52 protein-coding genes (2 of these 52 only partly in view) are annotated in these 56,098 nt (G+C 71.8%); 23 read left to right on the forward strand and 29 right to left on the reverse strand.

Annotated features, from left to right (window positions below; all coding sequences use genetic code 11):
* Positions 1–183, reverse strand: partial view of a DUF5713 family protein gene (locus G3I78_RS09120; protein WP_164422324.1) — the 5' portion only. It extends 147 nt beyond the left edge of the window; only the first 183 of its 330 coding nucleotides appear in the window; the start codon lies at positions 181–183; the stop codon falls past the left edge of the window.
* A 47-nt stretch (positions 184–230) separates the two neighbouring features.
* Here G3I78_RS09120 and G3I78_RS09125 point away from each other — a divergent pair, with 47 nt between their 5' ends.
* Positions 231–1,004, forward strand: coding sequence for an N-formylglutamate amidohydrolase (locus tag G3I78_RS09125; RefSeq protein ID WP_164422325.1), 774 nt, complete (start codon positions 231–233; stop codon positions 1,002–1,004).
* Positions 1,005–1,062: 58 nt separating this feature from the next.
* Complete coding sequence (locus G3I78_RS09130) at positions 1,063–2,286, forward strand: cytochrome P450 (RefSeq protein WP_164422326.1); 1,224 nt, start codon at positions 1,063–1,065, stop codon at positions 2,284–2,286.
* Positions 2,287–2,301: 15 nt separating this feature from the next.
* On the opposite strand, the gene G3I78_RS09135 is transcribed toward G3I78_RS09130, so the two are convergent.
* Genes G3I78_RS09135 through G3I78_RS09145 form a run of 3 tightly spaced genes read right to left on the reverse strand, consistent with a single transcriptional unit; the run spans position 2,302 to position 4,900 of the window.
* A complete protein-coding gene (locus G3I78_RS09135) occupies positions 2,302–2,832 on the reverse strand; it encodes a hypothetical protein (protein WP_164422327.1) in 531 nt (176 codons plus the stop codon).
* Positions 2,829–3,410 carry a sigma-70 family RNA polymerase sigma factor gene (locus G3I78_RS09140; RefSeq protein WP_164422328.1) on the reverse strand — a complete coding sequence of 194 codons (582 nt, stop codon included), beginning with the start codon at positions 3,408–3,410 and terminating at the stop codon, positions 2,829–2,831. Before G3I78_RS09140 ends, G3I78_RS09135 begins: the two co-directional genes overlap by 4 nt.
* A 59-nt stretch (positions 3,411–3,469) precedes the next feature.
* A complete protein-coding gene (locus G3I78_RS09145) occupies positions 3,470–4,900 on the reverse strand; it encodes a S8/S53 family peptidase (protein WP_164422329.1) in 1,431 nt (476 codons plus the stop codon).
* Between the two features lie 148 nt (positions 4,901–5,048).
* Between G3I78_RS09145 and G3I78_RS09150 the strand changes: the two genes are divergently transcribed.
* Positions 5,049–7,616, forward strand: coding sequence for a CHAT domain-containing tetratricopeptide repeat protein (locus G3I78_RS09150; protein ID WP_164423059.1), 2,568 nt, complete (start codon positions 5,049–5,051; stop codon positions 7,614–7,616).
* 113 nt (positions 7,617–7,729) lie between these two features.
* On the opposite strand, the gene G3I78_RS09155 is transcribed toward G3I78_RS09150, so the two are convergent.
* The gene (locus G3I78_RS09155; protein ID WP_164422330.1) at positions 7,730–9,661 is read right to left on the reverse strand and encodes a LuxR C-terminal-related transcriptional regulator; all 1,932 of its coding nucleotides are present in this window, start codon (positions 9,659–9,661) and stop codon (positions 7,730–7,732) included.
* A gap of 95 nt (positions 9,662–9,756) precedes the next feature.
* Here G3I78_RS09155 and G3I78_RS09160 point away from each other — a divergent pair, with 95 nt between their 5' ends.
* Complete coding sequence (locus tag G3I78_RS09160; protein ID WP_164422331.1) at positions 9,757–10,842, forward strand: M12 family metallopeptidase; 1,086 nt, start codon at positions 9,757–9,759, stop codon at positions 10,840–10,842.
* A gap of 69 nt (positions 10,843–10,911) precedes the next feature.
* Here the strand turns inward: G3I78_RS09160 and G3I78_RS09165 are convergent, their stop codons facing one another.
* Complete coding sequence (locus tag G3I78_RS09165; protein WP_164422332.1) at positions 10,912–11,919, reverse strand: YafY family protein; 1,008 nt, start codon at positions 11,917–11,919, stop codon at positions 10,912–10,914.
* A gap of 96 nt (positions 11,920–12,015) precedes the next feature.
* On the opposite strand from G3I78_RS09165, the gene G3I78_RS09170 reads away from it, so the two are divergent.
* A complete protein-coding gene (locus tag G3I78_RS09170) occupies positions 12,016–12,384 on the forward strand; it encodes a hypothetical protein (protein ID WP_164422333.1) in 369 nt (122 codons plus the stop codon).
* Here G3I78_RS09170 and G3I78_RS09175 read toward each other — a convergent pair.
* The 15 genes from G3I78_RS09175 to G3I78_RS09235 form a co-directional block, all read right to left on the reverse strand.
* Positions 12,363–13,505, reverse strand: coding sequence for an LLM class flavin-dependent oxidoreductase (locus tag G3I78_RS09175; protein ID WP_164422334.1), 1,143 nt, complete (start codon positions 13,503–13,505; stop codon positions 12,363–12,365). The genes G3I78_RS09170 and G3I78_RS09175 overlap by 22 nt on opposite strands.
* Positions 13,498–14,574, reverse strand: coding sequence for an LLM class flavin-dependent oxidoreductase (locus G3I78_RS09180; RefSeq protein ID WP_164422335.1), 1,077 nt, complete (start codon positions 14,572–14,574; stop codon positions 13,498–13,500). Before G3I78_RS09180 ends, G3I78_RS09175 begins: the two co-directional genes overlap by 8 nt.
* A complete protein-coding gene (locus tag G3I78_RS09185; RefSeq protein WP_164422336.1) occupies positions 14,571–15,947 on the reverse strand; it encodes an NtaA/DmoA family FMN-dependent monooxygenase in 1,377 nt (458 codons plus the stop codon). The genes G3I78_RS09180 and G3I78_RS09185 overlap by 4 nt, the downstream gene beginning before the upstream one ends.
* Before the next feature lie 21 nt (positions 15,948–15,968).
* Complete coding sequence (locus G3I78_RS09190; protein WP_164422337.1) at positions 15,969–17,150, reverse strand: LLM class flavin-dependent oxidoreductase; 1,182 nt, start codon at positions 17,148–17,150, stop codon at positions 15,969–15,971.
* A gap of 76 nt (positions 17,151–17,226) precedes the next feature.
* Positions 17,227–17,373: a putative leader peptide gene (locus tag G3I78_RS53150; RefSeq protein WP_343243692.1), complete on the reverse strand. Its 147-nt coding sequence runs from the start codon at positions 17,371–17,373 to the stop codon at positions 17,227–17,229.
* Positions 17,370–18,125 carry a GNAT family N-acetyltransferase gene (locus G3I78_RS09195; RefSeq protein WP_164422338.1) on the reverse strand — a complete coding sequence of 252 codons (756 nt, stop codon included), beginning with the start codon at positions 18,123–18,125 and terminating at the stop codon, positions 17,370–17,372. Before G3I78_RS09195 ends, G3I78_RS53150 begins: the two co-directional genes overlap by 4 nt.
* Before the next feature lie 70 nt (positions 18,126–18,195).
* Positions 18,196–19,218, reverse strand: a complete 1,023-nt coding sequence (locus G3I78_RS09200; RefSeq protein ID WP_164422339.1) for a transporter substrate-binding domain-containing protein — start codon at positions 19,216–19,218, stop codon at positions 18,196–18,198.
* Positions 19,219–19,282: 64 nt separating this feature from the next.
* Positions 19,283–20,062 carry an amino acid ABC transporter ATP-binding protein gene (locus tag G3I78_RS09205; protein ID WP_164422340.1) on the reverse strand — a complete coding sequence of 260 codons (780 nt, stop codon included), beginning with the start codon at positions 20,060–20,062 and terminating at the stop codon, positions 19,283–19,285.
* Positions 20,059–21,042: an amino acid ABC transporter permease gene (locus G3I78_RS09210; protein ID WP_164422341.1), complete on the reverse strand. Its 984-nt coding sequence runs from the start codon at positions 21,040–21,042 to the stop codon at positions 20,059–20,061. The genes G3I78_RS09205 and G3I78_RS09210 overlap by 4 nt, the downstream gene beginning before the upstream one ends.
* A gap of 162 nt (positions 21,043–21,204) precedes the next feature.
* Complete coding sequence (locus G3I78_RS09215) at positions 21,205–21,354, reverse strand: hypothetical protein (protein WP_164422342.1); 150 nt, start codon at positions 21,352–21,354, stop codon at positions 21,205–21,207.
* Between the two features lie 110 nt (positions 21,355–21,464).
* Positions 21,465–22,331 (reverse strand): glutathione S-transferase C-terminal domain-containing protein, encoded by an 867-nt coding sequence (locus G3I78_RS09220; RefSeq protein WP_164422343.1) that lies wholly within the window; start codon positions 22,329–22,331, stop codon positions 21,465–21,467.
* A gap of 127 nt (positions 22,332–22,458) precedes the next feature.
* Positions 22,459–22,581 carry a putative leader peptide gene (locus G3I78_RS53155; protein ID WP_343243693.1) on the reverse strand — a complete coding sequence of 41 codons (123 nt, stop codon included), beginning with the start codon at positions 22,579–22,581 and terminating at the stop codon, positions 22,459–22,461.
* A 158-nt stretch (positions 22,582–22,739) separates the two neighbouring features.
* Positions 22,740–23,828, reverse strand: coding sequence for an FAD-dependent oxidoreductase (locus G3I78_RS09225; protein ID WP_164422344.1), 1,089 nt, complete (start codon positions 23,826–23,828; stop codon positions 22,740–22,742).
* 159 nt (positions 23,829–23,987) lie between these two features.
* Entirely contained in the window at positions 23,988–25,412 is a 1,425-nt protein-coding gene (locus G3I78_RS09230; protein WP_164422345.1) for a cytosine permease, read from the reverse strand.
* 34 nt (positions 25,413–25,446) lie between these two features.
* Positions 25,447–26,364: a flavin reductase gene (locus G3I78_RS09235; protein WP_164422346.1), complete on the reverse strand. Its 918-nt coding sequence runs from the start codon at positions 26,362–26,364 to the stop codon at positions 25,447–25,449.
* A 210-nt stretch (positions 26,365–26,574) separates the two neighbouring features.
* On the opposite strand from G3I78_RS09235, the gene G3I78_RS09240 reads away from it, so the two are divergent.
* From G3I78_RS09240 to G3I78_RS09265, 6 genes are all read left to right on the forward strand, one after another.
* Positions 26,575–27,699 carry an LLM class flavin-dependent oxidoreductase gene (locus G3I78_RS09240; RefSeq protein ID WP_164422347.1) on the forward strand — a complete coding sequence of 375 codons (1,125 nt, stop codon included), beginning with the start codon at positions 26,575–26,577 and terminating at the stop codon, positions 27,697–27,699.
* Positions 27,696–28,304, forward strand: a complete 609-nt coding sequence (locus tag G3I78_RS09245) for an amino acid synthesis family protein (protein WP_164422348.1) — start codon at positions 27,696–27,698, stop codon at positions 28,302–28,304. The genes G3I78_RS09240 and G3I78_RS09245 overlap by 4 nt, the downstream gene beginning before the upstream one ends.
* A complete protein-coding gene (locus G3I78_RS09250; RefSeq protein WP_164422349.1) occupies positions 28,301–28,852 on the forward strand; it encodes an amino acid synthesis family protein in 552 nt (183 codons plus the stop codon). Before G3I78_RS09245 ends, G3I78_RS09250 begins: the two co-directional genes overlap by 4 nt.
* Complete coding sequence (locus G3I78_RS09255; protein WP_343243694.1) at positions 28,849–29,598, forward strand: alpha/beta fold hydrolase; 750 nt, start codon at positions 28,849–28,851, stop codon at positions 29,596–29,598. Before G3I78_RS09250 ends, G3I78_RS09255 begins: the two co-directional genes overlap by 4 nt.
* A 57-nt stretch (positions 29,599–29,655) precedes the next feature.
* Entirely contained in the window at positions 29,656–31,134 is a 1,479-nt protein-coding gene (locus G3I78_RS09260) for an aldehyde dehydrogenase (protein ID WP_164422350.1), read from the forward strand.
* A gap of 83 nt (positions 31,135–31,217) precedes the next feature.
* Positions 31,218–31,907, forward strand: coding sequence for a GntR family transcriptional regulator (locus tag G3I78_RS09265; protein ID WP_164422351.1), 690 nt, complete (start codon positions 31,218–31,220; stop codon positions 31,905–31,907).
* 39 nt (positions 31,908–31,946) lie between these two features.
* Here G3I78_RS09265 and G3I78_RS09270 read toward each other — a convergent pair whose 3' ends face one another.
* Positions 31,947–33,659: an IlvD/Edd family dehydratase gene (locus G3I78_RS09270; RefSeq protein WP_164422352.1), complete on the reverse strand. Its 1,713-nt coding sequence runs from the start codon at positions 33,657–33,659 to the stop codon at positions 31,947–31,949.
* A gap of 50 nt (positions 33,660–33,709) precedes the next feature.
* Here G3I78_RS09270 and G3I78_RS09275 point away from each other — a divergent pair, with 50 nt between their 5' ends.
* The 11 genes from G3I78_RS09275 to G3I78_RS09325 all read left to right on the forward strand — a co-directional run bounded on the left by G3I78_RS09275 (position 33,710) and on the right by G3I78_RS09325 (position 45,214).
* Positions 33,710–34,540: an IclR family transcriptional regulator gene (locus tag G3I78_RS09275; RefSeq protein ID WP_164422353.1), complete on the forward strand. Its 831-nt coding sequence runs from the start codon at positions 33,710–33,712 to the stop codon at positions 34,538–34,540.
* Complete coding sequence (locus G3I78_RS09280) at positions 34,522–35,538, forward strand: alcohol dehydrogenase catalytic domain-containing protein (protein WP_164422354.1); 1,017 nt, start codon at positions 34,522–34,524, stop codon at positions 35,536–35,538. The genes G3I78_RS09275 and G3I78_RS09280 overlap by 19 nt, the downstream gene beginning before the upstream one ends.
* Positions 35,539–35,743: 205 nt before the next feature.
* Entirely contained in the window at positions 35,744–36,343 is a 600-nt protein-coding gene (locus G3I78_RS52810) for an acyltransferase (RefSeq protein ID WP_164422355.1), read from the forward strand.
* 300 nt (positions 36,344–36,643) lie between these two features.
* Positions 36,644–37,807: a hypothetical protein gene (locus G3I78_RS09290; RefSeq protein ID WP_164422356.1), complete on the forward strand. Its 1,164-nt coding sequence runs from the start codon at positions 36,644–36,646 to the stop codon at positions 37,805–37,807.
* Positions 37,804–38,574: a WecB/TagA/CpsF family glycosyltransferase gene (locus tag G3I78_RS09295; protein WP_164422357.1), complete on the forward strand. Its 771-nt coding sequence runs from the start codon at positions 37,804–37,806 to the stop codon at positions 38,572–38,574. Before G3I78_RS09290 ends, G3I78_RS09295 begins: the two co-directional genes overlap by 4 nt.
* A complete protein-coding gene (locus G3I78_RS09300; RefSeq protein WP_164422358.1) occupies positions 38,574–39,833 on the forward strand; it encodes a nucleotide sugar dehydrogenase in 1,260 nt (419 codons plus the stop codon). The genes G3I78_RS09295 and G3I78_RS09300 overlap by 1 nt, the downstream gene beginning before the upstream one ends.
* A gap of 3 nt (positions 39,834–39,836) precedes the next feature.
* Positions 39,837–40,952 (forward strand): UDP-N-acetylglucosamine 2-epimerase (non-hydrolyzing), encoded by a 1,116-nt coding sequence (wecB, locus tag G3I78_RS09305; RefSeq protein WP_164422359.1) that lies wholly within the window; start codon positions 39,837–39,839, stop codon positions 40,950–40,952.
* Between the two features lie 51 nt (positions 40,953–41,003).
* Positions 41,004–41,876 carry a chain length determinant protein gene (locus G3I78_RS09310; RefSeq protein ID WP_164422360.1) on the forward strand — a complete coding sequence of 291 codons (873 nt, stop codon included), beginning with the start codon at positions 41,004–41,006 and terminating at the stop codon, positions 41,874–41,876.
* Complete coding sequence (locus G3I78_RS09315) at positions 41,839–43,365, forward strand: oligosaccharide flippase family protein (protein WP_164422361.1); 1,527 nt, start codon at positions 41,839–41,841, stop codon at positions 43,363–43,365. Before G3I78_RS09310 ends, G3I78_RS09315 begins: the two co-directional genes overlap by 38 nt.
* The gene (locus G3I78_RS09320) at positions 43,362–44,411 is read left to right on the forward strand and encodes a hypothetical protein (RefSeq protein ID WP_164422362.1); all 1,050 of its coding nucleotides are present in this window, start codon (positions 43,362–43,364) and stop codon (positions 44,409–44,411) included. The genes G3I78_RS09315 and G3I78_RS09320 overlap by 4 nt, the downstream gene beginning before the upstream one ends.
* 11 nt (positions 44,412–44,422) lie before the next feature.
* Positions 44,423–45,214 carry a glycosyltransferase family 2 protein gene (locus tag G3I78_RS09325; protein WP_164422363.1) on the forward strand — a complete coding sequence of 264 codons (792 nt, stop codon included), beginning with the start codon at positions 44,423–44,425 and terminating at the stop codon, positions 45,212–45,214.
* Here the strand turns inward: G3I78_RS09325 and G3I78_RS09330 are convergent.
* Positions 45,193–46,104: a glycosyltransferase family 2 protein gene (locus tag G3I78_RS09330; RefSeq protein ID WP_164422364.1), complete on the reverse strand. Its 912-nt coding sequence runs from the start codon at positions 46,102–46,104 to the stop codon at positions 45,193–45,195. The genes G3I78_RS09325 and G3I78_RS09330 overlap by 22 nt on opposite strands.
* Positions 46,101–48,071, reverse strand: a complete 1,971-nt coding sequence (locus tag G3I78_RS09335; RefSeq protein ID WP_239157711.1) for an O-antigen ligase family protein — start codon at positions 48,069–48,071, stop codon at positions 46,101–46,103. The genes G3I78_RS09330 and G3I78_RS09335 overlap by 4 nt, the downstream gene beginning before the upstream one ends.
* Before the next feature lie 119 nt (positions 48,072–48,190).
* Between G3I78_RS09335 and G3I78_RS09340 the strand changes: the two genes are divergently transcribed.
* Positions 48,191–48,853 (forward strand): hypothetical protein, encoded by a 663-nt coding sequence (locus G3I78_RS09340; RefSeq protein WP_164422366.1) that lies wholly within the window; start codon positions 48,191–48,193, stop codon positions 48,851–48,853.
* A 17-nt stretch (positions 48,854–48,870) separates the two neighbouring features.
* Here G3I78_RS09340 and G3I78_RS09345 read toward each other — a convergent pair whose 3' ends face one another.
* The 5 genes from G3I78_RS09345 to G3I78_RS09365 form a co-directional block, all read right to left on the reverse strand.
* Positions 48,871–49,917, reverse strand: a complete 1,047-nt coding sequence (locus G3I78_RS09345) for a glycosyltransferase (RefSeq protein WP_164422367.1) — start codon at positions 49,915–49,917, stop codon at positions 48,871–48,873.
* Positions 49,918–49,991: 74 nt separating this feature from the next.
* Positions 49,992–53,588 (reverse strand): DUF4082 domain-containing protein, encoded by a 3,597-nt coding sequence (locus tag G3I78_RS09350; protein ID WP_164422368.1) that lies wholly within the window; start codon positions 53,586–53,588, stop codon positions 49,992–49,994.
* A 71-nt stretch (positions 53,589–53,659) separates the two neighbouring features.
* The gene (locus G3I78_RS09355; RefSeq protein ID WP_164422369.1) at positions 53,660–54,778 is read right to left on the reverse strand and encodes a DegT/DnrJ/EryC1/StrS family aminotransferase; all 1,119 of its coding nucleotides are present in this window, start codon (positions 54,776–54,778) and stop codon (positions 53,660–53,662) included.
* Entirely contained in the window at positions 54,775–55,464 is a 690-nt protein-coding gene (locus G3I78_RS09360) for an acetyltransferase (RefSeq protein WP_164422370.1), read from the reverse strand. Before G3I78_RS09360 ends, G3I78_RS09355 begins: the two co-directional genes overlap by 4 nt.
* Positions 55,461–56,098: the 3' portion of a DegT/DnrJ/EryC1/StrS family aminotransferase gene (locus G3I78_RS09365; RefSeq protein WP_164422371.1), read on the reverse strand. It continues 502 nt past the right edge of the window; the window shows 638 of its 1,140 coding nt (coding positions 503–1,140); the start codon falls outside the window, past its right edge; its stop codon occupies positions 55,461–55,463. Before G3I78_RS09365 ends, G3I78_RS09360 begins: the two co-directional genes overlap by 4 nt.

The raw sequence follows: 56,098 nt of genomic DNA on the forward strand, positions 1-56,098 counted from the left end.
GGCGGCCGCCTGGGTCAGGACGTACAGGGCGGCCAGGTCGGCGGGCCGGTCCGCCTCGATGCGCCCGCACAGCCGCAGCAGGATCTCCTTGCCCCGGTCCACATGCCGGTCGGGGTAGTAGTCGTCCCGGTAGAGCGCCTTGAGGAACGGGTGCGTGCTCACCCGCTCGTTGCTGATGGTCATGCTGAGATGGTGCACCACGCCACTGACAACGCCCCGGGAGCGGCCGTATGTCCTCGTTCGACCTGTTGCCCGGCGCCGCCGCGTCCCCGGTGATCCTCCATGTGCCGCACTCGGCGCGGGAGACACCGCCCGAGGTGCGGGCGGGGATCGTGCTGGACGACTCCGCGCTGGAGCGGGAGCTGGACCACATCGTCGACGCGCACACGGCGGAGCTGGCCGAGGAGGCGGCCGGGCTGTCCCCGGTGACGCCCTGGCGGTTCGTGAACCGCCTCTCGCGGCTGGTCGTCGACCCCGAGCGGTTCCCCGACGAGCGGGAGGAGATGCTCGCCGTGGGAATGGGGGCCGTGTACACGCGGACCACGCACGGGGAGGTGCTGCGGCCCGCCGGCACCGACCCCGGGCCGCTGGTCGAGCGGTACTTCCGGCCGTACGCGCGGGCCATGTCCGACGCCGTGGCCGACCGGCTGGCCGCCACCGGACGGGCCGTGATCGTCGACGTGCACTCCTATCCGTCCGCTCCCCTGCCCTACGAGCTGCACGGCGAGGGACCGCGGCCGCCCGTGTGCCTGGGCACCGACTCCTTCCACACCCCGCCCGAGCTGATCGCCGCCGCCCGGGAGGCGTTCGGGGACGTCGGCCTGGACAGCCCGTTCGCCGGGACGTACGTACCGCTGGAGTTCTACGGCCGGGACGCGCGGGTGAGCGCGCTGATGGTGGAGATCCGGCGGGACACGTACATGACCGAACCCGGCGGCCCCGCCGGGCCGGGGCTGCGCGGGCTGGCCCAGGCGCTCGCCGCTCTCGTGGCCGCCCTGGGGTGACCTCCGGCTGGAGCACTCCCGCGCGACACGCGTCCGGGCGGCGGTGAGGGTGGGTGGCATGACCGAGGAGACCACCACGCTGGCGGAGCAGGCCCCGCCCCCGGTACGGGACTGGCCCGCGCTCGACCTGGCCGGGACCGGGTTCGACCCGGTGCTCGCGGAGCTGATGCGCGAGGGACCGCTGACCCGGATCCGGCTGCCGCACGGTGAGGGCTGGGCGTGGCTGGCGACCCGCCACGCGGACGTGAAGGCGATCACCAACGACCCGCGGTTCAGCCGCGCGGAGGTGACGACCCGTCAGGTCACCCGGCTGGCACCGCACTTCAAACCCCGGCCCGGTTCGCTGGCCTTCGCCGACCAGCCCGACCACAACCGGCTGCGCAAGGCGGTCGCCGGGGCGTTCACGGTGAGTGCGATGAAGCGGCTGCGGCCCCGGGCGCAGGAGACGCTGGACGGGCTGTTCGCCGACCTGCTGCGGCACGGGCCGCCCGCGGACCTCGTCGAGCTGGTCCTCGAACCCTTCCCGATCGCCGTGGTGAGCGAGGTGATGGGGGTGCCCTCCGACATGTGCGAGCAGGTGCACTCCTGGACCCGGCAGATCATCTCCACCTCCGGCGGGGCCGAGGCCGCCGAGAAGGCCAAGAACGGGATGTACGGATGGATCACCGACACCGTCCGGGCCCGCGCCCACAGCACCGGCGACGACGTGTACTCCCTGCTCGGGACCGCCGTCCAGCGGGGCGAGATCAGTGAGACGGAGGCGGTGGGGCTGGCCGGGCCGCTCCAGATCGGCGGTGAGGCCGTCACCCACAACTGCGGCCAGACGCTGTACCTGTTGCTGACGCGGCCCGAGCTGATGGAGCGTATGCGCCACCAGCCCGAGGCGCGGGCCACCGCCCTCGACGAGCTGCTGCGCCACATCCCGCACCGCACCTCGGTCGGGCTCGCCCGGATCGCCCTGGAGGACGTCGAGCTGCACGGGCTGCGCATCCGCGCGGGCGACGCGGTGTACGTCTCCTACCTGGCCGCGAACCGGGACCCGGACGTCTTCCCCGACCCGGACCGCATCGACCCGGACCGGGACCCCAATCCGCATCTGTCCTTCGGCAACGGCCCGCACTACTGCACGGGCGCGGTGCTGGCCCGGCTCCAGACCGAGCTGATGGTCGACACCCTGCTGGACCGGCTGCCGGGGCTGCGGCTCGCGGTTCCGGCCGACGAGGTCGTCTGGCGCCGGAAGACGATGATCCGCGGGCCGCAGACCCTGCCCGTCGCCTGGTGAGCGCGGGCGCGCGGTTCAGACGGTCAGCCAGTCGGTGACGATCACCCCTTCGCCGGTCCGCAGCCGCAGGGCGAAGGGACCGGTGGGGGGCTCCTCGTGGGTGAAGCGCCCCATGTCGTCGGTGGTGAGCGGGGAGCCCGAGTGCGGTCCGGTGAGGACCTCGATGCGGGCGGACTGGGGCGGCAGCACCTGTCCCATCAGCCCCTGGGCGGTGAGTTCGACGTCGACGGTGACCTCGCCGGCGTGGAAGGTCAGCATGCGCGGCGCGGCCAGGGCGCCCCGCACCGGGATGGCGTCGACCACCGAGTCGAAGGAGAGCTCGGCGATCCGGCTGTCCAGGTCGTGCAGCGCGAACGCCTCCACGGCCAGCTCCCGCAGGGCGGGCGGTACGGGGTCGAGGATGGCCGCGGCCTGCCGGAGCTCCTCCTCCAGCAGATCGAGCGTGAACTCCTCGTCGGGGAACGGCTCTTCGTCGAAGACGTCGTCGATGCCGTCGTTGTCGCCTTTATGGTCTTTGCGGTCTTTGCGGTCTTTGTGGTCGCTCATGTCGCTCCCGCCCCCCGGGCCTCCAGGCGCGCCCGCAGCCGTCGCAGACAGCGCTGGCGCAGTGGTCCGATGCTGCCCACGGCGATGCCCAGGGCGGCGGACACGTCCTGGTAGCCGGGTTTCGGCGAGGCCATCAGGATGCGCAGCAACTGCCTGCACCGCTCGCCGAGTTCCTCGAACTCCTGCCACAGATGGCGCACCCGCTCGCTCTGCGCGGCGGCGTCCTCGGAGTCGATCAGCGACTGCTCGGGCGTACGGTCCTCACTGACCCGGTCGAGGAGCTGCGGGTCGTCCGTGACGGTCAACCGCCTTGAGTTCTTGATGACCTTGAGGCTTTCGTGGCGCGCCGTGCTGGCCAGCCAGGACCCGGCCTTGTCGGGTTCGCGGATCCGCCCCAGGTGCTGGGCGAACCGGAACCACACGGTCTGGTACACCTCGTGCGCGTCGGCGTCGGAGAGCCGGTGTCCGCGCACGACGGACCACACCAACGGGCTCAGCCCTTCCACGAGCGCCTTCCAGGCCGCCGCGTCGCCGTCGACGGCGGACTGGACCAGCGCACCGACATCTCCTCGGTCCACGGTCCCACCCCTCGTGTACGGCAAGTCATCGTACGCCGTGGAAGGGGCTGTTCCGGCCCTCATGCGCCGACCGGGCGCTGCACGACCGGCACCGGGCGCCAGCCGGCCGGGCGCAGCGCCGGCACGTGCGCCCCGCGCACTTCGGCGAACTGCGTGTTCGAGGAGAGCAGTTGCTGCCGTGCGACCCGCGGGTCACCCTCCTTGTTCGCGACCATGTGGGCGGCGACAAGGCCCGCGACGACCGGGGTGGCGAAGGAGGTGCCGCTCCAGTGCGCGTACCCCTCGAACATCACCTGGTCCGCGTTGGCGGTGACGGTGCCGTCGTCGCTCAACACGCCGACGTGGGACGGGGACTGGCACGTGCACACGTAGGTGAAGCCGAACCGGCAGGCGTCGTAGGTGGAGTGCTGGTACTCGTAGGGCACGGGCGCGTCGAAGCCGGTCAGGGTGCTGGTGAGGCGCTCGCCGGGGGCGAAGACGTTCACCCAGGAGCCGTGGTTGCTGAAGCAGGCGCCGAACTCGCCGTCGCCGCGCAGCGCGCCGACCGACAGGACGACGTCCTGGTAGTCGGGCAGGTCGGCGTAGGCGGCGGGCCAGAACGGGCTGGCACTGGAGTTGTTGCCGGCGGCGGCGACCAACAGGGTGCCGTGGGACCGCAGTTCCTGCATGAAGGCGTCCATGCCGAGCAGGCCGTCGGTGCGGCCGTTGGGGGTGCCCGCGGAGAGGCTGATGATGTCGGGCCAGCCGTCCTCGACGGCCTCGAAGAGCTTCTCGCCGAACTCGGACTCCAGGATGGCGCCCGCGTCGCTCAGGGTGCTGCGCACGGTGATGTTCGTGTTGGGCGCGACGGCCGCGAGGACACCGGCGATGAACGTGCCGTGCCCGATGTACTGGAGGAGGTTGCCGGCCGGGCCGGTCTCGGTGCCGTGCAGGTCACCCTGGACGTGGGAGAGCAGCGGGACGAGCGCGTGGTCGTGGGTGAGGCCGTTGTCGATGACGAGGACGTCCACGGCGGTGTCCTCGTCGTGGCCGGACCCGTCGGGGGCCGGGTTGGTGCCCTGGCTGAGCGCGGCGGGCACGGGCTCGTCGCCGGGGCAGCAGTTCACGGCGAGCGAGACGACGTGGTTGCGGCTGACCAGCCGGCGCCCGGCGCGTCCCTCGCGCTCGCTCAGGGCGCGCAGGGCGTGGGTGACGGCCCGGTCGCCGCGGTGGTCGCCGTGGCCGGGGTCGCCGACCTGGATGCGGGTGATGCCGGAGCGGTTGGTCTCGGGGCTGTCCCGGCGCACCCGGTCGCCGGTCAGTCCGGTCGCGGCGGTGAAGTGGGCGCGCACGGTCTCCTCCACGAGAGCCGCGTCCCGGCCGTCGCGGGCCAGGACGACGCCCTTCTCGTAGACGAACTCCGAGGCGTCGTCGGGTCCCAGGGCGAGCGGGACGTCGGGCATGGAGCGCTGGATCTGGTCGAACTGCTCGTGGAATCGGTGTGGTGCCATGGCGTGTCCTCCCACTGAGGCGGCGGTCGTCAGTCAGAGCGGTGGGGCCGTCGATTGATACAGCGCCAAACCGGTGTGGTGTGCCACCTGGGCCACTACCATCCGTGGGGTGACAGCGGGAAGCGACTCCGTGCTCGAATTGCTGCCGATGGTGTTCGCCGCCCCCAACGAGGCGCTGGCGAGGGCAGAAGAAGTGCTCGGCTCGGACCCCTCACCGCTGCCCGCCTCCGTGGCCCACCAGGTGATCGGCCTGTGGCAGCGGGACTGGGGCGACATCCGCACCGCCGTGCACCACCTGCGCCGGGCCCGTGATCTGGCGGCGCGCGCGGAGTCCCCGGAGCGGGAGGCGGACGTGGTGTCCGCGCTCGGCGTGGCGCTGATCCAGGCGGGCCGCACCCGGCAGGGCCTGGAGGCGCTGGAGCGGGGTGTCGCCGTGAGCAGCGGTCATACCAGGGCGCGCATCCTGTTCCGGCGGGCCTACGCGTCCTGGGTTCTGGGACACCACCGCGAGGCGCTGGACGACGTACGGCGGGCGATTCCCGTGCTGCGCCAGGCCGATGACGTCATCTGGACGGCACGCGCGCTGACCCTGCGGGCGACCGTGCATCTGGCGCTCGGTGCGGTGGAGCGCGCCGACGCCGACTTCACCGCGGCCGAGGCCCTGTGGGAGACCACAGGCCAGGAGCACGACAAGGCGGACGCGGTGGAGAGCCGGGGGCTGGCCGCGTACCGGTCCGGGGACATCCCGGCTGCGCTGCGGCTGCTCGACGAGGCGAAGGAGCGGTACGCCAAGCTCGGCACGCCGACGTTCATGCTCAACATCCGGCGCTGCGAGGTCCTGATGGCCGCGGGGCTCGCCCCGGAGGCGCTTGCGGAGGCGGACGCGGCGATCAAGGTGCTGGACGGGATCGGCGGACAGTCCACGCTCAAGGCGGAGTTGCTGCTCGCCGCCGCGCGGGCGGCCCGGCTCGCGGGCGACGCGCACACCGCGATCGCGCGCGCCGACATGGCCGTACGGCTGTTCGCCGGGCAGCGGCGTTCGTGGTGGGAGACGCATGCGCGGCTGGTACTGATCGAGGCGCGGGTCGCCGTGGGGCGCGGGTCGGGGCGGCTGGTCGCGGACGCGGCGGCGGTGGCCGACCGGCTGGCCTCCTTCGGCGCGCCCGCCGCGCCCGAGGCCTCTCTCCTCGCGGGCCGGATCGCGCTCGACCTGGGCTGGCGGGAGGACGCCCGGAAGCATCTGGAGGTGGCCGCCCGCAGCCGGCACGGCGGGCCGCAGCTGGCGCGGATGACGGGCTGGGCGGCGCGGGCGCTGTGGGCGCGGGCGGACGGCTCGGACCGGCGGGTCCTGGAGGCCTGCCGCCGGGGCCTGGACGTCCTCGACGACCACCGTACGACCCTGGGCGCCTCGGAACTGCGGGCCCGGGCCACCGCACAGGGCGCGGAGCTCGCCGGTCTCGCCGCGCGGGCCTCGCTCACCTCGGGCGGGCCGCGTCGGCTGCTGGTGTGGAGCGAGCGCTGGCGGGCCACGGTGCTGTCCGCCCCGCCGACCCGTCCGCCGGCCGATCCGGAACTGCTCAGCGACCTCACCGCCTTCCGGGAGATCGCGGCGCGCGCGGAACTGGCCCGCACGGAGGGCCGCCCGGTGCCGACGCTGGAGCGCGAACAGCGGCGCCTGGAACGGGAGATCCGCGCCCGCACCCTCCACATCCGAGGCGACGCGCCGGGCGACGGCGACCGCTTCGACCCGGGCCGGCTGCTGGAACGGCTCGGGGACGACGTACGCCTGGTCGAACTGGCCGTGCTCGACGGGCGTGTTCAGGTGCTGCTGTGCGGGCAGGGGCGGGTGCGGCGGTACGAGGCCGGGCTGCTCGCCGACGCGGAGCGCGAGGCGGAGCATGTGCAGGCCGGGCTGCGTCGGCTGGCCCACCCGGGTGCCGAGGCGCGGCTCCCGGTGGTGGAGGCCGCGGGGCGGCGGCTGGAGGAGCTGCTGCTCGGACCGGCCGCGGCGCAACTGGGTTCCGGGCCGGTCGTGGTGGTGCCGCCGGGGCGGCTGCACCGGGTGCCGTGGGCGCTGCTGCCGTCGCTGCGGGAGCGGGTGTTCAGCGTGTCGCCCTCGTCGAGCAGCTGGCTGCGCGCCCGGGACACCGTCGCGCCGCCGGGGGCCGGTCAGGTCCTCGTACGCGGACCGGGGCTCGCGACCGGGGGCGCCGAGGTGCCCGAACTCGCCGGGCGGTACGGCTCCGCGACCGTCCTGGAGCACGAAGACGCGCGCGTGGAGCGGGTGTTGGAGGAGCTGGACGGGGCGGGGCTCGCGCACATCGCCGCGCACGGCACGTTCCGTGCGGACAGTCCGCTGTTCTCCTCGCTGCGGATGGCCGACGGGCCGCTCATCGTCCATGACTTCGAGCGCCTGGACCGCAGTCCGTACCGGATCATCCTGTCCTGCTGCGACACCGCCCGGTTCGCCTCGGTCGGCGCGGACGAACTGCTCGGCCTGGTCACGGCGTTGCTCCCGCTGGGCACGGCGGGGGTGGTGGCGTGCAGCGCGCCGGTCAACGACGAGGCCGTGGTGCCGCTGATGCTGGCGCTGCACAAGGGGCTGAGCGGGGGCGCGTCCATGGCGGAGGCGTTGCGCGACGCGCGGGCGGCGCTGCCGGGGGACTCGGTGCATCAGGCCACGGGATGGGCGTTCTCGGCGTTCGGGGCGGCGTGAGGAGCCGGTCGTCCGACGAGGGATCCGGCGGGGCGGGGCATGCGGGTGGAGCGGCCTGACCCCTCCCCCGAATACTGGGGGTCAGACCGCCCCGGTCCGGTGTGCGGCTCGGCTCAGGCCGACTGCGCCTCCGGCAGTTCCACCAGGCAGGGCAGCGCGTCGCGGTCGCTCGCGCCGAGGCGGGCGTACGCGCTGTAGAGGTGGTTGCCGACGGTGCGGATCGACAGGGTGAGCTTCTCCGCGATCTGACGGTTGCTGAGCCCGGCGGCGGCGAGGGTGACGATCTGCCGCTGGCGGGCAGTGAGTTCGCCGAGGACGAGGCCGGACAGGGCCGGGGTGCGGGCACCCTGGCAGCGCCGGGCCAGGGCGACGGCGCGGGTGCGTGAGGTGCGGGCGGCGCTGGGGTCGCGGTGTGCCCGTACGGCGTGCGCGTGCGCCTCGGCCGCGAAGAGCAGATAGCCGCGCTGCTCCAGCGAGCGCGCCGCGCGGTCCAGGGCGGGCCCGTCCCCGTCCGCCAGCGCCTCGGCGTGCTCGGCGAAGACCCCGCTGAGCCGTCCGGCGGCCCGGTCCGGCACGCCGAGCCGTACGGCGTCGTACGGCTCGTCGGTGACCAGGTCGAGCGCCGTGTCGAGGTCACCGCGGGCGGCGGCCGACCAGGCGGCCGCCGAACCTCCCGCGATCTCCCGCGAGTTGGTCGTGGCACCGGGCCCGGAGTGGGTGACTCGGTGGTCACCCGAGGGTTCGGAGGTTCCACGTGGCTTGACGTCGGCGGCAGTTGCCGTACGTCGGCCGTCACCGGAGCCGACGGGTGTGTCGGCGAGGTCCGGCACGGCCTCGGGACCGTCCGACTGGGCCACCGCCAGGGCGAGTTCGAGGCGGCAGGGCGTGTCGTCGGGGGTGGTGCGCAGTCCTTCCCTCGCCCAGGCCGCGGCCTCGCGCAGTTCGCCGCGGAGGCGGGCGAAGCGGGCGCGTACGGCGGCGTGGTGGGGCGGGAGGCCGGTGCCCTCGTCCAGGAGCCACTCCCCCACCGGGGCCGGGAGGTCACGTACGTCTGCCTGCTCCATGGCGCGGATGAGGGCGGCCGTCTCCGACTCCAGCGCGGTGGTGCGGGCGGCCGGGGTGCGGGACAGGCGGCGGGATCGCAGGCGTCCGGCGGCGGAGCGGAGAACGGGGCCGTGGAGGGGGTCGGCGAGGCGGGCGGTGCCGTGGTCGTCGACGTGGACCAGGCCCTCGGTCTCCAGGTCTTCCAGGACGCGCAGGTCGAGGGTGTCGGCCGGTACGGCGAGGGGCTCGCCGAAGGCCAGGCGCTCCAGGGTCTCGCGCTCGCCGGGGGCGGTGCGGTCGAGGAGGTGGGCGGTCCGCTCGCGCACGGTCGGGGTGACCGGCACCGGGCCCCGCCACGCCCACTCGCCCGGGCCGCCGGTGCGCAGCCCCGCGTCACGCACGGCGCCCACCAGTTCGCGCAGCAGGCGCAGATCGCCCCGGCACAGGCGGTACAGCCGGTTCACGGTCAGGGCCTCCGGACCGTCGGCGCCCGCCGCGAGCAGCTGTGCGGTCTCCTCGCGGGTCAGCGGCTCCAGGGCGAGGCGCGGCAGCAGCTCACCGGTCCACAGGCGGGAGATCGCGCCGGGCGTCCGCTCGCCGTCGGTGGTGACGACCAGGAGGCGGGTACGGCCGTGCACGGCGAGCTGGTGGACCAGCGCGGCCGAGGCGTCGTCGAGCAGATGGGCGTCGTCGACGAGCAACAGCCGTACGCCGGAGAGCTGTTGGACCGCGCGATGCAGGGAGACGGTCTCGGGGAGGAGGTGCGCGAAGGCGGCGAAGGCGAGCTGCCGGGTCTCGGGGGTGCCCGCGACCCGGGCGCACTCGGTGCCGCGCACGGCCTCCGTGGCGAGCCGTGTCTTGCCCCGGCCCGCCGGACCGGTCACCACGATGCCGGACCGTCCGGCCGCCACGGACCGGCGGATCAGCTCGAGTTCGGCCTCCCGGCCGGTGAAGGGCCAGGGCAGTTCCAGCGTCTTCGCGTCCCGTTCGAAAGTCGTCACGGAAGCAAGAGCACCGCTACTCAGTCCTGATACAGGAGGACTTGAGTAGCCCCCGACTCAGGCGCCCCGGAGCGCCCGGCGGCACGCTGAACCCCATGACCGCACGCTACTGCTCCCTCGCGCAGCAGCCGGCCCCGGCGTTCGCCCCGGGACTGGCCGCCGAGCGGCTGAGTGCGCTCATCGGCGGCAGCCGGATGTGGGTCAACGGCACGGTCCTGCACTACTGCTTCTTCGACGGCGACACCGACGGGTCCGTCATCCCCGTACCGGGGTCCGGACAGTCCCGGCGGGTGTCGTGGGTCGGCGGCGAGGAGCAGCGGGACGTGGTGCGCGGGTGCTTCAAGGAGTGGCGGGACCTCGGGATCGGCGTGACGTTCACCGAGGTCGGCGACCGCTCGGAGGCCGAGCTGCGCATCGGGTTCCAGCTCGGCGACGGCTCCTGGTCGGCGGTGGGCAGGGACGCCCTCCAGTTCGGTCTGGCCGAGCGCACCATGAACTTCGGCTGGGACCTGACCGCGCCCGGGGAGCGCGGGACGGCCCTGCACGAGATCGGGCACGCGCTGGGCATGCTGCACGAGCACCAGAGCCCGTTCGCCGGGATCCACTGGGACGACGAGGCCGTGTACGCCGATCTGGCGGGCCCGCCGAACTTCTGGAGCCGGGACCGGACGTTCTTCAACATCCTGCGCAAGCTGGCACCGGACGAGGTCAACGGCTCCGTCTGGGACCCCCAGTCGATCATGGAGTATCCCTTCGAGGCGGGGCTGATCCTGGAGCCGGAGCAGTTCCACGCGGGCCTCAATCCGCCCGGCACCCTGTCGGCCGCCGACAAGGAGTACGTCCTGCGCTGGTACCCGCCGACCGAACCGGTCCGGCCGCCCGCGCTGGTGCCGTTCCGGTCCGCTCCGCTCGGGCTCGGCCCGGGCGAGCAGGCCGACTTCACCGTGGAACCGCCGGAGACCCGTGACTACACCGTGGGCACCTTCGGCGACAGCGACACCGTCGTCGTGGTCTTCGAGGAGCGGGACGGGGAACCCCGCTACCTCTCCGGCCTCGACGACGGAGGCACCCCGCACAACGCAACGATCAGGGCCCGTCTCGTGAAAGGCCGCCGCTACTTCGTCCGTGTGCGCCTGTACTCCGCGTGGGGTTCGGGGGAAACCGCGGTCATGTGCTGGTGACAGCACCTACGGGCCGCACACGGGCGAGGCTGGACCACTGTCCGGCGCCGGGGGAATGGCCGGCGCTCGTCACCTTCGGGGGAGGGAGGCGAGCGCTGGCCACGCCGCATGTCCGGACCGGCCGTAGGCGGCGATCGTGCGACGGGCCGTCTCGATCAACTCCGCTCTGACGTCGGCCGGTTCGAGCACCTCCACGTCCGGCCCGAAGCCCAGCAGCCGTCTGCACGCCGCGCGCGGGTTGTCGAAGTGGAGGGTGAGGCGGTGCCGTCCGGGCCGGTCCGGGTCAGGGGTCGCGCGAGGGCCGGAGTCCGATTCGCCGAGCACCTCAGGGAGCGCGGCCAGGCCGGAGGCCGTCAGGCTTACGGTGACCGGCAGTTGATCCAGAGTCGCCTCGAACTCGGCGGTCCACCGGGCCCAGTGGGCCGGCAGGTCGAAGTCGGCGGGACGGGTGAAGGAGGCCGGGAGGAGTTCGGCCTCGGTGATGCGTGACGCGCGGTGGGTCCGGACGCCGCGGTCGGTGCGGACGACCAGATACCAGACGCCCGCCTTCGCGACGAGGCCCAGCGGGTCCACGTCCTTGGTCGCGCCGGGCCGGCTCGCGTGTCCCAGGCGCAGCCGCCTGTCCTGGCGTACAGCGTCCACCAGCACGGCGAGGTGCGGGACCGGCTCCGGCGGCCTGAACCAGGCCTGGGTGTCGATGTGGAAGCGGCTCGCCGTGGTGTGGACCCGGTCGCGGCTCGTCGGCGGCAGGGAGGCGAGGAGCTTGAGGCGGGCCTGGGTCAGAGCGTCGCCCAGGGCGATCCGTTCGAGGGGGCCACTGCCCGAGGCGACCGCGAGCAGCGCCGTCGCTTCCTCCGCGCTGATGCCGACCAGCGGACTCCGCCAGCCCTCCATGAGACGGCAGCCGCCGCCCGGGCCCCCGCTCGCCGTCACCGGCACTCCGGCCGCGCTCAGCGCGTCCAGGTCCCGGTAGACGGTACGGACCGACACCTCCAGCTCCGCCGCGAGTTGACGGGCCGTCATCTGGCCGCGGGACTGGAGGCACAGCAGCAGGGACAGCAGCCGGTCCGCTCGCATCGGAGGATCACCTCGTCGTCGTATGGCTGACAGAGGATGTCAGCCATACGACCGTAGCGTCACCCGCACAGCCCCCGATCGGCAGGGAGACGGCACGTGATCAGTGGATACGTCATCGGCGAGAGCCTCAGGACCGGCGCGGTGTTCGAGCCCGGCGGGTTGCGGTTGCGGAAGGTCGGCAGAGTGGGGATCGAGAGTGCCGCCGAGGGGCAGCCGGGTGTGTGGACGCTCGTCGAGTGGGAGTACGACGGTGAGGACGTCGGCGTGCTGGCGGACGCCCTCGCCGGGGTACTCGCACCCGAACTCGGTTGGTACGCCGACTTCTTCGCCGGGGACGAGCGGGTGGTGGTCTTCGCCGGGAAGGTGTTCCGGTATCGGCGCGGGGACGCGGTGGGCCGTGCCGAAGCGGTGGCGTACGGGCGGGCGGTGGGGACGCCCGAGCATCAGCTCGACTGGGACGAGTGACCCCGTCTCCGCCATTCCTCGGCGAGGAGTTCGTAGGAGCGGACCCGGTCCTGGTGGTCGTGGGTGATGGTGGTGATGAGCAACTCGTCGGCGTCCGTGGCTTCCTGGAGTTGTTCCAGGCGGTCGGCGACCCGGGCGGGGGAGCCGACGAACTGGGTGTCGAGGCGGTCCTGGACGAGCGCTCGGTCCTCGTCGGTCCAGGCGTGGGCGCGGGCCTCCTCGGGGGTCGGGAACGCGATGGCGCCCTCGGCGGTGCGGATGCTGCGCACCCAGGCGCCGTAGCCGGTGGCGAGTTCGCGGGCGGTGTTGTCGTCCTCGGCCACGACGACGTCGGCGGAGACACTGACGTACGGCTTGTCGAGGATTTCGGAGGGCTGGAAGGCGGCCCGGTAGCCCTCGGTGGCCTCCAGGACCGTACCGGGGCTGACGTGGTAGTTCGCCGCGAAGCGCAGGCCGCGGGCGCCCGCGGCCTCGGCGCTCTCCCCGCCGCTGCTGCCGAGGATCCACACCTCGACCTCGGCCCCTTCGCCGGGCACCACATGTGCCTCGATGCCCTCCGGGGAGCGGTAGGTGCCGGCGAGGAGGGCGAGGACGTCGTCGATCTGCTCGGCGTAGTCCTGCGACTCGGCGCCAGGCAGCAGGAGCAGCTTGCGCTGGAGGGCGATGCGGGGTGAGCCGAGGAGATACGCGAAGGAGAAGCGGGGCGGGACGAGGAGGCCGTTCGGGGCGCGGTCGTCGACCACGGTCGACGGCAGCGGGGTTCTGGGCGCGCCCGGCGGACGGCCGCCGGAACGGCCGAGGCCCAGGTCGAGGCGGCCGGGGTGCAGGGCGTCGAGGAGCCCGAACTCCTCGACCGTGCTGAGCGCGGTGCGGTGGCCCAGCTGTACGGCGCCGGAGCCGAGGCGGATGGTGGTCGTGGCGGAGGCGGTGAGCGCGAGGACGACCGCGGGGGACGTGCCCGCGACGCCCGGGTTGAGGTGGTGCTCGGCGAACCAGTAGCGGGCATAGCCGAAGCGCTCGGCCCGCTGGGCGAGGTCGATGGAGTTGCGCAGGGCGTCGACGGCGGTGGACCCGGACGGGATCGGCACCAGATCGAGGACGCCGAGGGGGATCTCAGGCATGGGCCGGCTCCTCGGCGTGGACCGGTCCCCAGGCGAACGGCGGGTCCGGGATGTCCCGGCGCAGTACGGGGGCGACCTCGGACTGGAACAGCTCCAGCGAGTCCCGGTGCTGAGTGTCCGTCAGCCCGCTTGCGTCCGCGTGGAGATGGAGGACGGTGTGCCCGAACTGCTCGTGATAGCGGTGCACTTTGTCGATGATCTGCTGCGGGCTGCCGATGAGTGCGGAGCTGCGTTCGACGAAGTCCTCCAGGGTCTCGAAGACGACGGGGAGGCCCGCCTGCTCGTAGAAGGCGAGGTTGGCCTCGAAGAGCGGGCGGTACGCGTCGAGCGCTTCCTGCGAGGTGCGGGTCACCAGGAGCCCGGCCGTGCCCGCGCCGACGGCGATGTCGGCCGGGTCGTGGCCGTAGTGCTCCCAGCGCTCGCGGTAGTGGCGGATCAACTCGGCATACGGCTCTATGGGGTTGGTGACGTTCGCCGAGAACAGCGGGTCGCCGTAGCGGGCGGCGAGGTCCACCGACTCCTTGCTGGTGGCGCTGCCGTGCCAGACGCGGACCGGGCGCTGGTACGGCCATGGCCACGCCTCGGCGTCCTTCAGCGGGGGCCGGAAGCGGGTCTCGGCGGTGACCTTGTCCTGGCGCCAGAGCCGCCGGAACACCTCGTAGCTCTCGGCGTTGCGGTCCCACTGGTCCTCGGGGGTGACCTGGAACAGCTCGCGCTGGGCGGAGCCGTTGCCCTTGCCGATGATGAGGTCCAGGCGGCCCTCGGAGAGGTGGTCGAGGGTGGCGTAGTCCTCGTACGCGCGCACCGGGTCGAGCAGGCTCAGCGTGGTCACCGCGGTGAACAGCCGGATCCGCCGGGTCAGCGCGGCGATGTGGCTGAGGACGACGGTCGGCGAGGAGGAGAGGAACGGCCGCTCGTGCCGCTCCCCCACGCCGAAGCCGTCGAAGCCCAGCTCCTCGGCGAGCACCGCGTTGTCGAGCACCTCACGGAACCGGTCGTGGGTCGGCTTCAGCACGCCCGTGACCGGATCGGGCCGGTGCACGATCAGTGTGATCGCGAGGAACTTCACGACGCCGCCCGCTGCTCGCCCCGCACGTCGTCGGGGTGCGCGAGGCCGAGCTGGTGGCGCAGGGTCGGGCCCTCGTACTCGGTACGGAAGACGCCCTGTTCCTGGAGGAGCGGGACGACCTTGTCGGCGAAGGTGTCGAGGCCGGTCGGGGTGATGTGCGGGACGAGGATGAAGCCGTCGCTGGCGTCGGCCTGCACGTACTCGTTGATCGTGCGCGCGACGGTCTCGGGCGAGCCGATGAAGTTCTGCCGGTTGCCGGTGTTGATGACCAGGTCGCGGATGGACCACTTGTTGGCCTCGGCCAGCTCACGCCACTCGCGGGCGGTGGCCAACGGGTCGCGGTACATGCGGACTTGGGCGCGGCCCTTGGAGATGTGGTGGTCGCTGACGTCCGGGTCGACGTCGGGGAGCGGCCCGTCGGGGTCGTACGACGACAGGTCCCGGTTCCAGACGAACTCCAGGTGCTTCAGCGCGGTCGCGCCGCTGACCTGCTGGCGTCGCACGAGCCGGGCCAGCTCCTCGGCCTCGGCGTCGGTGTCCGCGAGCGCGAAGGAGGCGGCGGGCAGGATGAGCAACTGGTCGTGGCGGCGGCCGTACTTGGCGAGGCGGTTCTTGACGTCGGTGTAGAACGCCCGGCCCTCCTTGAGGGTGGCGTACCGGCTGAAGATGGCGTCGGCGCCGGACGCGGCGAACTCGCGGCCCTCCTCGGAGTCGCCGGCCTGGAAGATGACCGGGCGGCCCTGCGGGGAGCGCGGGACGTTGAACTGCCCCTGGATGTCGAAGTGTTGGCCGGTGTGGACGAAGGAGCCCGCCTTCGCGTCCCGCAGGAACACGCCGGAGGCCTGGTCGGCGATGATCTCGTCGCCCTGCCAGGAGTCGAAGAGCTCCTGGGTGGTGGCGAGGAACTCCTTGGCGCGGGAGTAGCGCTCCTGCTGCGGCAGGAAGCCGCCGCGGCGGAAGTTCTCGCCGGTGAAGGCGTCCCAGGAGGTGACGACGTTCCACGCGGAGCGGCCGCCGGAGAGGTGGTCGAGGCTGGCGAACTGGCGGGCCACCTCGTAGGGCTCGTTGAAGGTGGAGTTGATCGTGCCGGTGAGGCCCAGGTGCTCGGTGACGGCGGCGAGCGCGGCGAGGATCGTGAAGGTGTCGGGGCGGCCGACCACGTCCAGGTCGTAGATCTTGCCGCCCTGTTCGCGCAGGCGCAGGCCCTCGGCGAGGAACAGGAAGTCGAACTTGGCGCGTTCGGCGGTCCGCGCGAAGTGCGCGAAGGAGCTGAACTCGATGTGGCTGCCGGCCTCGGGGTCGCTCCACACGGTGGTGTTGTTGACGCCGGGGAAGTGGGCGGCCAGGTGGATCTGCTTCAGGGGCTTGCTCATGGGTGCGGGGATCCTTCCGGCTCAGGCGGCGGCGTAGCGGTTGGCGGGGCGGGCGAGGCCCAGCAGTCCGCGCAGGGTGTCGGCCTCGTAGGCGGTGCGAAAGGCGCCCCGGCGCTGGAGTTCGGGGACCAGGCCGCGAGTGATGGCCGGGAGGTCGTGGCCGAGGACGGCGGGCCGAAGGCGGAAGCCGGTCAGCCCGGCCGCCTGGAACTCGGCGAGCAGGTCCGCGAGTTGGGCCGGGGTGCCGGTGAAGATCCGGGCGTCGCTCCGGTACGGCTCCCCCGCGAGGGCGTCGAGCCGGTCCCGGCGGGCGGCGGCCTCGGCGGGGTCGCCGTCGAGGTAGACGACCAAGTCGCCGAAGATGTGGAGGAGTTCACCGGAGCGGCCGGCCGTCTCCTGCTCGGCACGGATCTCGGCGACGATCGCGCGGGCCTGGTCGGTGTCGTGCGGGGTGATGTAGCCGACGTCGGCCTGGCGGGCGATGAGCCGGTACGGCACGGTCTGGTGGCCGAGCGCGGTGACGAGGGGCTGGCCCTGCGGCGGGCGGGGCGTGATGGAGGGGCCCTTGACGCTGAAGTGCCGGCCCTCGAAGTCGATGTAGTGCAGCTTGTCCCGGTCGACGAAGCGGCCGGTGGCGGCGTCGCGGATCTCGGCGTCGTCCTCCCAGCTGTCCCAGAGTCGGCGCACGGCCTCCACGTAGTCGGCGGCCTCGTCGAAGAGGTCGGTGACCACCGGGCTGTCGTAGCTCTCGATCGGGTCGATGGTGCGACGGCCGAAGTGCGCGGCCTCGTCGGGGCGGGCGCTGATCTGGACGCGCAGGCCCGCCCGGCCGGTGCTGACGTAGTCGAGGGTCGCGATGGCCTTGGAGAGGTGGAAGGGCTCCGTGTGGGTGACCACCGCGGTCGGGACCAGGCCGATGTGCCGGGTGAGCGGGGCGATCCGGGAGGCGATGAGTACGGCGTCGAGTCGGCCGCGGACCTGGTCGGTGCGCTCGTCCGGGTCGAGGGGCCGGGAGGACTGCGGGCCAAGGCCGTCCTCGATGGTCACGAAGTCGAGCAGGCCGCGCTCGGCCTCGGCGACCAGGTCGGCCCAGTATCCGGCGGTGAGCAGGTCACGCGGTCGGGCCACCGGCTCACGCCAGGAGGCGGGGTGCCAGCCGGTGCCGTCCAGGGCGACGGCGAGATGCAGAGAAGAAGGGGACACGGGTGGGTGCCTTCCTGGAGATCCGTACGGGAGCGCCGGCCCACGAAGGGGCGCGGCAGCCAGGGCGGAGAACGGGTCAGGAACAACAGAGCGCGGTGGCCACGCGCTGGAGATCGATGTGCGGCCGGGAGTGGAGGTGGGCGGAGCGGAGTGTGCGGATCACGCCCGTCACCTCCTCCTTCGGGGCGCGCGACGGCGCCCGGCGGATCTCGTCGGGAGTCACAACCTCGCCGCCCCGCGGGATGTTCCCGGACTGCGGACCAGGAGGATGGGTGAGCGGCGGCGCAGGGTGAAGCCGATGGACTCGTAGAGCCGGATCGCGTCGGTGTTGTCGGCGGCGGCGTGCAGGAACGGGGTGTCGCCGCGCTCCCTGATACCGGCGGCGACCGCGCGGACCAGGCGGGTGGCCAGGCCCCGGCCGCGATACGCCGGGTCGGTGCAGACCGCGCTGATCTCGGTCCAGCCGGGTGGGCGCAGCCGCTCGCCGGCCAGGGCGATCAGGCGTCCCCGGTCCCGGATGCCGAGGTAGGTGCCGAGGGCGATGGTCCGCCTGAGGAAGGGGCCGGGTCTGGTGCGGGCGACCAGGTCCAGGATCTCGGGCACGTCGTCGGGTCCGAGCCGTACCGCCTCGGGGGCGGGTTCGGATCGCAGGGCGGTGGCGACGAGTTGGACGCCCACTCCCCCGCCGACGATCTCCCAACCCGCGGGGACTTCCTCAACGGGCTTGATCCGTACGGTGGTTCCGGGACCCACGAGGGTGTGCAGGTCGGTCCAGGCGGCCGGATCGGCGGGGTCGGCGAGGGCGGCGAAGGCGTAGACGTCGTCCGGGTAGCGGGCGGCGCGGCCGACGCGTTCGGCGAGGTGGGCGTGCGGGCCGTCGAGGGCGGCCCATACGGCGTTGTCGAGGACGGAGGGCTCATGCGCCGCGGGTCTCAAGGAGGCTCCGCCGCCGCGGAGTTCGGTCTGCCGGGTCACGGAGGCGGAGTCCCTTCCTGAGGTCCTGCGGTGATGGGCGTGCGGGTGGGTGAGGCTTGGGGAACAGGCCTCAGGAGTTGGTGAGCGGCAGCCCGGGCGGGTTGACCTCCGACTTGGAGACGGCGTCGTTGGAGAGGTTCCACGCGGCGAGCCACTTGGCGTACTGGCCGTTGTCGATCAAGTAGTTGATCGCGTCGGCGAGGGGCTTGGCGAGGCCGCTGTCCTTCTTGGCGGTCGCGGCGATGAGGCCCTGGAGGGACGCTCCGGCACCGGAGTACTGGCCCGCGATCTTGGTCGCGTTGGGCGTGCTCGCGGTCTGGGTGACGTGGTAGGAGAGGTTGGGGCTCGGGCCCAGGTAGGCGTCGATCTTGCCGCTGTTGAGGGCGAGATAGATGCTGGGGCTGTCCTGGAAGTACTTGACGGTCAGCTTCTTGCCCTCCTTCTCCAGCTTGGTCTTCCAGTCCAGGAGGATGCGCTCCTGGTTGGTGCCGGCGCCGACCGAGACGGTCTTGCCCGCGAGGACCTCGTAGTCGCCGTCGAAGCTCCACTTCGAGGTCTTGAGCGTCTCGAAGGCGAGGTCGTCCTTGCGGTAGGAGGCGAACTCGTACTTCTTCTTGCGCTCCTCGGTGTCGGTGATGTTGGAGAAGCCGACGTTCACCTTGCCGCTGTCGATGCCGACGAAGAGGTTCTCCCAGGTGAACCGCTTGACCTCGGGCTCCAGGCCGAGGACGCCGGCGACCAGCCGGGCCAGGTCGGTCTCGGAGCCGGTGAGGGTCTTCTGGTCGCTGCCCACGAAGCCCAGCGGCGGGGAGCCGGAGGGCAGGGTGCCGGAGCCGATGACGAGCTTGCCGCTCTTTCTGACGGCGTCGGGCAGTTCGGCGCTGATGGACTTGACCTCGGCGACCTTGAGAGCGGTCTCCTTGGCGGCGCCGTTGGAGAACTGGCCGACGGTGACCGTGCCGGCGCTGTCCTTCGTGGTGGTGGCGGCGTCGCTGTCCCCACCGCAGGCGGCGAGCCCGGTGGCGAGGGTGGCGACGGCGGTCGCCGCGGTGATGCCGCGTATCAGGCTGCGTCGGGTGAAGTGGTCAGACATGGCCGTCCTTGAGAGATGAAGAGACAGAAAGGAGAGGGGGGTTCGGAGCACCTTGCTGGGGAGTTCAGAGCACCTTGCTCAGGAAGTCCCTGGTCCGCTCGTGCCGGGGCCGGTCGAGGACCTCGGAGGGCGGACCCTGTTCGACGATGTGGCCGCCGTCGATGAAGACGACCCGGTCGGCGATCTCGCGGGCGAAGCCGATCTCGTGGGTGACGATGACGAGGGTGGTGCCGCTGGTCGCCAAGTCCTTGATGACGGCGAGGACTTCGCCGACGAGTTCGGGGTCGAGCGCGGAGGTCGGCTCGTCGAAGAGGATGACGCCGGGGCGCAGGGCGAGCGCGCGGGCGATGGCCACACGCTGCTGCTGGCCGCCGGACAACTGCCGTGGATAGGCGCCGGTCTTGTCTCCCAGGCCGACCCGCCCGAGGAGTTCCCGGGCCAGCTCCTGGGCCTGCGCCTTGCCGAGCTTCCCGGTCGCCACGGGCGCGGCGGCCACGTTGTCCAGCACGGTCAGATGCGGGAACAGGTTGAAGTTCTGGAAGACGAAGCCGATCCGGCCGCGCTGGGCCAGGATGGCCCGCTCGCTGAGCTCCTTGAGGCGCTCGCCCTGTCTGCGTACGCCGATCAGTTCGCCGTTGACGCTGACGTAGCCGACCTCCGGCTTCTCCAGGTGGTTGATGACCCGGAGCAGGGTGGACTTCCCGGAGCCCGACGGGCCGAGGATCACGGTGACCTCGCCGGGGCGGACGGTCAGGTCGACGCCGTTCAGGACGCGGTGGGCGCCGTACCACTTGTGCACGCCGTGCACTTCGAGGGCGACGGGGGTGATGTCGGTGACGCTCATACGGCGGCCTCCCGGCGGATGCGGGCCCTCAGGTCGGCGAGACCTGACCACAGTTTCTGGAGCGGGGTCGGCGGCAGGGAGCGGGTGGCGCCCCGGGCGTGGTGGCGCTCGACGTAGAACTGCACGACGGACACGGCGCTGGTGAGGATGAGGTACCAGACGGTGGCGACCAGCAGCAGCGGCACGATGTCGCCGGGGTAGGTGGAGCCCATGGACTGCACGGTGCCGAACAGGTCGAGGAGGGAGACGTAGAAGACCAGCGAGGTGCTCTTGATGAGGCCGATGAGCTGGTTGACGTAGTTCGGGGTGATGGAGCGCAGGGCCTGCGGGAAGACGATCCTGCGGAACTGGTAACCCTTCGGCAGACCGAGCGCGGAGGCCGCCTCGTGCTGGCCCTGGTCGACGGAGAGGATGCCGCCGCGGACGACTTCGGCGGCGTAGGCGGCCTCGTTGAGGCTGAGGCCGATGACGGCGATGACCATGTCGGTGGCGAGCCGGGACTCGTCGAAGGAGAAGAAGGCCGGCCCGAAGGGGACGCCGACGCTCAACGTCTTGTACAGGGCCGAGAAGTTGTAGAGGAAGAGCAGGACCACGATCAGCGGTATCGAGCGCAGGGCCCACACGTAGGTCCAGCTCACCGCCCGCAGCACCGGGCTCCTGGAGAGCCGGGCGAGGGCGAGGAGGATGCCGCCCAGGAGTCCCAACACCGCGCTGTAGGCGGTGACTTCGAGAGTGATGAGCAGTCCGTCGAGGACGGTCGGCCGCAGGAACCAGTAGCCAAAGCGGTCCCACTGGTAGAACGGGTTGGTCGCCAGCCCGTGGACGAACTGGGCCGCCAGGACCAGGACGACGCCGGTGGCGATCCAGCGTCCCGGTCGCCTGAGCGGCAGAACTCGCTGTGCGGCGAGCTGCTCTGACGGGGCGTCGGTCCGCGGCGGTGCCTCGGTGACGGACACGGCGGCGCCTGGGGGTTCACTCATGAGGGAGCTCCGGCGGAGAGTCGGATGTCCCGGGCACGGCGAACACGGCACGCTACGGCGAGGAAGCGCGGCACAGGGGAACGCACGGTAACCGGGGCTGGGCGGACGGCGGCACACCGCGGGGGCGGTGTGCGTCAGGAACGCGGGGGCTGAAGGAGAAGGTCAGCCCTGACAGCGGGCACGGCCCGGCGCGGTACACAGTGCGCTGCTCACACGGAGCAGGTCGACGGCGCGATCGGCGACGAGGAGGTCGCCGTACGGCAGCGCGCAGCCCTGGGAGCGGCGGGAGGCCGTCCTGGGAGCTGCGCGCATGGGAGTCACCGTCATCGTTCTCGGGGGTCGAGGACCCTTGTGAGCGGAAGTAAAGGCAATTGTCAGGACCTGTGTCAACGCCGGTCCGGCAGTTGGGACGCCAGGAGCCTCTAGGAGGCCCGGCCGGCGTGCGCGGCCCAGTCCAGGATCTGCACGGCGGCGCCCGCGGCCTCCAGGCCCCGGCAGTGGGCGTGGTGCCTGCGCGCGATGCCGTCGAGGTCGAGGTGGGTGCCGAAGGCCGGGTGGGCGGCCAGGCGGCGGGCGTAGTCCCACAGGACGGGATGGTCGGCGATGCGCTGCACCGCGCCGGCGTCCAGGTGGTAGCGGTGCACGGTGTCGAGTTGGACCAGCGTGACCCACAACTCGACGTCGGCGGCGGTGAGGTGATCCCGGATCAGGTACTCGCGTCCGACGAGCCAGCGCTCCAACGAGCCCAGGGAGTCCAGCAGTTGCTCCAGTGCGGCGGACCGCTCGGCCGCGTCTCCGCCGGCGGATCCGGCGTGCTGGGCGGTCTGTCCGATGCCCCGGCACATCCGCTCGACGGCCTCGGTCTCCGACTCCGCCCCGCACGGGTACAGCGCGGGGCGGCCGCCGCCGAAGTGCCGGGCCAGGTCGCGGGTGATGTCGGTGGCGTGGATGCTGACGATCCGCCCCGACCAGTCGTCGCTGAGCACCGGGGCGAGGGCCGCGCCGGTGTACCGGTGCGCGCTGGCCTCGTACAGCGGGCGCAGCGCGGAGTGGCCTCCGTCGGGACAGTCGGGGATCGGGTCCAGGAAGGTCACGGGACAGATGTCGTCGAGGCCGAGCAGGCTGTGCACGACGGCGATGCGCAGTCCGTCGGCGCAGGCGGCGGCCAGATGGAGGCGGTAGCGGCGCGGCACGGCGTAGTGCCCACTGCGCGCGTCCTGGCCGATGCGGCCCCGGAACACGGCGGCCGGGTGGGTGACCGGGATGTGGGCGAGCGGTGTGACGGACATGGGTCTCCCCGGGTGTCGGTGCGCAGACGTACGCGCGGCGGAAGCGTCGTCGGGCGGGAGCGGCGGCCGTCCCCCGTGCGTGGCGGCAGCGGTGGTCCCGGTCGGGTGCGGCGAAGGGCGGCCGGGCTCAGCCCAGGGGCCCGATCGCGCTGCAGACCCGCTGCAGATCGATGTGACGGCGGGAGGTGAGGAGAGGCGAAGGCCCGGACGTACGGCTCACTCGGCCGACGGCCGACTCAAGGCGCCCCATGTTTCCCTACCTGTTCACTAGGATTCCCATCTGGAGTGTCGATCTGCTCCTGGCGCACGTCAAGAGGGCGTCCACGAGGCGGTCACCGGACGCCGGTGGCGAGGATCACGGGTCCCGACGATGCCGATCCGCTGGGCCGTCTCGCCGAGAGCCGCGTCCTAGCCCACTCGGTCGAGCCGGAAACGCGGGTCGGGCCCGGTGCGGCCGGTGGCGAGGTCGGCGGCCATCGCCCCGACGAGCGGGGTGAACTTGGCGCCGTGCCCGGAGCACGGGGAGACGATCACGAACGGGCCGTGCCGGTCCAGGACGAAGTCCTCGTCGGGGGTGGCCGTGTAGAGGCAGGTCGCCTCGGCGACGGGCTCGGGGTCGAGTCCGGGGAGCCGGTCGCGGACGAATCCGCTCACCCGCTCCCGCGACGACGGGTCGACCACGCCGGTGCGGCTGTCGGCGGTGGTGGGGGTGCCGCGGTCGTGCTCGGCGACCTTCACGGCCGGGAACGGCCCGCCGTCGCTCCCCGACGGCAGGCCGTACAGGTGCAGCTCCCCGTCCCAGACGAGCGTCGGCCACCCGGCGGACGCGTCCCGCCGGCGGTAGTGGAACACCTGCTGCTGGGTGACCCGGAGCGGCGGCAGCGGTACGGGCAGACCGAGCCCGGGCAGCCAGGCACCGGCGGCGACCACCACCGTGTCCGCGACGATCTCGTGGCCACGGTCCGTGTGCAGCAGCACCTTCGCATCGCCCCGTACGTCGAAGCCGGTGACCCGGGCGCCGACGACCGCCTGCGCACCGTGCTCGACCGCCCGCCGCACACAGGCACCGACGGTCTCGTCGGCGTCGATCACCCCGGCGTCCGGGTGGTGGAGCACCGGGTCGGTGAAGCGGATGTACGGCCAGCGCTCCGACGCGGCTTCCGGGCCCAGGAGTTCGTACGGCACTCCCGCCGCCCGGAGCGGTTCGGCCAGCGCCCGCGGATCGCGCCCCTCCCGCACGTCGAGGCCACCGGTCGTGCGCAGCAAGGGAGTTGAGGAGTCGTCCTCCAGTTCCCGCCACTGTTCCTTCGCCAGCCCGGTCAGTCGTACGTAGAAGGGGTCGGCGTACGCCCGCCTGAAGATCCGTGAGCTGCCGTGCGAACTGCCGTGCCGGTGGCCGACGTCGTACGCCTCGATCAGCGTGACCTCGTGGCCGCGCCGGGCCAGTTGCCAGGCGGTGGCCGCACCCATCAGTCCCGCGCCGACGACGGCGATCACAGTTCCTCCCCGGGGATCGAGTTCGTGCCCGCGAACGGGACGCGAGCCGTGGCCGCGGACTCGATCGTAAGGGCGACCGGACCCCCGGGGCTGACAGGGCGGGAAGGACCGCGCAAGCCGCAGGGCCGGACACCAGCGGTGCCCGGCCCTGATGTGCCGTCAGGAGACGTCCGCGGACGCCCTGTTGTCCGGGATCGCCGGTGCCGTCGCGCCGGAGGAGACCCACAGCGACTTCAGCCGGTACGTCAGCAGGTAGAGGACCGCGCCCGCGCCGCCCGCCACGAACATGCTCAGGTCGCCGGCCTCCGGGAACGCCTTCGAGAAGGGCCCGGTGTAGAAGCTGGACTGCCAGAACGGCACCGACGCGGCGACCCCGCCCGCCCAGGCGACGAAGCCCCAGTCCAGGACCCGGCGACGGTCGTACAACTCCTCGATGCGGGACGGGTCGGAGCGGCCGCCGAGGTAGAAGTCGAGGAGCAGCACGGCCGCGAAGGGGGCGATGAAGTAGGCGGTGAGGTTGAGGAAGACCTTGAACTTGTCCTCCGTGCCCGACTCGCCCCAGAGGCTGATGGCGTAGGCGAGCAGACAGATGACGGTGACCGCCTGGGAGCGGGTGACCGGGATCTTCAGGGTCTGTACGGAGATCGCGCCGCCGTAGACGTTCAGGAAGTTCTGCGCGAGCGCGGACAGGCCGACGGCGATCAGCGCGGGGACGGCGAACGGGCCTGCCAGTTCGTGCAGCGCGGTGATGGAGTCGGAGCTGGTGGCGCTGCCGCCGACGACCACGCCGAGGATGCCCAGCCAGGCGATGGTGACGAAGTTGCCGAGGCCGGTGTACCAGGCGGTGCGGCCGATGACCTCCGGGGTGTCGGGGAGGTAGCGGGAGTAGTCGGAGGCGAAGGGCGCCCAGGCGACGAGGAAGGAGAGGAACCAGCCGCCGAAGGTGATCAGGCCGCCGGTGGAGCCGATATAGCCGTCCGCGCTCGGGTCGGCGTGGAAGAAGCTGCCGCCGCGCACGATGGCGACCACGGTGATCAGCAGGAACAGCGGTGTCAGGACGTACGTCAGGATGCGCTGGAGGTAGTTGATCATGTTGTAGCCGTAGATCGACACCACCAACTCGACGGCCGTGAGCACGGCCGCGCACAGCCAGTACGGCAGATGGGTCAGCTCGGCGAAGGCCTTGCCGCCGAGGATGACGGTGACAGAGGCCCAGCCGATGCCGGCGAAGACGTTGATGTACGCCACGGGCAGGAAGTTGCCGAAGAAGCCGAGCGGGCCGCGCGCCTGGATCTGCTGCGGCACCCCGAGCCGTACGCCCATGCGGGACATCACGGCCATCAGCACGGAGCCGAGCGCGGCCCCGATCACGATGGCGCTCACGGCGGCGCCGAAGCTCAGCCCGAACCAGGCCGCGCTGAAGCCGAGCAGGATGATCGGGAAGTTGAGCCCGGCGGCGAACCAGACGAAGAACTGCGAACTGGGCTTGCCGTGCCGCTCGTTGTCGGGGATGTGGTCGACGCCGAAGGGCTCGACCTTGGTGACCGCGCTGCCGTAGGCCGGCGCCGGTGTTCCTTCTGTCATGCGGTGCTCCTGCTCGTCGAGCTCTTCACGAGGGTCACCACGGCAGGGGCGCCGTGTGCGAGATGTCGAAGAAGCCGCCGCCGCTGTAGACCAGCGGGGCGAGGTCGTCGTGGCGGGCGGTGACCACCCGGCCGGTGAAGACGGTGTGGCTGCCGGCTTCGAGCCGCTCACCGATCTCGACCTCCAGCTGGGCGCAGGAGCCGTCGAGCAGCGGGGCGCCGTGCGACCCCGGCGTCCAGGAGACCTGGGAGAACTTGTCCTCGCCCTTGCCGGCGAAGACCTTGGCCACGTCGAGCTGGTCGGCGGCCAGGATGCTGATGCCGAGGTGGCTCGCGCGGTGCAGGGCGGGGTGGGTGGCGGAGCTGCGCTGGACGCAGACCAGGACCATCGGCGGGTCCAGGGAGATGCTGGAGAAGGCGTTGACCGCGAGGCCCCGGGGCGTGCCGTCGTCGTCGGTGGTGACCACCGTGACGCCGGTGATGAACTTGCGGTGCACCCCGCGCACCAGGTCCGGGTCCACGGCGGCCTGTTGGGCGGTGGTGATGATCCCGAGCGCTTCGAGGAGCTGCCGGGAGTCGAAGGTCACCCACTCCTCGGCGACGGCAGTCCCGTCGAAGCGGGCGAAGGTCGCACCGGAGATCTCGACGGGCTTCCCGGTGGGCGGCACGCCGAGGAAGGCGCCGGTGTGCCGGCCGGTGCTGCGCCAGCGGACGGCCATCCGGTCGCCGTCCTCGACGACGTCCTCGATCTCGGTGCGCAGATCGGGGAAGGCCTCGCGGACGGCCCGGATGGAGTCCTTGAACTGGTCGCGGCTCTGGGCGGCGCCGGCGGGTCCCCTGCGACGGACATAGGCGGGGCTGAGCAGGTCGTCGAGCGCGTCCACCTTCCCCTGGTCCCAGGCGGCCCGCCAGGCGGAACGGAGGAGGGAGGAGCGGTCAAGAGTGTGGGTCATGGCGGTCCCATCGGTCAGCTCTTGTATGGCAGAGGACGGTAAAGAGACCGCAGTATCGTGTCAACACCCCCGTCACAAAAGCTCGAAATCCGCAGGTGGGTGTAGCAAATACACAGGTCATGCTTGTTCCCGGGGGATGAACCCTTGACGGACCACGGAGCGACTCCTAGCCTCGCTTGCATGGCACAGCCGGAGTCGAAAGGACACTCGATGCGGTTCTCGATATTCCACAACCTCGGAGCGCCCGGACGCCTCGGCGAGTACGCGCACGTCATGGACGAGGCCCGGGAGTTCGCGGTCGCCGCCGAACAGGCCGGGTTCTGGTCCACCTGGTACACCGAGCACCACTTCGGGCACGAGGCGATCGAGATCACCCCGAACCCGGTCCTGATGGGCGCCGACATCGCCGCCCGCACCTCGACGATCCGGATCGGCCAGGCGGCCTCCATCGCCACCTTCTGGCACCCGCTGCGGCTCGCCGAGGACATCGCGATGCTCGACCAGCTCTCCGGGGGCCGCGTCGAGGTCGGCCTCGGCCGGGGCCTCTACGGCCGTGAGGCCCTCAACCTCAACGCCCTCGCCGACCCCCGTGACCAGGAGCAGAACCGGGCCCTGTACGACGAGACGGTGGAGATCCTCCGCAAGGCGTGGAGCGGCGAGTTCTTCTCCCACAAGGGCCGCTTCTACGAGTTCCCGGCGCCCGGAGTGAAGTGGAACCACCCGCTCTCCCCCGCCACGGACGCCTACACGACCGACGGCGTCATCACGAAGATGCAGGTCACACCCTTCCCGCTGCAGCGCCCGCACCCTCCGCTGTGGCAGGTCATCGACAGCCCGCGTTCCATACAAGCGGCCGCGGCGGACGGTGTGCAGGGCATGTTCTGGCTGCCCCCGGTCTCCGCCCTCAAGGACCGTTTCGAGCTGTACCGCTCCACGGCGAGCGAGGCCTCGGGCCGTGCGTACGCGCTCGGCGAGGGCATCGGCCTGGTGCGGGACGTGTACGTGGCCGACACCATGGAACAGGCGCGCGCCGACTTCGAGGAGGCGCTGATGACGACGTACCGCTGGATCATGCACTGGCGCGGTCTCAGCAACCTCATGGAGGCCGGCGAGGAGCTGACCGACGCCCACGAGCTGTCGTTCGACTTCCTGCACTCCCGCAATCTCCTGGTCGGCACGCCGGAGTACGTCGCCGAGAAGATCGCCGAGCTGCGTGACGAGGTGGGACTGGAGCATCTGCTGCTGTGGACCACCCACCCGGGGCTCGAACACCGCAAGGCGATGCGCAGCCTGGAGCTCTTCGCCGACAAGGTCATGCCGGAGTTCACCGCGTGACCGGCCCGGCGGGTGTCCGCAAGGTGGTGACCGTGGTCGACGAGGTCCTGCTGGAGCTCGGCCGTCCGGTCGCCTCTCCGGTACGACGGGTCGCGGCGGCCGCGGTGATCCGCAACCCCTGGGCAGGGCGCGGTTTCGTCGCCGACCTCCAGCCCGAAGTGGAGGCGCTGGCACCGGAGTTGGCGCAGCTGCTCACCGACCGTCTGCTCTCCGAACTCGGCGGTGTGGACCGCGTCGAGGCCTTCGGCAAGGCGGCCGTGGTCGGCCTGGACGGGGAGAGCGAGCACGGCGGCGCCCTGATCCACACGCCGTACTTCGGCAACGTCCTGCGGGAGCTGACCGAGGGCACCTCGATCATCGTGTTCAGCGACGACCAGCTCCCGGCGGGCGAACCGCTGACCGTCCCGCTGTGGCACAAGACGGCCGCCGCGACCCGCTCGCACTACCAGACCGTCCAGATCAGGATCCCGGACGCGCCCCGCCCCGACGAGATCGTCGTGATCGCCGCCGCCGCGTCCGGTCCGCGCCCCAACGCCCGGATCGGGGACCGCCGTACGGACCCCGTGGTCCGCCTCGCCGACCTTCCGATGGAGACCGCCCGATGAACATCCGCAAGATCATCACCTACACCGAGGACATCCACAGCGAGGGCGGCCGACCGGTCGACCCGCCGGCCCGTACGGCGGTGGTGCTCGCGGTCATCGAGAACCCGTGGGCGGGCCAGGGCTTCGTGCCGGATCTGCTGCCCGGCATCGACGAAGTCGCCCCGAAGCTGGGCGAGTTGCTGGCCCCGCGGGTGGTCGAGGCCCTGGGCGCGCCGGTGGAGGCGTACGGCAAGGCGGCGATCGTGGGTCTGGACGGGGAGGTCGAGCACGGCTCGGGGCTGATCCACACGCTGAAGTTCGGCGACCACTTCCGCAAGGCGGCGAACGCCACGACGCTCCTCCCGGCGGTGGAGAAGCGGGCGGCGGCCGGGACGGTCTTCGACATCCCGCTCAAGCACATCACCGACGCCACGGTCCGTTCACACCACCAGAGCATCGAGGTCCGCGTTCCGGACGGACCCCGCGCCGACGAGATCGTGATCGGCCTGGCGGCGGCGGCCCAGGGCAGGCCCCAGGCGAGGCTGGCCCCGCTGTCGACGGAACAGTGAGGCTGAGCCACGAGACCCACGGCGAGGGCACCGACCTGGTGCTGCTGCACGGCGTGGGTCTCGACCGCGGCATGTGGTCCCGGTGCCTGCCCGCCCTGGCGGAACGGCACCGGGTGACGCTGGTGGACCTGCGCGGGCACGGTGCCTCACCGGCGGCGGAGCCGGGGGTGTCGCTGGCGGAACTGGCCGGGGACGTGGCGGAGGTGATGGACGGCCCGGCGCATGTGGTGGGCTTCTCGCTCGGGGCGCTGGTGGCCCAGCAACTGGCTCTGTCACAGCCCGAGTTGACGTCCGCGCTCACTCTGGTCAGTTCGGTCGCGGGGCGCTCGGAGGAGGAGCGGGAGGCGGTGGCGGGTCGCAGGGAGCGGGCGCGACAGGACTTCGCCGGATCGGCCCGTGCCGCCGTGGAGCGCTGGTTCTCCGAGGACTGGCGGGCCCGCGAGCCGGATCTGGCGTGGTCCGTCCTCACCACCCTGCTGAGCAACGATCCCACGTCCTACCTGGCCTGCTACGACGTGTTCGCCACCGCGGACGCATCCCTGTGGCCCGGGCTGCCCGGGATCAAGGCGCCCACGGTGGTGGTGACAGGCCAGGACGACCCGGGCTCGACTCCGGCGATGACCCGCCTGCTGGCCGACCGGATCCCCGACGCTCGTGCGGTGATCGTGCCGGGTGCGCGCCATCTGCTCCCACTGGAGCGCCCTCACCAGTTGACCGACGTGATCCTGGACGCGCCCCTCTTGTAGGGGCGCGGGGAACTGCGCGAGCAACCACAAACGACCCGCAGCCGAGGAGCCAGCCGCATGCACCGCTACGACCACTACATCGCCGGTGACTGGACCGAACCCGCATCCGGCCAGTACTTCCGGAGCATCAACCCCACCACCGCCGAACCCTGGTACGAGGCCGCGAACGGCACCGCCGAGGACATCGACCGCGCAGTGAAAGCCGCCCGCACCACGTTCGAGAACCCGAGTTGGCGTGACCTGAGCCAGACCCGCCGAGGCCGCCTCCTGCGCAACCTCGCCGACCTCATCGGAGAACACGCCGAGGAACTCGCCCGCACCGAGACCCTCGACAACGGCAAGCTCCTGCGCGAGATGCGAGCCCAACTCGCGGGCCTCCCCGAGTACTTCCACTACTACGCGGGCCTCGCCGACAAGATCCACGGCGAGGTCATCCCCGGCGCGAGCCGCGACCTCCTCAACTACACCCTGCGCGAACCGGTGGGCGTGGTGGGCGCGATCACCCCCTGGAACTCCCCGCTCCTCCTCACCGCGACCAAGCTCGCCCCCGCCCTCGCCGCAGGCAACACCGTCGTGGTCAAGCCCTCGGAACACACCTCCGCGTCCCTCCTCACCCTCGCCCCGCTCTTCGAGAAGGCCGGCTTCCCGCCCGGCGCGGTGAACGTCGTCACCGGCTTCGGCGCCAGCGCCGGAGGCCCCCTCACCGAGCACCCCGACATCGCCAAGGTCACCTTCACCGGCTCCACCGAGACCGGCCGCCGTATCGCCCGCGTCTGCGCCGACCGCTTCGTCCGCTGCACGCTCGAACTGGGCGGGAAGTCCCCGAACATCGTCTTCCCGGACGCCGACCTCGCCTCCGCGTCGATGGGCGTGATCGCGGGCATCTTCGCGGCGGCGGGCCAGACCTGCGTGGCCGGCAGCCGGGTCCTGGTGCACCGGGACGTCTACGACGAGGTCCTGGAGCGCGTCACCGCCCGCGCCGCCACCATCCGGATCGGCGACCCGCTGGAGGAGACCACCGAGCTGGGCCCGCTGGCCATCGAGGACCAGCTGGCGAAGGTCGAGTCGTACGTCGAGCTGGGCCTCGCGGAGGGCGGCAAGGTCGTCACCGGCGGCAGCCGTCCCGACCCCGGCCTGCCCGGCTGGTTCTACTCCCCCACCGTCTTCACCGGCACCGACAACTCGATGCGGATCTGCCGGGAGGAGATCTTCGGACCGGTCGCGACGGTGATGCCGTTCGCGTCCGAGGAGGAGGCCCTGGCCATCGCGAACGACTCGTCGTACGGTCTGGCGGCCGGTATCTGGACCCGGGACGTGAACCGGGTGCACCGCATGGCGTCGCGCCTGGAGGCGGGCACCGTGTGGGCCAACACCTACCGGTCGATGTCCCCGATGTCCCCGCGCTCGGGGTTCAAGAACAGCGGCTCCGGCATCGAGCACGGCACGGAGGTGATCCGGGAGTACACACGGCTGAAGAGCGTGTGGGTCAACACCAGCGAGGAGCCGGTGAGCGACCCGTTCATCCTCCGGTCATGAATCCTCGCGCTTGCATGGCAGTCCCTCGCACCCCACCGCAGGCGGTTGACTCCGCGCCCCGGCCCGCACTAGGTTCACGTACCATGCAACAGCCCAGGACGCGGAAACCGCTTCAGCAGACCAGCATGCAGGCCCGTGTCGCCGAGGAGCTGCGGCAGATGATCATCACGGGTGAGCTGCCACCGCGGTCCAGCCTCTCCGAGATGGCGCTGTCGGAGACCTTCGGGGTCAGCCGTACGCCGATCCGCGAGGCCCTCAAGCAGTTGCAGATCGAGGGGCTGGTCGAGGTGCGGCCGCGGGTCGGCACCTTCGTGGCGGTGCCCTCACGGCGGGAGATCACCGAGCTGTTCCAGATGAAGGAGCTGCTGGAGGGCGCGGCGGCCCGGCTGCTGGCCTTCCGGGGGAACGTGCCGGAGGTGGAGCGCCTCCGCGACAACATGCGGGACGCCGACGAGGCGGTGCGCGCGGGCGACGCCGAGGAGTACGCGCGGCTGGTGCACGACTTCCACGACCTGATCGTCGTAGGGGCCGACAACACCAAGCTGGAGGCGCACTACCGCACCCTCATGAACCAGCTGGCGTACGCCCGCCTGGTGCGCACCTCGCTCTCCCGGCCGGGGCGGCTGAACGAGTCCGACCACGAGCACCATCGCGTCCTCGACCTGATCCTGGCCAAGGACGGCGACGGCGCGGAACGCGTGATGCGTGAGCATGTGCGGCGCAGCCACCAGGCGTTGATGGCCGGGATGGACGAGCGGGCCCAGGAGAGCTGACGGCCGCCCCGACCGGTCGGGATCTCCTACGGCGATCGGTCAGTGGGACTCGCGAGTGACCTCCGACCCGCTCGACCCGATCAGGAAGTCCAAGTCGGCCCCGGTGTCGGCCTGTTGGACGTGGTCGACGTACAACCGCTCCCAACCCCGCCGTGGATCGGCGAACCCCTCGACGGTGGCCGTGTCCGGTGTGCGGGCCGCGAGTTCGTCGGCGGGCACCTCCAGGTCGATGCGGCGGGCCTCGACGTCGAGGCTGATGACATCGCCGGTGCGGACGAGGGCGAGCGGGCCGCCCGCCGCCGCTTCCGGGGCCACGTGCAGCACGACCGTGCCGTACGCCGTTCCGCTCATCCGGCCGTCGCAGACGCGGACCATGTCCCGCACGCCCTGCTCCAACAGCTTGGTGGGCAACGGCATGTTGGCGACCTCGGGCATACCGGGGTAGCCCTTGGGGCCGCAGCCGCGCAGGACGAGGACGGAGGCCGCGTCGACGTCGAGGTCCGGGTCGTCGACGCGGGCGTGGAAGTCCTCGATGCTGTCGAAGACGACCGCCCTCCCCCGGTGCCGCAGCAGGTGCGGGGAGGCCGCCGCGGGTTTGATCAGTGCTCCGTCGGGGGCGAGGCTGCCACGCAGGACCGCGATGCCGCCCTCCTCGACCAGCGGCCGGGCCCGGGTCCTGATCACCTCGGCGTCCCAGATCGGGGCGTCGGCGAGGTGGTCCACCAGGGGCTTGCCGGTGACGGTCAGCGCGTCGGGGTCCAGGAGGTCGGCGACCTCGCGCAGGACGGCGAGCAGGCCGCCGGCCCGGTGGAAGTCCTCCATGAGGAACCGTCCGGCGGGCTGGAGGTCGACCAGGACGGGCACCCTGGAGCCGATGCGGTCGAAGTCGTCCAGGGTCAGCTCGACGCCCAACCGCCCGGCGATGGCCAGGAGATGGACGACCGCGTTGGTGGAGCCGCCGATCGCGGCCAGCGCCACGATCGCGTTGTGGAAGGAGCCCTTGGTCAGGAAGGTGCTAGGGCGCCGCTCGCCGGCCACCAGCTCCACCGCGAGCCGCCCGGTGCCGTGCGCGGCCGCCAGGAGCCGGCTGTCCGGGGCCGGGGTCCCGGCCACTCCGGGGACGACCGTGCCCAGGGCCTCCGCGACCAGGGCCATGGTGGAGGCGGTGCCCATGGTGTTGCAGTGGCCGCGGCTGCGGATCATCGAGGACTCGGAACGGGTGAACTGCTCCTGGGACAGGGTGCCGGCGCGGACCTCCTCCGACAGCCGCCACACGTCGGTGCCGCAGCCCAGCGGGGTGCCGCGGAAGGTGCCGGTCAGCATGGGCCCGCCGGGCACGACCACGGCGGGCAGGTCCACCGAGGCGGCGGCCATCAGCAGGGACGGGATCGTCTTGTCGCAGCCGCCCAACAGGACCACTCCGTCAAGGGGGTTGGCGCGCAGCATCTCCTCCGTGGCCATCGCCGCCATGTTGCGCCAGAGCATGGCGGTGGGCCGCACGTTGGTCTCGCCCAGCGACACCACGGGCAGGTCGAGGGGGATGCCGCCCGCCTCGTGCACGCCGTCGCGGACGGACCTGGCCACCTCGTTCAGATGCGCGTTGCAGGGGGTGAGGTCGGAGGCGGTGTTGGCGATGGCGATCTGGGGTCTGCCGGTGAAGGCGTCGTCCGGTACGCCCCGGCGCATCCAGGCCCGGTGGATGTAGGCGTTGCGGTCCTGGCCCGCGTACCACTGCGCGCTGCGAAGGCTCATCGCTCGGCTCTTTCCGGTAATCGGCACGGCGGTCTACTATCCGGAACGCCATGCAGCATACGCAGCCGTCCCACGCTTCGACAGCCCCCGTCACGGACCGCGCGGAGGGTGCGCGTCTGGTGGGCTCGGACCGGGTGCTCGCCGTCCTCAAGGAGCTCGCCCGGCATCCGGACGGGGTGGCGCTCGACGAGCTCACCCGGGTGATCGGCAGCCCCAAGCCGACCGTGCACCGGGCGCTGGCCGCGCTGCGCCGGGCCGGACTCGCGCTCCAGGACTCCCGCGGCCGCTATCTGCTCGGCGACGAGTTCCTGCGGATGGCCTTCGCGCATCACGAGGCCCGCCCCGAACACCTGCGTCTGCGGCCGCTGTTGGAGACCCTGGCCGCCCGGTTCGGCGAGACGGCCCACTACGCCGTCCTGGACGGCCACGAGGTGGTGTACCGCGCGAAGGTGGACCCGCCCACCGGTACCGTCCGGCTCACCTCCACGGTCGGCGGCCGTAACCCCGCCCACGCGACCGCGGTGGGAAAGGCGCTGCTCGCCCATGAGTTGGGCACCCTGGACGCCGTACGGCGATGGATCGGCGAGGTGCCCGCGGAGCGGCGGACCCCTCGAACGCTGTGTGCGGCCGAGGAGTTGCACCGCGAGCTGCGGGCCACCCTGGAGCGGGGGTACGCCCTGGACGACCAGGAGAACGAGACGGGCGTCAACTGCCTTGCCCTGCCCGTGTACTGCACCTCGCCGACGGCACCCTCCGGGGCGGTGAGCGTCAGCGCGCTGGCGTACCGGACTCCCCTGGGCGCGCTGGTCGACGCCGTCGAGGAGATCCGCGAAGCCCTCGGTCCGCTGAAGGAGCCCCATAGATGCGCGCGTTCGTCCTGACGGCACCCGGCGAGTACGCCGTCCTGGAGGTACCGGCGCCGGTGGCCGCCCCCGGTGAGGTCGTGGTCGACGTCGAGCGGGTCGGGGTGTGCGGCACCGACCTGGAGTTCTACACGGGCGCCATGACCTACCTCCACCAGGGGCACGCCCGCTATCCGATGCGGCTGGGCCACGAGTGGGCCGGGCGGGTCCGGGCGGTGGGTCCCGGGGTCGACCGGGGATGGGTGGGCCGCCGGGTGATGGGCGACACCATGCTGGGCTGCGGGACCTGCCGCCGCTGCCGGCGCGGGTGGCAGCACGTCTGCGAGAAACGCGAGGAGGTGGGCATCCGGGGCGGGCGGCCCGGTGCGCTGGCCGAGCGACTCGCCGTCCCGGCAAGCTCGTTGCACGCGCTGCCCGACTCGGTGGACCCGGTGCTCGGCGCGCTGGTCGAGCCCGGCGGCAACGCCCTGCGGGCCGCGCGGGCCACCGGGGCCGGGCCCGGCGACCGGGTGCTGGTGCTCGGACCTGGGACCATCGGTCTGCTGGTGGCGATGTTCGCCCGGGCCGCCGGTGCGGAGGTGCACCTGATGGGCGCCACCGAGACCTCGCTGGATTTCGCGCGCTCCCTGGGCTTCCCGCACGCCTGGCGCGAGGACACGCTGCCCGGCCTGCCGTTCGACGCCGTCGTGGACGCCACCAACGCGGTCCATCTGCCCGCGCTGGCGCAGGAGTCGGTGGAGCCCGGCGGGCGGCTGGTGTACATCGGGCTGGCCGGTGAGCCGAGCAGGATCGACACCCGCACGCTCGTCCTCAAGGACGTGACGGCGATCGGCGTCCTTTCGGCCTCCCCCGGGCTCGACGCGACCATCGCCGCGTACGCCGGGAAGGTCATCGACCCTCGGCCGCTCGTGGCCGCCACCGTGACACTGGACGCCATCGGCGCCGTACTCGCGGGCGAGCGCCCGGCCGGGGCGGGACCGGGCCCGAAGTTCCACGTCGACCCGCGTCCGGCGTGACTCCACGACGTCGGCACGCTCCTGAACACGTCGGGCCTGAACCCGCCACGCTCCTCTCACCTCTCGCCCCTCACCGCATCCGACCCGATCCCGCCACGCTCCGCACACTCCTCAAACGGAGGCTGGAATTCCGGCGGTGTGATGATCAGACTCGGTCCGTCAGGGACACCGTCGACATCGTCGACGAGCAGAAGGGTTCAGCCCGGTGAACTTCAAGACGCAGCCGACCGCCCAGGTCGACGAGACGGCCGTGGTCGGCGACGGGACGACGGTCTGGGATCTGGCCCAGATCCGGGAGGACGCCCGGCTCGGCAGCGGGTGCATCGTGGGCCGCGGAGCGTACGTCGGTCCGGGTGTACGCATCGGCAACAACGTGAAGCTCCAGAACTACGCGCTCGTGTACGAACCCGCGGTCCTCGGCGACGGGGTGTTCGTCGGTCCGGCCGCCGTTCTCACCAACGACCACTCCCCCCGCTCGGTCGATCCGGAAGGCCGCCTCAAGCGCGGCGGCGACTGGGAGGCGGTGGCGGTCGTGGTGGCCGAGGGGGCCGCCCTGGGGGCCCGTTCGGTGTGTGTGGCACCGGTGCGTATCGGCCGTTGGGCGCTGGTCGCGGCGGGTGCGGTCGTGACCCGGGACGTGCCGGACTTCGCCCTCGTGGCCGGTGTCCCGGCCCGCCGGATCGGCTGGGTCGGGCGGGCCGGCGTACGGCTTGCGGAACGGGCGGGCGAGCCCGGCGGGTGGGAGTGCCCGGAGACCGGAGCGCGCTACGACGAGAAGGACGGACAACTCGTCGAACGCACATGACTCCTGTTGTTTCCCTCAAATCGCAAATCCTCGAACATCTACAGGCATAACATGTGTGCGATCTGTGCAGACACAGCACAATGAGCACACGAACCAGTGCCCAGGGGGGGTTACCGGGTGGACACGCCTGTGCCTGAAACAGGGCGGGCCCACCGCTCTGACGACTGACGTCCGTCATTTCTGAACCCGATCGGCGATTCCTCACGCCGTTCGGCCGCCCGCGCCAGGGCGATCTCAAGTCTGCGCGATCTCAAGTCTGCGCAAAAAGTGGACCCACAGGGGGGTTGGTGTGCCCAAATCATGACCATCACACGACTGGCGGCGCTCAGAAGCGATGAGCCGCCGCTCTTCGCGCTGGCCCAGCGACTGCTCACGGTCGCCGAGTCGGGGCTGCCGTCGATGCTGCTGCCCGGCGGTGAGGCCTTCGCCTTCACCATGGCCGGACGGCAGACGCCCGGCGGTTCCTGGACTCTGGACCGGCGCGGTACCAGCACCAGGTACGCGGCCATCACCGCGCTCGGCGCCCGGTTCCTCCCGGAGGACCGTCAGCGCGCGGTCCTCGGCGGGCGCACCGCCGAGGAGTTCACGGGCCTGCTGATCGAGTCGCTGCCCGGCGTGACGAACCTCGGGGACGCGGCGCTCATCGCCTGGGCCGCCGCCGAGACCGGACACCCCAAGCTGTCCGACGCCGTCGCCCGGGTCGACGCCCTGGACGAAGAGGGCAGACCGCAGTACACCGTGGAGGCGGCCTGGGTGCTCTCCGCGCTCGCGGCGGCCCGGGACACGGTCGACGTGGAGAGACGTTTCTCCGCGGCTCGTGACCGTCTGCTGCGGGCCCGGATCGGGGACAGCCCGCTCTTCCCGCACGCCACCGGACCGGGCCTGGTGCCCTGGTACCGGACGCATGTGGCCTGCTTCGCCGACCAGACCTACCCTCTCCAGGCTCTGGCCCGCGCGCACGCCGCCACCGACGGCTCGGGCGACCCGGAGGCGCTGGCCGCCGCCGAGGCCTGCGCCCAGCGGATCTGCGAACTCCAGGGCGACGGCGGACAGTGGTGGTGGCACTACGACGCGCGCACCGGCGGAGTCGTGGAGGGCTACCCGGTCTACAGCGTCCACCAGCACGCGATGGCGCCGACCGCCCTGTTCGACCTCACCGACGCCGGTGGCAGCGACTTCGGCGCGGCCATCCGCAAGGGTCTGGGCTGGATGACGGACGTGCCCGAACTGGCCGGACTGCCGGAGCCGTTGATCCTCGACGAACTGGGCGTCACCTGGCGCAAGGTCTACCGGGGCGACCCGAAGAAGGCCGTACGCGCCGCCCGTGGCCTGGGCACCCGGGTCGCTCCGGGCCTGCGGCTGAAGACCCTGGACCGGGTCTACCGCCCGGTATCGGTGGACCGCGAGTGCCGGCCCTACGAGTTCGGCTGGATGCTGCACGCCTGGCAGGGGGGCCGGATATGAGCGAGCGGCAGTCCCTCTTCGGGGTCGAACTGGACCCGCTGACCATGGACCAGACCGTCGAGCGCTGCCTCGACGCGGTACGGGACGGCAGACAGCTGGAGATCGGCGTGGTCAACGCCGCGAAGCTGGTGAACATGCGGCGCGACCCCCGGCTCGCCGAGGCCGTGTCGGGCTGCGACCTGGTCCTCGCCGACGGCCAGGCCGTGGTCTGGGCCGGCAAGGTGCTGCGCGCCCCGCTGCCCGAGCGGGTGGCCGGGATCGACCTGTTCCTCAGGCTGCTGGCCGAGGCGGAGTCGACGGGCATCCCGGTGTACTTCCTGGGTGCCAAGGAGGAGGTGCTGGAGGAGATGCTGCGCCGGGTGGCCGACCGCTTCCCCGGCCTCAAGGTCGCCGGCAGCCGCAACGGCTACTTCGACGACTCCCAGCAGGAGTCCATCGCCGGCGACATCGCGCGGTCCGGCGCCCAGATGCTCTTCCTCGGCATGACCTCGCCGAAGAAGGAGATCTTCACCGCGGCCTACGGCGCCCGCACCGGCGCCCGCGTGGTGCACGGAGTCGGCGGCTCCTTCGACATCCTCGCCGGAGTCACCAAGCGGGCCCCCGCGTCCTGGCAGCGGCTCGGTGTCGAGTGGCTCTACCGCGCGCTCCAGGAGCCGCGCCGGCTGGGCAGGCGCTACGTCACCACCAACACCGCCTTCCTTCTCATGACGGCGCGGGAGTTCTTCCGGAGCACCCCGCGGACCGCTTCCGCGAACAGGAGTCACTGATGCGTGTCGTCGTGGTTGGACAGGGTTATGTCGGTCTGCCGCTGGCCATCCGGGCCGCCGAGGTCGGTCACGAGGTGATCGGCTACGACGTCGACTCCCGCCGGGTCAAGAGCCTCGCCGCCGGTGAGTCCTTCGTCGAGGACGTCTCCTCCGAGCGGATCCGCGCCGCGCTGGACAGCGGTGCCTACCGCCCGAGCGAGGCGGCCCGGGACTGCGGCGGTTTCGACGTCGCCGTCGTCACCGTGCCCACCCCGCTGCACGAGGGCACCCCCGACCTGCGCTACATACGCGAGTCGGCGGTCACCCTCGCCCGGTACCTGAGACCCGGGGCGACCGTCATCCTGGAGTCGACCACCTATCCCGGTACGACCCAGGAGATGTTCGCCCCGATCCTGGAGGACGGCTCGGGCCTCGCCGCGGGCACCGACTTCCAGCTCGGCTACAGCCCCGAGCGGATCGACCCCGGCAACACCGTGTGGGGCTTCAAGGAGACCCCGAAGGTCGTCTCGGGCGTCAACGAGTCCTCCCTCAAGGCCGTCCAGGACTTCTACGACGAGCTCGTCGACACCACGGTGCCGGTCGGCTCGCCCAAGGAGGCCGAGCTCGCCAAGCTGCTGGAGAACACCTTCCGGCACGTGAACATCGCGCTGGTCAACGAGATCGCGATGTTCGCCCACCACCTGGACATCGACGTCTGGCAGGCCATCGACGCGGCCTCCACCAAGCCGTTCGGCTTCATGCGGTTCACCCCGGGCCCCGGTGTCGGCGGCCACTGCCTGCCGATCGACCCCTCGTACCTGTCCTGGCGGGTGCAGCGCGAACTCGGCCAGAGCTTCCGGTTCGTGGAGCTGGCCAACGACATCAACAACCACATGCCCGAGTACGTGACCCGCCGGGTCGGCGACCTGTTCAACGAGCGCCGCCGCTCGGTCAACGGCTCGCGCGTCCTGCTGCTCGGGCTGGCGTACAAGAAGAACACCGGCGACGCCCGTGAGTCGCCCGCCCTGCGCATCTCCCAGCTGCTGCTGGACATGGGCGCCCAGGTCCGCGCGGCCGACCCGCACGTGGTCGAGAGCCTGCCGGTGGACAACCGGCTGGTGCGGGTCGATCTCACGGCGGAGGAACTGGCGGCCTCCGACGTGGTGGTCCTGCTCACCGACCACGACAGCTTCGACTACGAACTGGTCGCCGAACACGCCCCCTTCGTCCTCGACTGCCGCCGCAAGCTGCCGTCCGGACCCACGATCGAGGTGCTCTGAACCATGCCGCGCATCGTCTGCGTCGCCGGGGCCCGCCCCAACTACATGAAGATCAAACCGGTGATGGACGCCCTGGAGAGCCGGGGCGCCGAGGTGATCCTCGTCCACACCGGCCAGCACTACGACCCGGCGATGAACGACGTGTTCTTCGCCGACCTCGGCATCCGCCCGCCCGACCGCTTCCTCGGCGTCGGCTCGGGCAGCCACGCCGAGCAGACCGGCCGGGTGATGACCGCGTTCGAGCCACTGGTCGACGAACTGTCCCCGGACATCGTCGTCGTGGTCGGCGACATCAACTCCACCGTGGCCTGCGCCCTGGTCACCGCCAAGGCCGGACCGCTGCTGGCGCACGTCGAGTCGGGCCTGCGCAGCCGGGACTGGAGCATGCCGGAGGAGGTCAACCGGGTCGTCACCGACCGGGTCAGCGACTATCTGCTGGCGCCCTCCCCCGACGCCGCCGAGAACCTGCGTGCCGAGGGCTACCGGGACGACCAGATCCACCTGGTCGGCAACGTCATGATCGACACCCTGCTGGCCAACCTGGAGCGGGCCAGGGCCTCCGACATCCTCGACCGGCACGGCCTGGTCGAGGGCGAGTTCGGCCTGGTCACCCTGCACCGCCCGGCCAACGTGGACGACCCCGAAGTTCTCGCCGGGCTACTCAAGGCGCTCGGCGAGATCGCCGGCCGGCTGCCGTTGCTGCTGCCCGTGCATCCGCGCGCGGCCGGCCGGCTCGCCGAGATCGGCGTGCCCGGCGGCATCCAGCTGGTGCCGCCCGCCGGGTACCTGGACTTCATCGCCCTCCAGGACGCAGCCCGGATCGTCCTCACCGACTCGGGCGGCATCCAGGAGGAGACCACCGCCCTCGGTGTGCCGTGCGTGACCCTGCGGGACAACACCGAGCGGCCCATCACCGTCGAGCAGGGCACCAACGTGCTGGCCGGGCGGGACCCGGAGCGGATCGTGTCCGTGGTGCACCGGGTGCTGGACACCCCGCCCGCGCCGCGCCGGCCCGACCTCTGGGACGGGCACGCGAGCGACCGTATCGCCGAGGTGCTGCTGGGAGGAGGCACCGCGAGCACCCGACCGAGACCGACCGACCTGACGTTCCCCATATGATCCGCTTGCAACATATGCTCGTCGAACGTTTGGGCCCGAGGGGGGACCACCATGGATCTCGCTGAGATCTTCCGGGTGATGCGCAGGCGCTGGTACGTCCTGCTGCCGGGGCTGCTGCTGGCCGCGGGACTGACGGTGGGGGTGGCGCTGACCGTGCCGGTGACCTACCAGTCGCAGAGCACGGTGGTCCTGCTGAACTCCCAGAAGGCCACCGTCGCCTACGACGGCAACCCCTTCCTCAGCACCCAGACCTCGCTCACCGGCATGGCCGACAGCCTGGCCCGCAACCTGAACTCCGACGTCTCCGTACGGGAGCTCAAGTCCCGCGGCGCCACCGGCACGTTCGAGGCCAAGCTCGCCGACAACGCGCAGGGTCCGCTGATGTGGCTCACGGTCACGGGCACCGACAAGAAGGCCGTCCTGGCCTCGGACCGCATCCTGACCTCCTACGCCAAGGAGCGTCTTGAGCAGTTCCAGAAGCAGCAGTCGGTCACCACGAACGCGATGATCCGCATGACGACCATCGTGGCCCCGCAGAACCCGGCGGCGCAGACCAAGACCCGGCTCGAGTACATGGTCATGGCCGGTGGCCTGGGCCTGGTGCTCAGCCTGGTCGCCACCTTCTACGCGGAGGCGCGCAGGCGACCGCGCGCGGCGGCGGCACCGGAGGAGACCGGGACGGTCACGGCGGCCGAGCCGGTCACCGTGGCCGAGCCCGAACCCGGGCGCACGACCGAGGAGTCGGTCGCCGAGCAGACCATGGCCCTGCGGACTCCGCCCAGTTGGTCACGGTCCGCCGGGAAGAGGAACGCCGACGAGCCGCGGGCCGGGCGATCCGTCATGACCGTGACGACGGCCGCCGAGCCGCTCGACGAGGAGTCGACCCATGGACAGCGTTCGCACACCGGACAGCGAGAGATCTGAGGCGGGCGACACCCCGGACGGCCTCGCGGGCGCCACCCCGGACGGCGAGAGACCCGAGTCGGCGTCCCTCGGCAGCAAGGTCCGCTCCGCGGCCCGCTGGAGCCTGATCAACACGGTGGTGATGCGCCTCGGCAACTTCGCCACCGGCATCCTGCTGGCGCGGTTCGCGCTCGGTCCCGCCGAATGGGGCGTCTACGGCATCGCCCAGACCGTCCTGCTGGTCCTGCTCTCGGCGAACGAACTGGGCGTGGGCCTCGCCATCATCCGCTGGGACGGCGACCCGCGCCGCTTCGCGCCGACCGTGCTGACGCTGAGCGTCCTGTCCAGCGGTCTGCTGTACGCCGCCCTGTTCGTCTCGGCGCCGACGGTGGCCGGGCTGCTCGGCTCGCCGGACGCCTCGGGCGTGCTGCGGGTGATGTGCGTGTGCCTGGTGATCGACGCGGTGGCCCATGTGCCCGCCGGCATCCTGACCCGGGAGTTCGCGCAGGGCAGGCGGATGGTGATCGACGCGCTCAACTTCGTGCTGAGCACCGCCGTGACGCTGTTGCTGGCCTTCGCCGGCTGGGGCGCGATGAGCTTCGCCGTCGGCGCGGTGGTGGGCAACGTCGCCGCCCTCGTCGGCTGCGCGGTGGCCGTCCCCGGCACCCTGCGGTTCGGCTGGGACCCCGAACAGGCGCGCGCCCTGCTGAAGTTCGGGCTCCCGCTGGCGGGCGCGAGCCTGCTCGCCCTCGCCGTCGTCAACGTGGACACCATGGTCGTGGGCTCCTCGCTGGGCCAGGTGGCGCTCGGTTTCTACGTGCTGGCGTTCAACATGTCCGGCTGGCCGGTGCGGGTGATCTCGGAGGCGGCCCGCCGGGTCTCCTTCGCGGGCTTCTCCCGGCTGGCCGACTCGCCCCAGGCCCTCGCCCAGGGCTTCAGCCGCGCCCTGGGCGTCCTGGTCACCGGCACCGTCCCGCTCTGCGTGCTGCTGGGCGGCCTCGCGGCCCCGGTGATCCACCTCGTGTACGGCACCAAGTGGCTGCCCGCCGCCGAGGCGCTGCCCTGGCTGATGGCCCTGGGCCTCATCCGGATCGGCTGCGAACTCGCCTACGACTGTCTCGTCGCGGTCGGCCAGCGCCGCTCGCTCATCCTCGTGCAGGGCCTGTGGGTCGTCACCCTGATCCCGGTGCTGATCGTGGGCGCGCGCATGAACGGCATCGTCGGTGTATCCCAGGGCCATGTCCTGGTCGGCGCCTGTCTGGTCGTCCCCGTCTTCCTCTACGCCCTGCGCCGCGCCGGGATCGGACTGGCCCACATCGGCCGCGCCTGCGCCTGGCCGTTCGCGGGCGGAGTCGCGATGACCGTGGTGCTGCTCGCCGCGAAGCGGCTGCTCGGCGACGGCACCCTCGCCCTGTTCGTCATCGGCACGACCGCCCTGGCCTGCTATGCGGTGTGCGTGCTGCCGAGCCGTCGCTTCCTGCTCGGCTCCCGGACCCCGGAGACCGTATGACGAGGCTGCACCGCCTGCTCGCGGGCCTGGCCCTGCTGCTGACGGCCGCCTGTTCGTCCGGCGGCGACACCGCCGACCCGGCCCCCACCCGCAGCGTCGAGGCGTCCGCCACCTCGGCCGAACCCACGCCCACTCCCTCGCGGAGCCCCAGCGCCTCCCCGAGCCCCACGCCGACCCCGAGCCCCAGCGCCACGGCCCGGCCCGGCTCGCCCACCCCGCGCGCCACCGCCGCGGCGCCCGAGAGCACCGGTTTCCCCGACGCCCGCACCACCGGTCCCCGGACCCGGCTCAAGGCGCACGCGGCGGGGAACATGAGCGTCAAGACCGACGGGACGGTCATCCGGGGGCAGGACATCACGGGGTCGCTCGACATCTATGCGAACAACGTGACGGTGATCGACAGCAGGATCACCTCCACCAACTGGTGGGGCATCAACCTGCGTCCGGGCTACAGCGGTCTCAGGGTGCTGCACACCACCATCACCGCGATCCCCGGCAAGGGCCCCGACAACGGCGGTGTCGACTACGCGGTCTCCAACATGGGCAGCAGTTCCATCGAGGTCGGCTGGTGCGACATCTCGGTGTTCGGCAACGCCCTCTCGATGGGCCAGGGCTATCTCCACGACAACTACGTCCACGACCTGGTGCCCTTCCGCAACAACGGCGGCGAGTGGCAGCACACCGACGCGGTGATCAGCGGCGGCGGCAGCAAGGGCAGGCTGGTCATCCGGCACAACACCCTGCTCAACCCGGTCCCCGTCGACCGGGGCGCGTCGGCCGCGATCGGGCTGTTCGCCGACACCGGCCATGTCTCCAACACCGTCATCGACGGCAACCTGCTGGCCGGCGGCGCCTACGCCCTGTACGGCGGGGGTGACGGCGCGACCGGGATCACCGTCACGGACAACGTCTTCTCGACCCGGTACCACCGTTACTCCGGCGTGTACGGAGCCGTCACCGCCTGGAACGCCTCGGGCGCGGGCAACGTCTGGCGCGGCAACCGCTTCTCCGACGGCACCCCGATCACCCCCGAGCCGGCCGGCTGAGGAAAGGGATCATGAGACGCATCGCCCGCGCCCCCTGGGAGCTTCTCAAGCACGCCTTCGGCTGGCTCGTCCTGTTCGAACTGCGCAACAAGGTGGTGCTGTTCCCCTCCGCGCTGCGGCTCGGCCGTCTGGAGACCGCAGAGGCGCGCCGGCTCGCGGCCACCGCGGGCCCGATCCCCCACGCCCTGGTCGCCACGGTCATCGCGACCCACCGCCGCCCCGACGCACTGCGGGCGGCGGTCCGCTCGGCGCTGGCCCAGACCGTCGCCGACCAGGTCGTCATCGTCGTCGACGACGGCGCGGGTCTGCCCGAACTCCCGGACGACCCGCGGCTGTTCGCCGTCTCCCTGGCCCGCAACACCGCCGTGGCGGGCGTGGTGCGCAACGTCGGCATCCGGCTCACCCGCTCGACGTACGTGGCCTTCCTGGACGACGACAACCTGTGGGAACCCGACCATCTGGAGAGGGCGTTGGCGGTCCTGGAGTCCCCCGGGGGTCCGGACGGGGTCTACACCGCGCTGCGCCGCGTCCTGCCGGACGGGACCGAACGGGACGTCCTGTCGGTGGAGTTCGACCGCCACCGGGCCGCCCGCGAGTCCTTCCTGGACACCAACGCGTTCGTCGCCCGGCGCGCCCCTGCCCTGCGCTTCAGCCGGCTGCGCCGCACCCCGAAGGTGCTCCCGCGCGAGGACTGGGAGCTGGTGTACCGCTACAGCCGCGGCCGTGCCGTACGCCATGTGCCGTACCCGACCGTGCGGTACCTCGTCAACCCCGAGAGTTTCTACACGACTTGGTCCGGCTGAGCCGGTGCCCTCAGCGCCCCCGGCCTGAGCAGGGCCGTCGCCGCCGCACGGCTGGACTTCCGGCCGAACGCGGCCCGGGACGCCTCGCGCAGGAAGACGGCTCCCCTGAAGCACACCGTGGCGGCGGCCCCGTGCCGACGCCCGTACAGCCGTACCCGGTTGAGGGTGAGCAGGGTCCACAGCCGGGGCGAGACCTGGGAGTCGCCGCCGAGGTGCACGGCCTCGGCCGACGGCTCCAGCTGGGTGGCGTGGCCCCGGTCCCTCGCGCGCAGGCAGTACTCGGTCTCCTCCGAGTAGAGGAAGAAGGACTCGTCCCAAGGGCCGCAGGCGGCACGGCAGTTCGCCGACACGGCCATGAGCGCGCCGGTCGCCCAGTCCGCCCGCGTCGGCCGCCGGTACGCGGCGGGATCGGTGACGAGTTCGCTCAGGCGCGGGAACCGCCCGGCCCTGCGGTTGCCGATGACGGCCTCCCCGAGGGCCCGCAGCACGCTGGACTCCCGGCGCAGCGAGTGGTGCGGGGTGTCCCGGCCCTCCTCGTACAGCAGGGGTACGGCGATCCCGACGCCGTCTCCGAGGCTGTCGACCAAGCGTTTGGCGCAGCCCTGCCGCATCCGGACGTCGGGGTTGCAGATGAGTGCGACCCCGTCGTCGCCGGCCGCCTCCAGTGCCGCGTTGACCCCGGCCGCGTACCCGGCGTTGCGGCCGGTCTCCACGACCGTCGCCTCCGGGGCCAGGGTCCGCAGCACCTCGACGGTGTCGTCGGCGGAGTAGTTGTCGGCGACGACGAGCCGCCAGTCCAGTCCTGCCATGCCGTCCGGGAGGGCGGCCAGGAACCCGGGGAGCACCTGGGCGCTGTTCCAGGTGACGACGACGACGGTGACGGGACTCATCGGGACTCCACGAGTTGGGGGAGCTGGGCCTCGGCGGTCGTGCGCGCGGCCGGGACCGGGGCGGTGGCGGCCGCCTCGCGCCGGACGAAGCCCAGATAGCTGCCCCCCGCTCCCAGCAGCAGGAAGAACAGGCCGGCGAACATGGGGAAGCTGAGCGAGTCGAAGGTGGCGCTGATGACCAGGGCGACCAGCGAGGAGGCGAAGAACGCCTGCCCCAGCTCCCGGTCGGCCTCGGTGCGGGCCAGCCGCCGTACGGCGCCGCCCTGGTGGATGCCGACGACGAACAGGACGAGCAGGGCGACGAACCCGAGCGCGCCCATCTCCGCGAGGGTCAGCATGTACTGGTTGTCGGTGAAGAAGTACAGGTCCGGGGTGAAGGTGCCGAAGCCCCGGCCGAACAGCGGGTGTTCCTTCAGATAGGGCACGATCGCGCTGTACTTGACCGTGCGGGCCTGGGTGCTGCTGTCGGAGTTGGACAGGAACGACGCGAACAGGCCCGTGATGGTGCCGATCAGTCCGGGGACCAGCACCTTGAAGACGGCGATGGAGGCCGTCATCACGGCGATCGCGGTCCAGCGCCGGGCCGGCTTCCAGCGGGGCACCATCACCGCGGCCACCAGGAGCAGCCCGATGATCGAGGTCCGGGACACCGTCAGGGGCAGCGCGCCGGCGATGAGCAGCACCGGGCCCCAGCGGCGCAGGACGTGCAGGTGTCGTCGTACCGGATCGAAGGCCTGCTGGATCGCGAAGGGCAGCAGGATCGCCAGCATGCCGCCGAACTCCAGGGGCTGGGCCGTGGTGGAGCGGGGCCGGGTGAAGGAGCCGCGGTCCATGGTGGTCACCTGGGCCACGCTGGTCTGCAGGCCCGGGATGTGGATGGAGTCGGCGATGTTGGTGGCCGCGAAGAAGTCGTAGAAGCCGATCGCAGCGACCACGGCCCCCAGCACGACCACCCGGCGCATCAGGACGTCGAGCCGGCCGCGCTCCTGCACGCCCGCCGAGGTCAGCACGACCAGCGACACCCAGACCAGGAAGCCGATGAGTCCGCGGTCGGCGCCGAGGATCTCCTGGTGGGAGCTCTCGCGCAGGGCGTCCGCGATGTAGGCCAGGACGACGGCCGCGCCGAGGACGCACATCGCGACCCGGGCGAGCCGGGTGCCCGGGGCGGGCAGGATGCGGCCGCCGAGCCAGGTCGCGAGGTACCACAGCAGGCCGAGCAGGGCGAAGACGTTGGCCGGGGTGCCGACGCCGCCGAGGGCGGGCAGGGCCAGGTTCGAGGGGATGAAGAAGGCGAGGACCAGATAGACGGTGAGGATCGCGGTGGCGTCGACCCGGCGGTTGAACCAGCCCCGGCGCACCCGGCCGGGGGCGCGCGCCTGCCGGGGCCCGGCGGCGGCGCCGCGCCGGCGGCGCACCACCGTGACGCCCTCCATCAGGATGGACAGCAGGAACGCGCTGACGACGCCCAGGATGACGACGGCCGCGATGCCCTGGTAGCGGTTCTTCGACTCCGCGACCGGGGTCTGCGGCAGGACGACGGGGGCCGTCTGCACGAGATAGGCGGGCGGCACCTTGGCGGCCGCCTGGAGGGCGTCGAGCTGTTCACCGGCGAAGGCGGTCAGGGTGTCGGTCTCCTTGAGGACCTTCGCCCGGTCGGTGCCGGTGACGCTGAGCACGAGCAGCGGGCTGTCGCTCTCCGGCGCGAAGCCGGCCGTGTACGGGTCGGTGACGCCCCGGCTGTGCAACTCCTTGGCCGCGTCGCTCGATTCGAGGGTCCTGATCAGCACGTCGGCCGTGACGATCAGCGAACCGCCCGCGTTCGAGATCGGGTTGCCGAAGGTGGGGGCCAGCCGGGCGACGGCCGAGGAGTCCAGCAGCGCGACCGAGCTCTGCGACTGGTAGGAGACCGGGACGGTCGCGTACAGATAGGCGCCGCCGAGCAGACTGAGCACGGTGAAAGGCACCATGAAGTACCACCTTCGGCGCAGAATGGCCCATATCTCACCAAGGCTCACGAACCATTCCTCCATTCGGTGGCATCCGGCCCCATGTCCTGCCAGTATCGGGGGCGACGGAAGGAACTCACATGTCGCCCGGGAACGTCGCCGACGCGCTGCTCCGCCGCTGGTACGTGCTGGTGGTCGCGGCGCTGCTGACGGCTGCCGGGGCCTACCAAGTGGTGCGCCCCACCCCCCAGTACGTCGGCTCCGCGGTGGTCGTGCTCAAGCCGCCGGTGACGCAGAACCAGCCCAACCAGCTCACCAACCTCCAGCCGCCCCTCGCCGTGCTCTCCTACGGCGTCGTACGCCAGCTGGAATCCCCGGCCGGGGTCAAGGAGTTGAAGGCGGCGGGCGTACGCGGGACCTACCACCTCGTGCCGCGCAACAGCGGCACCAGCGCGACACCGCGCTATCTGATCCCCTCGCTCCAGGTGCAGTCGCAGGCGTCCGGCGCCGACGCGGCGGTGACGTCGGTGCGCCGCATCATCGACGTCTACACCCGGCATGTCGACCAGTTGCAGGCCGCGCAGGGAGTGGCCTCGGGGGCGCGCATCACGGCCACCGTGCTGACCTCGCCGAGCGCCGCCGAGGTGCAGGGCGACAAGACCCGGGGTCTCGCGGGTACCGCTCTGCTGGGCGGGACGGCCGGGGTGCTGGCCGCCCTGTGGCTGGACCGGTATCTGCTGGGCCGCCGGGAGACCGCTCCGGGCCGCCGACGGTACTCCGGCCCGGTGCCGGTGGCCGACTGAGTGGTGCTGGAGGTTCATCAGATGCCGCGGCGCTTCCAGGACTCCCACCACAGCCACTCCCGCCCGCGCTCGGCCACGGCCGACCACACGAGCGGCTGGAGGTAGGGCATCGCCGTCGGGCCGATCCGCCGTCTCAGCCGCAGGGCCCGGTACTCGGGCAGCGACCGGTAGCCCGGCAGGCACTCCTCGGCGAAGGCCACGCACTCCTCGACCGGGACGACGTCCGTACGTCCCCGGTCGTAGGCGCGGTAGGCGCGGCGCAGGGCGAACCGGGCGAGCCGGGTGTGCACCTGGTCGGCGAGGCGGTCGGCCTCGGGCAGCCGGTCGGCGCACTTGGTGAGCACCGAGTCGAAGGCGACGAGCCGCTGGCGCAGGTCGTCGAGCTGGCCGCCGAAGTCGACGGTGGACATGTTCTTGCCGTGGACGCGGTAGAAGGCCTGATCGGCGCCGCGAATGTAGCCGACGTCGGCGTGGGAGGCGAGCCGCATCCACATCTCGATGTCGCCGGCGTGGGGCAGCTCGGGGTCGTAGCCGCCGACCGTGCGCTGGAGGCCGGTGCGGACCACGACTTCCGGTGAGGTGATGCAGCCGGTGCCCTCGCGGAAGCGCCGGTCCAGCCACCAGTGGCCGGGGTAGACCACCGAACCGGTGCTCTGCGTACGGGCCTTGGGCAGCGGGCCGCCGTGCTGGAAGCGCAGGGGGCGGCCGTAGGCGAAGCCTGCCTCGGGGTGGGCGTCGAGGAGGGCCGCGGCCCGCACCAGCGCGCCCGGGACCAGCCGGTCGTCGGCGGACAGGAGGGCCACGTAGTCGCCGTCGGCCCACTCCAGCAGGCCCTCGTTGTACGTGGCGATGTGGCCCTTGTTGGTCGCGTGGACGTGGACCTCGATCCGCGGGTCGCCGGCGGCCAGTTTCTGCGCCACCTCCGCCGAGTCGTCGGGCGAGGCGTCGTCGATGATGAGCACCCGGACGTCCACGCCGTCCTGCTCGTCCAGGACGCTGCTCACACAGTCGGCGAGGAAGTGGCCGTACTTGTAGCAGGGGATCACAACACTGACGGTGCTCATCTGTGGGGAAGCCAATCCCCGGTGGTGGTCCGCGCCGGAGTCGGCGCGGACCACCACCGGTGGGTTCTGATCGGTCAGTTCTTCTTCTTGCGGACGGTCGTCTTGCTGGTCAGGGTCCAGGTCTGGGACTTCACCGTGTGGCGCTTCTTGTCCAGCGCCTTGACCGAGACCTTGAACCGGGTGCCGTCCGGGAACGGCGACGACAGGTGGACGGACACCTTGTGGGTGGCCCGGTTGTAGGAGGCGACGGCCGTGACGTGCATCTTCTTCGCGGCCTTGGAGCCGCTCAGGATCGCCACGGTCGCCTTGACGGACGACAGCTTGGTCGAGGCGGGCAGGGTCGCGACGAGCGGGCTCGCCACGTCGGCGGTGTGTGCCAGCGAGGACACGGTCACCTCCGACGCGGTGGCCGTCGCCAGGGACGCGCTCGGGTCGTCGGCGGTGAAGACCGGGCCCACCCAGTAGTTCGCGGATCCGTAGGAGCCGTTGGGGAAGGCCGGGTCGCTGCCGTAGCGGTAGAGCCCGTTGTGGTGCGCGGTGGTGTCGGCCGTGGCGGTCAGCGGATACGACTGGTGGGCCGAGGCGAAGTAGCCGCCGTCCACCGCGTAGTTGCCGTTCGGCGCGTGGTAGGAGGCCACGTAGGCGGTGCCTGCGGTGACCGCCACCGGGGTGGCGAACGTCATCGTCTGCCAGCCGGAGGCCGTCTCACCGGTGAAGGTGCCGGTGGCCAGCAGCGTGCCGTCGTCCGACCACAGGCTGCCGGTGTGGGTGCCCGTGTTGGTCGTGCCCTTGTAGAAGGTGACACCGGTGATCCAGCCGTCCGCCGAGGACGTGAACCGGGTGCCCAGCTCCACCGAGTTGCTGTCGCCGGTCACCGCGCTGGTGGCCGGGGTGGCGGAGGAGTTCCACAGGGTGCAGGGGCAGGTGACCGCGGGCGGTTCGGAACTGGTCGTGAAGCTCCAGGTGACCGGGTCCGCCATGGCGTTGCCCCACAGGTCGGAGGCCTGGACGGACGCGGTGTACGTGGTGTGCAGCGACAGTTCGGTGGACGGGGTGAAGGTCGCCTTGTTGGACGAGGGCAGCGTCTTGACGCCCGGCACGGTGTTGCCGTCCGGGTCCTTCAGCGTGAAGGTGAGGCTGTCCGCGTCGATGGCGTGGTCGAAGACGGCCGACACCGGAGCCGTGATCGAGGTGCCGGTCGCCCCCGACGTCGGGGACTTCGAGGTGACGGTGGGCGGGGTGGTGCTGGCCGTCGAGGTGTCCAGGACCACGTCGACCCAGTAGTTGCTGCCGGACGACTGCGAGGACGGGAAGGCGCTGGTGGAGCTGTAGCGGTAGACGCCGTTGCCGCCGTCGGTGCCGGTCTTCAGAGCCGTCAGCGGTGCCAGGCCGGCGGCGCTGTTGGTGAGGGTGTTGTCGAAGGAGTATCCGCCGTTGGGGGCGAAGTACGAGGCGACGTAGGTGGTGTTGGCCTTGACGGTGACCGGCGTGGAGAAGTTCAGCTGCTTCCAGCCGGAGGCCGTCTCGTCGGTGAAGGTGCCGGTGGCCAGGCGGGTGCCGGAGGCGCTCCACAGGCTGCCGGTGTGGGTGCCGGTGTTGGCGGGCGACTTGTAGAAGCGGACGCCGGTGATCGAACCGGCCACCGTGGTACGGATCTTGACGCCGAGCTCCAGGGAGCTGCCGTCACCCGCGTTGACGGTGCCGGGGACGGCCGTGGCCGGCCAGATGGTGCAGGGGCAGGCCTGGGGGCCGACGGTGACCGGGACGGTGGTGACGGCGCCGATGTTGACGCTGTCGTCGACCGCGCGGACCTTGATGGAGGCCGCGCCCGGGGTGGTCGGGGTCCAGCTGTAGCTCCAGGAGGTGAGGCCGTTCGCGGCCTGCCAGGTGGAGCCGCCGTCCGTGGAGATCTCCACCCGGGCCACCACGCCGCCGGAGTCGGAGGCGGTGCCGCTGATGGTGACCGGCTTCAGCGCCGGGACGGTGACCCCGGAGGCCGGGCTCGTCACGGTGATGGCCGGGCCGGTGGTGTCGGTGGAGGCGGTGGCCGCGACGAGGTTGCTCTGCCGGGTCAGCGGCTGGACTCCCATGTCGGCGAAGACGTTCATCGTCGCCTGCTGCATCCGGGCGTCCTCGGTGACGACCGTGTCCTCGGGGTCGTACGTCGGGATGTTGGTCAGGCCCCAGGACCACTGCACGGTTCCGGCGCCGAACACCAGCGCTCCGGAGTCCTGGTCGCGGAACTCGACGAGGTTGTGGGTCGCCGTGCCGTTGCCGTAGACGTTGCCCCAGTCCATGCGGAGCTTGCCGTCGTTGATGTCGACCGTCGTGGACGACACGTCGATGGCTCCGGCGGGTCTGGTGCTGTTGTCGATGTCGCTGTCCCACTCGTACCCGAGCGTGCCGGTCGGGAAGGTGGCCGTCTGGCTCGACGTGAGGTTCGCGATGGAGGTGTTGCGCCAGATCCGGTTCTTGCCGTAGGAGCCGGGCACGGTGATCGCGTCGCTGCGGTAGCCGTTCACCGTGAACATGGAGCCGGTGAGGATGTTCGGCGGCTGGTAGGACTGGCCGTAGTCGGTGCTGGCCGGGTCCATCCAGGTGCCGGTCCACTGGCCGCTCGGGTCGGCGATGCCGTTGTTCTGCGCCATCTTGGTCATCTTGTAGCAGACCAGGGTGCGGTTGTCGGTGTTGGTCCCGTCGATGCTCGGGGTGAGCCGGGTCTTCCAGAACACCTCGTTGCCGCTGAAGAAGCCCTGTCGCACACCGGCCTTGCGGGCCGCGAGGACGTTGGTGTACTGGCTCTGCGTCCAGTACTCGTCATGTCCCGAGGACAGGTACACCTTGTGGTTCTTCAGCAGGGTGTCGCCGTGGGTCGACACGTCCACTCCGGAGAGATAGCTGACGTCGTAGCCGTTGCGCTCCAGCCACGACAGCATCATGTACTCGGAGCCGTAGATGCCGTTGTCGCCGCCGATGTCCAGCGGGCGGTTGTAACTGACCTCGTAGGCACGGCCGTCCGGCGCCGGGCCGGTGCCGCCGTAGAGGTCCTGGCCGCCGTAGTCGTTGTACGCCTGCCAGGTCTGGTCACTGGTCTGCACGACGACGTCGGAGGTGCTGGAGTCCTTGCGCACGACGAACGGGTACGGCATCAGGCCGTCGCCGTCGGTCTGCGTGAGGTTCGCGATGTACAGGCCGGAGACGGCGTCGCTGGGCACCGTCCAGGTGGCGGTGGTCGGCCAGTTGCCGCAGTCGACCAGGCCGGTGGCGGCCTTGGTGGTGCAACTGGCTTCCTTCGTCGTGTAGTTGGCGGGGTAGGTCACCGCCGCCTGGGCCGCGGTCGACATCTCGCGGGCGCCGTCGCCGCCGTACCAGCCGAGGCGGTAGATCTCGACGTGGTACGAGACCGGGGACTGGATCTTGAACTGGACGGTGTCACCGGCCTGGACGCTCTCCTTGGTGGAGAACCCCTTGATGTCACCGTAGGCGTTGGGCGAGAACCAGTCGGACATGGGGCTGCCCGCCTTGGAGTTCTCGCAGACGATCGGGTTCGAACCCGTTCCGCAGGGATCGGACGCCGCCTGGGCGGTCACGGCCTGCGGGAGCACCGCCCATATCAGTGCGGCGACGACGGCGAGGCGGCCGCCCCGGAGCCGTCTGCTCCATTTGTTCATGTGGTACCTCTCAGCGGTGCTGTGCAGGACCGACCCACGGGGTCGGGGTGAGGCTTGTCGTGGGGAGCCGATCAGCCTCGGAGCGCTTCGGCGAGCGCGTCCACGACCCGTTGCTGCTGGTCGGGGGTGATCTGGGGGTAGAGCGGCAGCGACAGGATCCGATCCGCCGCCCGCTCGGCGTGCGGGAACTCGCCCCGCGTGCGGCCGAGATGGCGGTAGGCAGGGGTGAGGTGGACCGGGGCCGGGTAGTGCACTCCGGCTCCGATGCCCTCGGCGTTGAGCTTGCCGACGACGTCGTCGCGGTCGGCCCCGGTGATCTGGACGACGTACAGGTGCCAGACGTGCAGGTTGCCGGGCGCCGTCACCGGGAGGACGACCCGGCCGTCGGCGGCCAGGTCGGCGAGCAGGGTGTCGTAGCGGGCGGCGGCGGCCCGGCGGGCGTCGTTGCCGTCCGCCAGGCGCTTGAGCTTGGCGCGCAGGACGACGGCCTGGAGTCCGTCCAGGCGGCTGTTGAACCCGGGGACGTCATGGCGGTACTTGGCGACTCCGCCGTGGTTGGCGATGGCGCGCACCAGGCCGGTGAGTTCCTCGTCGTCGGTCAGCACCGCGCCCGCGTCGCCGTAGGCGCCGAGGTTCTTGCCCGGGTAGAAGCTGGTGGCCGCGATGCCGCCGCTGCCGGGTGTCCGGCCGTCGCGGGTGGCGCCCTGGCACTGGGCCGCGTCCTCCACGACCCTTACGTGGTCCGGGAGTTGGGCGGCGAGTTCCGTCACCTCGGCCATCTGGCCGTAGAGGTGGACGGGGACGACCGCGCGGGTCGCCGGGCCCACCGCGGCCAACGCGGCCCGGGGGTCGAGGAGATGGCTTTCGGGCAGGCAGTCCGCGAGGACCGGCCGGGCGCCGATGCGGGCCACCGCGCCCGCGGTCGCGATGAAGGTGTTGGCGGGGACGACGACCTCGTCACCGGGCCCCACCCCACTGGCGCGCAGGGCGAGTTCGAGGGCGTCGGTGCCGTTGGCGACGCCCACGCAGTGCGCGACCCCGCCGAACTCGGCGTACTCGCGCTCGAACCGGCGGACTTCCTCGCCGCCGACGAACGCGGTGTTCGCCAGCACCCGGTCGAATCCGGCCCGTACCTCGTCGGCGACCTCTTCGTGCGCCGCCTTGAGGTCGACAAGCGGAATCTGGTTCATGTCAGCGGTCCCCCCACTGTCTGCTTTCGTAGTTCGTCCAGCGCGGGCGCGTCCGCCGCGCGCAGCCGTCGGGCCGGGCTCCCCACCCAGACCTCGCCCGGCGGAACATCGCCGAGCACGGCACTTCCCATCCCGATCTGCGACCAGGCGCCGACCGTCGTGCCCTCCCTGACCAGGGCTCCGGAGCCGACATAGGCCCCGCGCTCCAGTCGCACTCCCCCGCCCAGGCGGACGCCGGAGGTGATCGTCGCGTACTCCTCGACCACGTCGTCGTGGGTGAGGACGGCGTGCGGCATCACGGCGACGTGCGCGCCGACCCGGACGGCGGCGGTCAGCACGCAGTGCGCGAGCAGGACCGAGCCGGGGCCGATCTCGGAGGTCGCCGAGACCACCGCGGTCGGGTGGACCACGGTGGCGTAGCGGTCGTCGGGCAGGCCGAGTCCGCGTACGAGCCGGGCCCGGGACGCGTAGTCCCGCGGGTTGCCCACGCAGACCACGACCCGCGCCTCCGGCAGGTCGTGGACCAGGTCGCAGCCGCCGAGGACGGGCACGCCGTCCACGTCGGTGCCGTGCAGGTCGGCGTTGTCGTCGAGGTGCCCGAGCAGCTCGAACCCGTCCGCGTCCCGTACGGCCTGCGCGGTCTCCCGGGCGAAGCCGCCCGCGCCGACGATCACAAGTCCGGTCATCTTCGGGCCTGTTCGCGCAGGGCTGCGACGACCCGGTCCTGCTGGTCCTCGGTCATGGTGTGGAACAGCGGCAGGATCAGCGAGTCGCGGCTGATCCGCTCGGTGGCCGGCAGCGGCACGCTCGGGTGGTCCGCGTAGGCGGGTTCGAGGTGCGCGGCCATGATCCCGCGCCGGGCGGAGACCCCGGCCTCGGAGAGCGCGGCGAGCAGGTCGTCCCGGCCGACGGGGAAGTCCTCGGCGAGCAGCACCCAGTAGGACTGGAAGTTGCTCTGCCCGTGCGCGGGGTCACTCACCGGGGTGAGCCCGGGGACGTCGTGCAGCAACGTGTCGTAGCGGGCGGCCAGTTCACGGCGGCGGGCGATCATCGCGTCGAGCTTGCCGAGCTGAACCAGGCCGATCGCCGCCTGGACGTCGGTCATCCGGTAGTTGAAGCCGACCTCCAGATAGCTTTCGAGGACCGGCTTGTTGCTCGCGTGGCGGTCCGCCGCCGAGGCGTTCATGCCGTGCTCGCGCAGCCGTCGCAGCCGGGCCGCCCACTCGGCGTCGTCGGTGGTGAGCATGCCGCCCTCACCGGTGGTGACGAGCTTGCGGGGGTGGAAGGACCAGGCGGCGAGCAGCGCCCCGTGTCCGACGG

The sequence above is a fragment of the Streptomyces sp. SID13726 genome, assembly GCF_010548375.1.
In the GTDB taxonomy this organism is placed as follows: domain Bacteria; phylum Actinomycetota; class Actinomycetes; order Streptomycetales; family Streptomycetaceae; genus Streptomyces.

Excerpts from the sequence above, each read along its gene's own strand:
- G3I78_RS09125 (WP_164422325.1), top strand. The coding sequence starts at position 231 with ATGTCCTCGTTCGACCTGTTGCCCGGCGCCGCCGCGTCCCCGGTGATC.
- G3I78_RS09130 (WP_164422326.1), top strand. The coding sequence starts at position 1,063 with ATGACCGAGGAGACCACCACGCTGGCGGAGCAGGCCCCGCCCCCGGTA.
- G3I78_RS09135 (WP_164422327.1), bottom strand. The coding sequence starts at position 2,832 with ATGAGCGACCACAAAGACCGCAAAGACCGCAAAGACCATAAAGGCGAC.
- G3I78_RS09145 (WP_164422329.1), bottom strand. The coding sequence starts at position 4,900 with ATGGCACCACACCGATTCCACGAGCAGTTCGACCAGATCCAGCGCTCC.
- G3I78_RS09150 (WP_164423059.1), top strand. The coding sequence starts at position 5,049 with ATGGTGTTCGCCGCCCCCAACGAGGCGCTGGCGAGGGCAGAAGAAGTG.
- G3I78_RS09160 (WP_164422331.1), top strand. The coding sequence starts at position 9,757 with ATGACCGCACGCTACTGCTCCCTCGCGCAGCAGCCGGCCCCGGCGTTC.
- G3I78_RS09165 (WP_164422332.1), bottom strand. The coding sequence starts at position 11,919 with ATGCGAGCGGACCGGCTGCTGTCCCTGCTGCTGTGCCTCCAGTCCCGC.
- G3I78_RS09175 (WP_164422334.1), bottom strand. The coding sequence starts at position 13,505 with ATGCCTGAGATCCCCCTCGGCGTCCTCGATCTGGTGCCGATCCCGTCC.
- G3I78_RS09185 (WP_164422336.1), bottom strand. The coding sequence starts at position 15,947 with ATGAGCAAGCCCCTGAAGCAGATCCACCTGGCCGCCCACTTCCCCGGC.
- G3I78_RS09200 (WP_164422339.1), bottom strand. The coding sequence starts at position 19,218 with ATGTCTGACCACTTCACCCGACGCAGCCTGATACGCGGCATCACCGCG.
- G3I78_RS09205 (WP_164422340.1), bottom strand. The coding sequence starts at position 20,062 with ATGAGCGTCACCGACATCACCCCCGTCGCCCTCGAAGTGCACGGCGTG.
- G3I78_RS09210 (WP_164422341.1), bottom strand. The coding sequence starts at position 21,042 with ATGAGTGAACCCCCAGGCGCCGCCGTGTCCGTCACCGAGGCACCGCCG.
- G3I78_RS09215 (WP_164422342.1), bottom strand. The coding sequence starts at position 21,354 with ATGCGCGCAGCTCCCAGGACGGCCTCCCGCCGCTCCCAGGGCTGCGCG.
- G3I78_RS09220 (WP_164422343.1), bottom strand. The coding sequence starts at position 22,331 with ATGTCCGTCACACCGCTCGCCCACATCCCGGTCACCCACCCGGCCGCC.
- G3I78_RS53155 (WP_343243693.1), bottom strand. The coding sequence starts at position 22,581 with ATGGGGCGCCTTGAGTCGGCCGTCGGCCGAGTGAGCCGTACGTCCGGG.
- G3I78_RS09230 (WP_164422345.1), bottom strand. The coding sequence starts at position 25,412 with ATGACAGAAGGAACACCGGCGCCGGCCTACGGCAGCGCGGTCACCAAG.
- G3I78_RS09235 (WP_164422346.1), bottom strand. The coding sequence starts at position 26,364 with ATGACCCACACTCTTGACCGCTCCTCCCTCCTCCGTTCCGCCTGGCGG.
- G3I78_RS09240 (WP_164422347.1), top strand. The coding sequence starts at position 26,575 with ATGCGGTTCTCGATATTCCACAACCTCGGAGCGCCCGGACGCCTCGGC.
- G3I78_RS09250 (WP_164422349.1), top strand. The coding sequence starts at position 28,301 with ATGAACATCCGCAAGATCATCACCTACACCGAGGACATCCACAGCGAG.
- G3I78_RS09260 (WP_164422350.1), top strand. The coding sequence starts at position 29,656 with ATGCACCGCTACGACCACTACATCGCCGGTGACTGGACCGAACCCGCA.
- G3I78_RS09265 (WP_164422351.1), top strand. The coding sequence starts at position 31,218 with ATGCAACAGCCCAGGACGCGGAAACCGCTTCAGCAGACCAGCATGCAG.
- G3I78_RS09270 (WP_164422352.1), bottom strand. The coding sequence starts at position 33,659 with ATGAGCCTTCGCAGCGCGCAGTGGTACGCGGGCCAGGACCGCAACGCC.
- G3I78_RS09275 (WP_164422353.1), top strand. The coding sequence starts at position 33,710 with ATGCAGCATACGCAGCCGTCCCACGCTTCGACAGCCCCCGTCACGGAC.
- G3I78_RS09280 (WP_164422354.1), top strand. The coding sequence starts at position 34,522 with ATGCGCGCGTTCGTCCTGACGGCACCCGGCGAGTACGCCGTCCTGGAG.
- G3I78_RS09290 (WP_164422356.1), top strand. The coding sequence starts at position 36,644 with ATGACCATCACACGACTGGCGGCGCTCAGAAGCGATGAGCCGCCGCTC.
- G3I78_RS09295 (WP_164422357.1), top strand. The coding sequence starts at position 37,804 with ATGAGCGAGCGGCAGTCCCTCTTCGGGGTCGAACTGGACCCGCTGACC.
- G3I78_RS09300 (WP_164422358.1), top strand. The coding sequence starts at position 38,574 with ATGCGTGTCGTCGTGGTTGGACAGGGTTATGTCGGTCTGCCGCTGGCC.
- wecB (WP_164422359.1), top strand. The coding sequence starts at position 39,837 with ATGCCGCGCATCGTCTGCGTCGCCGGGGCCCGCCCCAACTACATGAAG.
- G3I78_RS09310 (WP_164422360.1), top strand. The coding sequence starts at position 41,004 with ATGGATCTCGCTGAGATCTTCCGGGTGATGCGCAGGCGCTGGTACGTC.
- G3I78_RS09315 (WP_164422361.1), top strand. The coding sequence starts at position 41,839 with ATGGACAGCGTTCGCACACCGGACAGCGAGAGATCTGAGGCGGGCGAC.
- G3I78_RS09320 (WP_164422362.1), top strand. The coding sequence starts at position 43,362 with ATGACGAGGCTGCACCGCCTGCTCGCGGGCCTGGCCCTGCTGCTGACG.
- G3I78_RS09325 (WP_164422363.1), top strand. The coding sequence starts at position 44,423 with ATGAGACGCATCGCCCGCGCCCCCTGGGAGCTTCTCAAGCACGCCTTC.
- G3I78_RS09330 (WP_164422364.1), bottom strand. The coding sequence starts at position 46,104 with ATGAGTCCCGTCACCGTCGTCGTCGTCACCTGGAACAGCGCCCAGGTG.
- G3I78_RS09335 (WP_239157711.1), bottom strand. The coding sequence starts at position 48,071 with ATGGTGCCTTTCACCGTGCTCAGTCTGCTCGGCGGCGCCTATCTGTAC.
- G3I78_RS09340 (WP_164422366.1), top strand. The coding sequence starts at position 48,191 with ATGTCGCCCGGGAACGTCGCCGACGCGCTGCTCCGCCGCTGGTACGTG.
- G3I78_RS09345 (WP_164422367.1), bottom strand. The coding sequence starts at position 49,917 with ATGAGCACCGTCAGTGTTGTGATCCCCTGCTACAAGTACGGCCACTTC.
- G3I78_RS09350 (WP_164422368.1), bottom strand. The coding sequence starts at position 53,588 with ATGAACAAATGGAGCAGACGGCTCCGGGGCGGCCGCCTCGCCGTCGTC.
- G3I78_RS09355 (WP_164422369.1), bottom strand. The coding sequence starts at position 54,778 with ATGAACCAGATTCCGCTTGTCGACCTCAAGGCGGCGCACGAAGAGGTC.
- G3I78_RS09360 (WP_164422370.1), bottom strand. The coding sequence starts at position 55,464 with ATGACCGGACTTGTGATCGTCGGCGCGGGCGGCTTCGCCCGGGAGACC.